The organism is Acinetobacter geminorum (assembly GCF_013009345.1).
GTDB classification, from domain to species: domain Bacteria; phylum Pseudomonadota; class Gammaproteobacteria; order Pseudomonadales; family Moraxellaceae; genus Acinetobacter; species Acinetobacter geminorum.
This window is the reverse complement of the sequence record NZ_JABELE010000015.1, coordinates 1-57,671: the sequence shown is the minus strand read 5'-3', so window position 1 is coordinate 57,671 and position 57,671 is coordinate 1. Positions and strand designations below refer to the sequence as shown.

Genomic DNA, 57,671 nt, shown 5'->3' with positions numbered 1-57,671 from the left:
AGGTTTACTGACTTTAGGTGAAGGTGAACCAACTTCGAAAGGTGTTCCTGTTGATTTTGCTAAACATACTTTAACGCTGCCGTATAATGATATTGCTGCATTAAAAGAATGCTTTGCTAAGTTCGGCCATGAAATTGCGGGTGTTATTATTGAACCAGTCGCGGGTAACATGAATATGGTGAAACCAATCGACGGTTTCTTACAAGCCATTCGTGATATTTGTGATGAATATAAATCTGTATTCATTATTGATGAAGTGATGACAGGCTTCCGTGTTGCTTTAGGCGGTGCGCAATCAGTTTATAACGTTAAACCTGATTTAACGACTTTAGGTAAAATTATTGGTGCAGGTCTGCCTGTTGGTGCATTTGGTGGTAAGCGTGAAATCATGGAATGCATTGCACCTTTAGGTGGTGTATACCAAGCAGGTACATTATCTGGTAACCCACTTGCTATGCGTGCTGGTATTGAAATGTTTAAACATTTACGCCAACCTGACTTTTACAGCAAATTATCTGCTCAACTTGAAAAGTTACTTGCAGGCTTACAAGCTGCAGCTGATGAAGCGGGTATTCCATTTAAGACTCAGCAAGCTGGCGCAATGTTCGGTCTTTACTTTACCGACCAAGAAGACATTACAAGCTTTGACTCTATGTTGGCATGTGATATTGAAGCTTTCAAAAAGTTCTTCCATGGCATGTTAAAACGTGGGGTCAACTTGGCACCTTCAGCATTTGAAGCAGGCTTTATTTCATCTGCACATTCTGATGAAGATATTGAATTTACGATTCAGGCTGCAAAAGAAACATTCGCTGAAATGAAGTAAGCAAAAAAGCCCGTGTTAAACGGGCTTTTTAATTTGAGCTATTTTTATATTTGTAGAGAACAATGTTTTATCCCTTACCTCGAAAAATCCAATTAGCTGCAAGTACTTCAAATTGGTCAATTGAGTCAGCGCAAAGTATTTTGCTCATGGTTGGGCTCAATGAGCTTAAACTACGACCAGATTGGTCTGAGCAACCATTGGCGAACCATTTGGAATTGTTGATTAAGCGCGCTCAATCACTCGAAATTCCAATTATTTTTATTGAGACATCTCAGCTTCAACAAACCATGTTGGAGCTTGGTCAGCGTTTGTCATCAAATACTAAAGCCCAAGTTATGATGGCAGGTGATTTGTCGCCTCTGTTTAAACAAGTCATGCAGCTTGTTTTATCGATTACAGATCAGGTCAGTGTTGTAAATGATGCGATCTTGGCGGCTAATCTAGAGCAGCATATCCAATGGGTTGAAAAGATCAGTTTTGACCATATAAAACATTTAAATACGCAGAGCTTAATGCGGTTATGGTCTTTAAGTGCGCCGTCCTCTTATATCTTGTCAGATAAAGGAATCTTATTGGCAATTGCTGAACAGGTGGGGCGACATCCTATGGAGATCCATCCTGAAATTGATTTAAGAAACTACGGACTAGATCAGTCTGCTGTGAATTATCTGGTCGATCTATGGCGTGCAAATGGTGCGAGCTTAAGTGCTGAAGAGATAATGCAAGCACCGACATTGCAACATATTATGCAGTTATTGAAGCCTTGACTGACTATAGACCTCAAGTGATCCATAATATTTGCAAATTCTGCTGTTAATTTACCCGAACGGCATTGTAATTCGGACGTAAGCTTTTTATTATTGCCCGCTTGTTTTTCATCTTACCTTGGGAATACAACTTTGAGTGATTTTCTAAGTGAACATCTGATCTATCGTGATGATGATTTTATGGTGATTCATAAACCTTCGGACATCTTGAGTGTTCCTGGTAAGGGTGATTTACATGATAGCGTTTTGACTAGGTTGGTTGCGATTGAACCTAAAACTTTGCTCATTCATCGTCTAGACCGAGATACCTCAGGTATTTTAGTATTTGGTTTATCGAAGCGCGGTCAAAGTGCGATTGCACGTCAATTTCAAGATCGTCAGACTTCAAAAATATATGAAGCGCTTGTCGCAGGTCATTTAGAGGGTGAAGGGACTGTAGATATTCCTGTCATCTATGACCCAAGCCGACCACCTTTACATATTGTCGACGCTTCTCACAACAAGCCTGCTTTAACACATTGGCAGGTCATAGAACATTTTCAGATTCAGGGACAGCCTGTAACTCGTGTGAAATTAACACCAATTACGGGCCGATCTCATCAACTCCGTGTACACATGCAATATCTTGGGCATCCAATTGTAGGTGACACGCTGTATGCAACACCGGAGCAGCAACTTGTTCCGCGTTTATGTTTGCATGCCAAACAGTTAAGTTTTAATCATCCTGTCACAGCAGAAACATTAACTTTTGACTGTCCTGTACCGTTTTAATGTAAAAATTTTAATGCGTGATTTTTTGTAGCAAAGCGATTTAATTGGTTTTTGCTTCAAAATTTTGCTTTAAAGACTACATAAAAAGATGCAAAAATAAGCTAATTTGCATCGTACAATATGTAGTGCGAACTTGAGAGAAAGGTGGAAAAATTGCAGCAGTATGCTATTGGTCAACGTTGGCTATCAGACACAGAAACTGAGCTCGGTTTAGGTGTTCTTATTGATGTAGATGAAAGATCTGTCAGCATTTTATTCCCCAAAAGTGATGAGACACGTGTCTATGCACGTAATAATGCTCCACTATCTCGTATCATCTTCAATACGAATGATGAAGTTCAAGATCAAGAAGGCCAGAAGTGGATCGTTGAGTCTGTTGAAGATCGTCATGGCGTTTTGCGTTACAACGTTGTTCGTACTTTAGAGAATGGCGAGCAAGAGCGTAAAGCACTCAATGAAACACGTATTGGTGCGCAAATTCAATTATCTAAACCTTTAGATCGTTTGCTTGCAAGTCAAGTTGACTATAAAGAGTGGTATGACTTGCGTATTGAAGCGATGTTGATGCAAGCACAAATGCAGACCAGTCCTCTACGTGGGATGGTCGGTGCACGTGTTGGCCTGATCCCTCATCAGCTTTATATCGCACATGAAGTTGGTAAACGTTTTGCTCCTCGTGTTTTACTTGCCGATGAAGTTGGTTTAGGTAAAACAATTGAAGCTGGTTTAATTATCCACCAACAGCTTAAAACTGGTCGTTCAGAACGAATTCTGATTTTAGTCCCTGATTCTCTTCAGTATCAGTGGATGATTGAAATGCGTCGCCGTTTTAACTTGCAATTCTCTCTATTTGATTTAACGCGTACAGCATCTATTAAAGAACATGATCCAGAGCTTAACCCGTTCTTGACTGAGCAATGCATTATTGCCAGCGTTGACTTAATGGTTGACCATGATGATTTGCGTGAGCAAGCCATAGAAGCTGGTTTTGATTTGCTTGTGGTTGATGAAGCACATCATTTGATGTGGAGCGAAGAAGAAGGCGGTAATGACCGCTACGATTTAATTGAAGAGCTTGCTGAAAATACAGCAGGAGTATTATTACTCACTGCAACACCTGAACAATTAGGTGTGGAAAGTCATTTCGCACGTTTACGTTTACTTGATCCACAGCGTTTTAGTAGTTTAGAACGCTTCTTAGATGAAGAGACTCAGTACCAGCAGACTGCAAAAATTGCTGAAGTACTCATGTCGGATCAAGCTTTAGCCCCAGAGCATTTATCTGCTTTAGAAGGTTTGTTAGGTCACAGTATTGAAGACCAGCCAGATCAACGCTTTAGAGCAATTCACGAATTATTAGACCGTCACGGTACTGGACGTATTTTATTCCGTAATACGCGTGAAGCAATTCAAGGCTTCCCAGGTCGTGATTGTCAGCCAGCACCATTACCAGCACCAGAAGATTGGTCAAAAGACGGCAAACTGCGTGAGCAAATGTGGCCTGAAGAAGCACAGATTGATGGTTCATGGATGCAAAATGATCCGCGTGTGCCATGGTTAATGGAAATTTTACGCAAAGATCTTAAGCATAAAAAAGTGCTTTTAATTGCGCGTAGCGGACCAGTAGTTGAATCTTTAGAAAATGTGTTGCGTTTGCATGCAGGTATTCGTACTGCAATGTTCCATGAAGGGATGAGCTTACTAGAACGTGACCAAGCGGCTGCTTATTTCGCTGAAGAAAGCTATGGCGCACAGATTCTACTGTGTTCGGAAATTGGTTCGGAAGGCCGTAATTTCCAATTTGCCAGTGATCTAATTTTATTTGATCTACCAGCTAACCCAGATGTTTTAGAGCAACGTATCGGCCGTCTAGACCGTATTGGTCAAGAAAACCGTATTCAAATTCATGTGCCATATCTTGTGGGAACAGCTCAAGAGCGTATGTTCCGTTGGTATAACGAAGCATTAAATATTTTCAGCAATATTTCTCCAACAGCACAAACGCTGCAAGAGAACTTTATTGTTGAGTTAAAAGACTGTTTACTTGCAGACCAAGGTCAAACATTTGAAGATTTGCTTGAAGAGGTGAATGTTCAACGTCAAGCCTTAGAAGCTGAACTTCAAGCTGGCCGAGATCGTTTACTTGAATATAATTCATGCCGTCCTATTGTGGCACAAGAAATTGTTCAAGCTCTTGAAGACTATGACGACAATACAACGCTGCCAATGTTTGTGAAGCGTTTCATGTCATCAACCAATATCGATTTTGATGAACAAAGTAATGGTACGGTGATTATTAAACCGACCGACCAAATGCAAGTGCAAGGTTTGGCATTAGACGAAGAAGGTATGACAGCCACTTTCTATCGCGATCAAGCTCAGCTCCGTGAAGATGCTCAATATTTAACTTTAGAGCATCCATTCATTGAAAGTGTTATGGAGATGATCCGTACGCAATCATTTGGTAGTACCAATGTTGCTGTACTTAAATCTAATGCATTAAAGCAGGGTTCAGTGTTAATTGAAGTCTGGTTTAAAGTGGATGTTGTTGCACCGAAGTCACTGAATTTACCATCAAGCTTACCTAAGCAGCTTATTCGTGTATTGTTAAGTGAAAATGGTCAGGACTTATCTGAGAAAATTGATCCGACAATTTTAAAACCATATTTGCACCATTTAGATGGTAATAGCTGTCGTCAAGTAGTTAAAGCTCGTCGTGATATCATTGAGCAGCGCTATAAACAAGCGTTAGAAATTGCGAAAGTTGATTTACCGCAGCTTCAGCAGCAAGCAAAAGAACACTATGGTAATAAATGGCAATATGAAATTGACCGTTTAACCTATCTAAAACAGTTCAACCCAAGTATTCGTCAAGATGAAATTGAACGTTTACAAAAGTTGCAAAAAGAAGGCTTGAGCTTGCTTGACGGTTTAACTGTTACACCAGAAGCAATTCAGGTGTTAGTTGTGGTTAAGCCGTAACTCACTCAAAACAAAAAAAGCGCCGAGAGGGCGCTTTTTTTATATATTGATTTTGAGTTAGATGAGACTGGCATCTTTTAACTCTAGCTTTAAATAAGCATAAAAAATTGGAGCAGCGATTAAACCACCTAAACCAAAAATTGACTCAAATACTAGCATTGCTAATAAAATTTCCCATGCATTGGCATTGATCTTATGCCCAATAATTTTAGCATTAATAAAATATTCAAGTTTGTGAACAAGAACGAGATAAAGTAATGCTGCTCCTGCTAGTCCAAGAGAAATGGTAAGAGCGGCAATAAATGTCAAAGTATTTGAAATCAGATTACCTAAAATTGGAATCAGTCCAAACATAAAAGTCAAAATGGTTAAAGTTTTTGCAAAAGGAAGATGGACTCCCCACAGCGGTAATAAAATAAATGCAAACAAAATAAAGAGCAGCGTGTTAATAGCTGAAATTTTTATTTGGGCAAAAACAACATTTTTAAATGAAATTGATAATTTTTGAATACGTTGGATAAGCAGTGACTTAAAAACAGGCTGAGGCGTACGGCGATGAAAACCATGTATCGCCACCAAAATACCAATAATTAATCCCATGACCATAGTCACGAAGTTATGCAAAATATCGGAACTGGTATTTTTTAGGGTGGTGACGTTATCTTTCATAAATGCAAAGATTTCGTCTTTTAGATCTGTCACGCTATCAGGAATATAACCTGGAAGATATTTTGTGATTTCTGCTTGTAAATGAAGTAAGGTTTGATCAACTTTGCTATTAATACTATGTAATCCGACGCCTTTTAGATCGTATACAACGAAACTAATCAGACTGGTAATGAAAAAACCAATAAGCGAAATGGTAACAATACTAAGTAAAATACTAATAAAAATACGGGCTCTTTGGCCGTCAATATAACGTTCTACAACCGAACTTAAGCTAATAATAATTTCATAAATGAGAAAGCCTGCAAAAAAACTTGCTAATAGATGTAATGGGATAACCGAAAGCAAAAAGATGCCCATAAGAATGTAGCTTGCAATCAGACTTTGACGATTATTCAAATTTTGCATGTGGATCCCTGAGATCGTTGGGAATATAGGAGAAAGAGCAAACGGAATGATTATTTATACTCTGGCAAGCTATTCGCTTCAATCAGTGAATTATATTTTTATTGGAAAATAGAGGAGTTAGATGTAAAAATGGCCTGTTCATCAACAAGCCATTCATTAGATCATTTTAGCGAATTTTTGCTTCATCTAGATGACGTGCGCCTTCTAAAATCATCCGAATCATAATCATGGTTTGTTCAGCAACTTCTGCACGTTGATTAATCGGTAAATCAATCACTTTGGCACCCATGTGAAACACAAGTTGAGTAATAGCTTTTGCAACAAGGTCTGGGTGATACAGGTGATTATTATTTAAGCGCTCAAGACGAATTAAATCTTCTTGTAGCTCTTGCTGAAAAAAGTTGAGCTGGCGGTCTACGGCAGCCTTATAAGAAGCAGAACCTGTAAAACTTTCACGTAGTAATAAACTTAAATTACCTTCATCGGCATCGAGTTGTTGAAGGAAAATATCGACAGAACTACGAATAATACTTTCTTGTAAGGAAGCACGTAGACGAGCCTGACGGATGATTTTACGTAAAACGATACCTGCACGGTCAATTAGAGAAATTGCTAATTCATCAATATCTTTAAAATGTCGATAGAAACTATTTGGTGCAATTCCTGCTTCTCGAGCTACTTCTCGTAAACTCAATGAAGCAATACTTTTTTGCGGACCAATAAGGTTTAAAGCGGCCTGAAAAAGTTCTTCTTTAGTAATTGTCGCTTTTCTTCCAACAGAACGCGTAGCTGTTTTAATTTCAATGACATCTTGTTGTTGAGGTGTGTCATTCAGGTTCTGAGAAAGTGAAGATTGGGTCATGCTGTTCAATATATTTGTAAACTCTCAGGATTATAGCCTTAGAAGCTGAACTTGTGAAATTGTAATTAAAAGTACGGGTGTATATACAAATATATATACATGTGTATAATAATTAAAAAAGAGCGACAGAGCCTTCAATTATGCAAGCAATCGAAAAGAGAAATTCTCTATTCAATTCATTGACACAAGCCATCTTTGATAAAGAAATGGCTAATTTCTGGCTACAAAAAGTTAATCCTTTATGGTCTGTAAAGCACGGACTTGTTCAAATTGTAAAAAAAGAATTTGTCGCTCATGACATGGTGAGCCTGACGCTAAAATGCAACCGCCTAGTAAAAATGGGTGTTGCAGGCCAGCATCATCCTGTGATTGTAGAAATTGCTGGTCGTCGCTATGAACGTACTTACAGTTTGACGCAAATAGATGCGCAGCACTTACGTTTAACAGTTAAAAAAGTTGCTGATGGTATCGTGAGTAACTGGTTTATTTCAGAAAGCAAAATTGGTGACGTTTTTGAGCTTGGACAACCGTATGGTGACATGCAACAAAACATCAAAACATCGAATTTAACTATGTTGGCTGCAGGTAGTGGCATTACCCCAATGTTGAGTCTAATTACTGCGATTAAACAAAGCCAGCAGTTAGATAAAGTTCAGGTACAACTTTTATATTGGGTAAAACAGCGTTCAGATGCGGCTTTTGTTGAATACTTTGAAAAAGTTGCACAGCAATATCCGAACTTTAATTATCAGATTTTCTATACACAAGAAACCCCAAATGATGAACGTTTAAATGCAGAGCATTTAGCTTTAGTTGATGATGTCGAAAACAGCACAATTTATGCGTGTGGACCTTCTGGTTTTGTGGCGACTGTTGAGCAACTTTTTGAAAAAGCTCCAGCCATTTTAACAGAGGCCTTTAGCCTAACAAATGAAAGCTCTGCTGATGATATTGGTTATGTGAATGTCACATTAACCGAGTCTAATAAGGTAATTGCAATTCCTAAAGGCCAGTCAATTCTGGTTAGTCTTGAACATGAAGGTCTTAAACCAACTCATGGTTGCCGTATGGGAATTTGTAATAAATGTGTTTGTAATAAATCACAAGGTTCAACACGTAATTTACTCAATGGTAGTGAAAATACTGAACCAAGCCAATTACTTAAAATTTGTGTGAACTCAGCACAATCCGATCTAGTTATTGATCTTTAAGAGAGAACTCTTATGAATATGCCAGTGAAAGTCGAATATTTTAAAAATCCTAAAAATCGAGATTTGACTCCAGCAGAACTTGATGCATTTGCAAAAGAGCTCGATCAGATCAAGCAAGAAGTATTGGATGATTTGGGCGAGAAAGACGCTAAATATATCCGCCGTGTTTATGCTGCAATTCGTTATAGTAGCTTTCTAGGCCGAGCATGTTTGTTTGCAGGTTGGTTCCCACCAGCGTGGATTTTAGGAACAGGCCTATTAGGCTTCTCTAAAATTATGGAAAACATGGAACTCGGTCATAACGTGATGCACGGTCAATATGACTGGATGAACGATCCTAAATTTAATGGTCAAACTTACGAGTGGGATACAGTTGGTACTTCTGATAACTGGCGCCAAACTCATAACTATAAACATCACACCTATACCAACATTAAAGGTATTGATGATGACATTGGTTACGGTTTACTTCGTTTATTCCCAGAGCAACGCTGGAAGCCAGGTTTCTTACTTCAACCTGTTTATAGCATCCCATTTTGTTTATTGTTCCAATGGGGCGTAGCTATTCAGAATCTTGAAATTGGACGTGTCCTTTATAAACGTAAGAGCATGGCAAAATTCTTGGAAGAATTAAAACCTGTTAATAAAAAGATTGGAAAACAACTTTTTAAAGACTATGTTTTCTTCCCTTTAATTGCAGGTCCAGCAGCTTTGCCTGTATTTACTGGTAATTTGGTTGCAAATGGTCTTCGTAATATCTGGACATTTACGATAATTTTCTGTGGTCACTTCACAAAAGATGCAGAAGTATTTCCAAAGTCTGTTTTACAAGAAGAAAGCCGTGGTCACTGGTATATGCGCCAGATTCGTGGTTCTTCTAACTTGAAAGGTTCAGAAGCATTACATATTTTAAGCGGACATTTGAGCCATCAGATTGAGCACCATTTATTCCCTGATATTCCAGCGCGTCGTTATCGCCAAATGGCTCCAAAAGTTGAAGCTGTATGTAAAAAATATGGTCTAAATTATAACAATGCAAGTCTGGCTAAACAGTTTGGACAGGTGGTAGGCCGTATCTTTAAATACGCTTTACCTTTTAAAAAATAAGATATTACTTTAACCTCGAAACGCACTACTGATTTTCAGAAGTGCGTTTTTTATAGTTAGCACTAGCATGAAGAAGTAAGAGGAGCATTATTGAATATATCCCACTGTTCAAACTGCTTTAAAGATAATGAAATTTCTTTTTCTATATTATTTTCATCTAACTGATTTGCATTAAAAACAACATGAGGTGTGTGCCAGATTAATCCACATCGTTGTGCAGTAGCTTTTAAAGGTGCCATCAGCTCATCTATGGTGAAGCCATTTTGACCATGTTTTTGATAAGCTGAATTCAAATTGCCAACCGCAACATGTAGGTAAAGTGGTTTACCTTCAATATTTTGGCCTTCCTGTTCATAAAAAAGATAAAACATCCGCGTTAAAACCGCATCCATCCAAGTTTTGAAAATCGGAGGAACTGAATACCAATAGATAGGGAACTGAAAAATAATGTGTGACGCAGAGATTAGACGTTGAGCTTCAATTGCTCCGTCTTTCATTATATCTAGAGATCCGTTATACAATTCTTGAATATCAACAATATTGATTTGGTTCTGAAGCTTTAATGCTTCAACCAAAGCACGATTAACCTTGGACTGATTTAAATCGGGATGAAAGACCAGTAAAAGTGGCTTATTCATAGTATGTCTCCTTAATTTCTATGATGATTAATCACATGCATAAACAATATTCACATCATAAAAAAAGTAGACCTATAATAAAATTGACTAAATTAATTGAGCAGATGAAAGAATTTTGATGAACAAACAGACTTCTTGGGATGATCAGAAATTCTTTTTAGTTGTTTTAGAAGAGGGGAGTTTCTCGGCAGCTGCTCGTAAATTAGGCGTCACACAACCCACTGTTCGAACACGTATAGAACAGCTTGAAAAACATCTAGGAACTGTTTTGTTTAGCCGTTCTGTTCATGGCTTGAAACCGACTGAGCATGCTCTAGCTCTTGAACTGCCAGTTCGAGCTATGCAACGTGCTTCTGACCATTTTATGCGTACAGCAAGTGCCGCCTTAAATCTAATTGCAGGCAGTGTACGAGTAAGTGTATCGGAGTTCTTAGGCACGCTTGTTCTGCCTCAAATGCTCTCAAAATTCCATTCACTTTACCCGGACGTTAATATCGAAATATCTTTAAACAATGCTTCTGCAAACTTACTTGAGCAAGAAGTTGATCTGGCAATCAGGATGTATCCTCCTGTTCAGGAAGCGCTTGTAGCCAAAAAGGTTGGTGAGGTGCCATTGGGTCTATATGCACATCGAGATTATATACAGCGTAAAGGTTACCCCACCTGTCTAGCAGATTTAAGTCAGCATGATTTGATAGGACCCGACCATAATCTTCTTGAAAGAGAAATGATTAGGATTTTTCTACCTGAAATAAAAAATGAACAATTCAAAGTACGCACCGATAGTCATCCTGCTCAGTTCTCAGCAGTTAAAGCCGCTTTAGGAGTAGGTTTTATTCAGTGCCCTATAGCAAATCAATGCTCAGAGCTTGTTCAACTGCTTCCAGACCTAGAGATTCATCGATATGATCTATGGCTGGTTATTCATGAAGACTTTAGACAAATTCCAAAAATCAGAGCGCTTTTTGATTATTTGGCTCAAGCTTTTGCAGAGTATGTAGATGGGGAAAGTTAGTTAATAAAAAGCCCAAGCAATCACTTGCTTGGGCTGGAAAAGGTAATTTATTTAAACTGAATTGAACCATTTGCATTCACAGTAATTTTAGACTCACCAGCTGCCATGTCTTGAGCTGGTGCAGCTTCGGCAACGGCAAACTTAGCCATGCTGGCACGCATTACAGGTTGTGGAAAATAGTTATTCGTGTTCAGGTTTAGAGTGACCAAAGTATATTGGTTTTTACTCCAAGCTTGGGTCAACATTTGAGCACGTTGTTGGAAGTTTTTAGAGGCTTCTACCATCAACTCATTTTCAACTTTTTTACGTTGCTCATCAGAAACCGTAAAGTTAATTGATTGAGTTTGGAAGTTTTGCTGTAACTCGTTTACTAACTGGCTAGCGGCTTTAAAGTCTTTACTTTCAAGACGGATTTCAGCACGGCCACGCCATTCTTTTAACTTATTGCTATCGTTATCGTAAATTGGGTAAGTGCTTTGGGCACCAGTTTCCACTTTTACTTGAGGATATTTACGAGAAACGCTAAGCGCTTGATTCATTAATTGATTAATTTGATTTGAAAGTTCAGCTGGTTGTTTGTTACTTTTTTCAATATATAAAGTCGCATGCATTTCATCATTAGAAACTTGGCGAGAAGCTTCGGCTTGTACATTTACAATATTGTAGTTCAAAGCATTATCATCCTGAGCAAAAACTAAAGGGCTAAGGAGGGAACCTAAAAGAAGGGTTGATACGGCTAAAGTACGCATAAATTTTTCCTTTAAAAATTAATATAAATTTAATTTTTTTCATTAAGAAATGTTAAACATAACTTATGCATAACTTTTGCAGATTTTGTGGCGTATTTGTAATATTGAGATCAGTTTTTTTAAATGATGGCTAATGTAAAATCTTTTAAAAAATAGTAACTTAAAAATAAAATATTTCAAAGTAAACTAAAAAATCAAAGTAATATAAAAAAAGAATATTTTCTTTAGGTTGTCACATAGTATGATGATAATTCATCATAACTATTGGGATGATACATTTTTTCAATAAGATTAGATGAGTAAAGTACATAAAAGACGTTTTTTTTCTTGTAAAATTAGGTATCATCGCGCTCCTAGTTACAAGATATAAAATAAGTGTCTTTGCTAGTTCTATAAAGCACCGAGTCAAAGGACCAATCGTCACCAGACTTATTTCTTTCTACCCCTATCAGAGATGGTAATCCGATATGAGCGTTACTTCCGTTAACCCTGCCACTAATGCTACTAACGAATATTATTTGACTCGCCAAAGTCAAATGGAATCAAATGTTCGTAGCTATCCACGTAAATTACCGTTAGCGATAGCGAAAGCACAAGGATGCTGGGTTACTGATGTTGAAGGTACACAGTACCTTGATTGTTTAGCTGGGGCAGGTACATTGGCTTTAGGTCATAATCATCCTGCGGTGATTCAAAGTATTCAAGATACATTGGCAAGTGGTTTGCCATTGCATACTTTAGACTTAACCACACCTTTAAAAGATGCATTCACTGAAGCATTGTTAGCATATTTACCTGGTGGTAAAGAAGAATATTGCTTGCAGTTCTGTGGTCCTGCTGGTGCAGACGCAACTGAAGCAGCAATTAAACTTGCTAAGACTTACACTGGCCGTAGTTCAGTGATCAGTTTCTCTGGCGGTTATCATGGTATGACCCATGGTGCACTTGCTATGACTGGTAACTTAAGTGCAAAAAATGCAGTTAACGGTTTAATGCCAGGCGTACAATTCATGCCATATCCGCATGAATACCGCTGCCCACTTGGTTTAGGTGGTGAAGCTGGTGTTGACGCTTTAACTTACTACTTTGAAAACTTTATTGAAGATGTAGAAAGCGGTGTAACAAAACCGGCTGCTGTTATTCTTGAAGCGATTCAAGGTGAAGGCGGCGTAGTTACAGCTCCAGTAAAATGGTTGCAAAAAATCCGTGAAGTGACTGAAAAGCACAATATCGTTTTAATTTTAGACGAAGTTCAAGCTGGCTTTGCACGTTCAGGCAAAATGTTTGCATTTGAACATGCAGGTATTGAACCTGATGTTGTTGTAATGTCTAAAGCAGTAGGTGGTGGTTTACCACTTGCAGTATTAGGTATTAAACGTAAATTTGATGCTTGGCAACCTGCTGGTCACACGGGTACTTTCCGTGGTAACCAACTTGCTATGGGTACTGGTCTTGTCGTATTAAAAACGATTAGCGAACAAAATCTTGCTCAAAATGCGCAAGAGCGTGGTGACTTCTTACAAGCTGAATTTAAAAAATTAGCCCAAGAATTCCCATGTATCGGTAACGTACGTGGTCGCGGTTTAATGATCGGTGTTGAGATCGTTGACGAGCGTAAACCAGCTGATCGTATTGGTTCACATCCTGCTGATTCACAATTAGCTGCTGCGATTCAAACTGCTTGTTTCAACAATAAATTATTGCTTGAAAAAGGTGGTCGTAACGGTACAGTAATTCGTTTACTTTGCCCGTTAATCATTACTCAAGACGAATGTGTTGAAGTAGTTGCTCGCTTTAAGAAAGCAATTGCAGAAGCATTGGTTGCAGTACGAGGCGCATAAGTATGGTGGATTTTGCAGAACATCGTAAAGCGTTACTCTGCAATGATGCACAATCCATTGCTGACTATGAGTCAGCAATGGGCGAAGCGGTCAAAGCCGTTTCAGCATGGTTGCAAGATGAAAAGATGTACACAGGTGGTAGCATTAAAGAATTGCGTTCAGCAATTTCTTTCCAACCTTCAAAAGAGGGTATGGGTGTACAAGAATCTCTTCAACGTATGATTGAGCTTTTCTTGAATAAAAGCTTGAAAGTACACCATCCACACTCATTAGCACACTTACACTGTCCAACCATGGTGATGAGCCAGATTGCGGAAGTGTTAATCAATGCAACTAACCAATCTATGGACTCATGGGATCAAAGCCCTGCAGGTTCATTAATGGAAGTCCAGCTCATTGATTGGTTGCGTCAAAAAGTAGGTTATGGTTCTGGTCAGGCTGGTGTTTTCACTTCTGGCGGTACTCAATCTAACTTGATGGGTGTGTTACTTGCTCGTGACTGGTGTATCTCGAAAAACTGGAAGGACGAAAATGGTAATCCATGGTCTGTACAGCGTGATGGTATTCCTGCCGATGCAATGAAAAACGTCAAAGTCATTTGTTCTGAAAATGCACATTTCTCTGTGCAAAAGAACATGGCAATGATGGGTATGGGCTTCCAGTCAGTTGTAACTGTTCCTGTGAATGAAAATGCACAGATGGATGTAGATGCTCTCGAAAAAACGATGGCGCATCTTCAGTCTGAAGGTAAAGTTGTTGCTTGTGTCGTTGCGACAGCAGGTACAACCGATGCTGGTGCAATTGACCCATTGAAGAAAATCCGTGAAATTACCAATAAATATGGTTCATGGATGCATATCGATGCGGCATGGGGCGGTGCATTAATTCTGTCAAATGACTATCGTGCAATGCTTGATGGTATTGAGTTGTCTGACTCGATTACCCTCGACTTCCATAAGCATTATTTCCAAAGCATTAGCTGTGGTGCGTTCTTGTTGAAAGATGAAGCGAACTATCGTTTCATGCACTACGAAGCTGAATACTTGAACTCTGCTTATGACGAAGAGCACGGTGTACCAAACCTTGTGTCTAAGTCATTACAAACGACTCGTCGTTTTGATGCATTGAAATTGTGGATGACAATTGAATCACTAGGTGAAGACCTTTATGGTTCAATGATTGACCATGGTGTAAAACTTACTCGTGAAGTTGCAGATTACATCAAGGCAACTGATGGTTTACAACTTTTAGTTGAACCACAGTTTGCTTCGGTATTGTTCCGCGTTGTTCCACAAGGCTACCCAGCTGAGTTTATCGATAGCTTAAACCAAAATGTAGCGGACGAATTGTTTGCACGTGGTGAAGCAAATATCGGTGTAACAAAAGTTGGTAATGTACAGTCATTGAAAATGACAACATTAAGCCCTGTTGTGACATTTGAAAATGTTAAAAACCTTTTAGGTCAAGTATTGGCGGAAGCTGACCGCATTAAAGATGCAATTGCTTCTGGTAACTATGTACCACCAATCGACTAATTGAGTTGATAACAAAAAAGCTCGGTTTATTGCCGGGCTTTTTTATTGCAGATTGTTTTTATTTGGATTGTGTATGAAGACAAGAATACATGCACAAATCATGCATATTTTCAAAAAACAAAAATAATTATGCATGATTTATGGGAAGCAAATTTCTTATTGTATTGGTATGTCCCCAATATTTTGGTCACATTGTTATATCAATATCGTACTTACTTTAAATAATCCCGCGTTAACTGAAAAAAGTAAGTGGCTGTAATTACAATTAAGACAAGGAAGAAGAAATGCAACAAGCGAATATGCTCAATGAGTTTAAACTTATTATTGGCGGTCAACTTTGTTCAGGTGAACAAGGTGAGCTAGAAATTCTTAACCCTGCTACTGGCTTAACTGCTGCACTTTGTGCAAAAGCATCGGTTGCACAGGTAAATCAAGCAGTGAGTGCAGCTAAACAGGTATCTAAAGCTTGGCAACAAGTCTCCCACGATGAACGTAAATCAATTTTAAATAAAATTGCTGACGGTATTGAAAAGCATGCTGAAATGCTTGCAGAGTTGGTTGTGCTTGAACAAGGTAAGCCACTCGCACTTGCACAAATGGAAGTGCAGGGTGCAATTGGCTGGACTCGCTATGCGGCTGCTATGGATTTACCTATAGAAGTAATTGAAGACAGTGAAACCAAGCGTATTGAACGTCATCGTCAACCATTAGGTGTAGTGGCTTCAATTACTCCTTGGAACTGGCCATTTATGATTGCGGTTTGGCACATCATGCCTGCTTTGCGTGCGGGTAATGTTGTGATTAGCAAACCTTCTGAATACACGCCACTCTCAACTTTGCGTTTATGTGAAATCATTCAGCAAGAAGTTCCTGCTGGCGTAATTTCAATTGTGGTTGGTGCTGGTGAGATTGGTGAAGCATTATCTTCTCATCCAGATGTGCAAAAAGTTGTGTTTACGGGATCAACTCGAACAGGTCAGCACATTATGGCTGGTGCAGCTCAGCAGCTAAAACACTTAACTTTAGAGCTCGGCGGTAATGATGCTGGTATTGTATTGCCAGATGCAAATATCGATGAAATTGCAGCTAAGATTTTTAATATGGCGTTCTTAAACGCTGGTCAAACATGTGCAGCTTTAAAGCGTCTGTACGTGCATGAAAGCCAATATGAAGCTTTATCTCAAAAGTTAGCTGATATTGCCAACGCCCAAGTGGTGGGTGACGGAATGGCGTCTTCTACAACATTTGGTCCAGTACAAAACCAAATGCAATATAACAAAGTGAAAGCTCTTATTGCCGATGCCATTTCTCAAGGTGCAAAAGCACTTTCAGGACAGCAAAAAGTACCAGAGCAGGGCTACTTTATTGCACCAACTATTTTGACTGGAGTTTCTGACTCTTGCCGCGTGGTGGAAGAAGAACAGTTTGGACCAGTGTTGCCTGTTTTAAAATATACTGATATCAACGATGCTATTGCTCGTGCCAATGACAGTGAGTTTGGTTTGGGTGGTTCAATCTGGTCGTCAGATATTAAAGCAGCGCAAACTTACGCTAGTCAGCTTCAATGTGGTACTGTTTGGATTAATACCCATGCAGAAGTTCTTCCTCATGCGCCTTTTGGCGGCTGGAAAATGTCTGGTTTAGGTGCTGAGTTTGGTTTAGAAGGTTTACTTGAAAATACGATCGGGCAAACAGTTCATATTAGTAAAGTCTAAATATTAATTTTAAGGCGGATCTAGTATCCGCCTTTTTATTTTCACTTTTAAGAGTGAAATGCTTAGTTTACTTATTGGGAGTGATGATAGCTCATGCTTTTAGGTTTGATCAAAAAATGATTCTGTTCTTTAATTTTTTTAAGAACAATGTAAGACTTTATGTGGCCAATAAAATTATAAGAAAGCAATCTTTCAGTCACAAATTGAGAAAGCTGTTCTAAATTTTCAGCAACGACTTTTAAAATAAAATCTGCATCACCACTAATTGAAAATGCATCCTGAATGTTGTCTTCAGCTTCAATGAGCTCTTGAAAAGCCTGCTGTGATTTTGCCTCGTGTGTTCTTAGATTAATATGTATCATCGCTGTAACTTCGAGTCCTAGCGCCTGTTGCTGGATGCGTGCCGTGTAGCCTAGAATTATTCCTTTTTGCTCGAGTAGCTGTCTTCTTCTAGAACATTGGGAAGCAGATAAGCCAATTAAATCGCCTATTTCCTGATTGGTGAGCCGTCCATTCTTTTGTAGTGCCTGAATGATTTGCCAGTCGAACTTATCCATTGCATAAAATCCTTTTATGATACACAAATCATGTATTTTTATTAAAATGCGTTTTCATTATGCACGAAATCTAAAAGATAGATGAAATATTATTTTTCTATGGAATAAAAATTGGTCTCAAAGGATATAGAGCAATGTTCATAGAAATCGGTGACTTTTTAAATCTTCGTTTAAAACAAATGGGTATCCAACATCTTTTTGGTGTACCTGGTGATTTTAACCTCTCATATCTAGAACAAGTTGAAGCAGACCCACAACTCGAATTTATTGGAAATTGTAATGAATTAAATGCTGCCTATGCAGCAGACGGTTATGCACGAATTAACGGTTTTTCTGCCTTGGCAACCACTTATGGTGTAGGTGACTTAAGTGCGATTAATGGTATTGCAGGTGCCTATGCAGAAAATGTACCTCTTATTCATATCTCAGGTATTCCGCCTTTACATGCGGTTCAAAAGGGCACACTAATACATCACACGCTTGTCGATGGTAACTACGACAATATTATGAACTGTATGAAAGAGTTCACAGTTGCCCAAACACGTTTAACTCCAGCAAATGCAGCTTCTGAAATTGACCGTGTATTACGTCAGTGTTTCCTTGAACGCCGTCCTGTGCACATTCAACTATCAGGCGATATTACTCACGTTAAGATTGAAGTATCTGAGCGTCCGCTTGACTTAAGCTACCCAGCTGTTGAACCTGAATTATTACAAACTGTGGTGAGCAAACTTTGTGACATTATTGAGAATGCTCAAAGCCCAGCTCTTCTTATTGATAATGAAGCTTCAGTTTTTTGTGTAACGTCACTTTTAAATGATTTGTCTCAAAAATGCTCAATTCCATTTGCAGGCATGAATACTGCAAAAAATATTATGGATGAAGGCTCACCTCGTTACATTGGAACTTATGTGGGTGGGGCAAGCCAACCGCATGTAAAAAATATCATTGAACAATCTGATTGTTTAATTGGTGTTGGCGCACGCTTTACCGATGTAGGCTCAGCTGTATTTACTCATCAAATTGAGACTAAGAACTACATTGAAATTAAATCTTATGGCTTAAATATTTTTGGTCAGGATTTTCCGGGTATTGAAATAGGACAATTACTTGTCGAGCTAAATAAAAAAGTTGCGCCACGTAAATCGACAATACCTCTTCTTGAAAAACAACCACAGAAAGTAATTGAAGCTCCAGCTCAGCAAAAGCTAAGTCAAGATGTGCTTTGGAATTACATTTCAGGGTTCTTAAAAGAAGATGATGTGATTATTGGTGAGGTAGGAACATCAAACTCTGCATTGTCAGGTATCAAACTTCCTGCCACAGCCAAATATATTGCACAGCCGCTTTGGGGTTCTATTGGTTACACCTTACCGGCTTTGCTTGGTAGTTTGTTGGCTGCTCCTGAACGTCGTCAAATTCTGTTTATTGGTGATGGTTCATTCCAGCTTACGGTACAAGAGCTTTCTACAATTATCCGTCACGGTTTAAAACCAATCATTTTCTTGCTGAACAATGGCGGCTACACCATTGAACGTTTAATTATGGGTGAAAACGCTGCTTATAACGACGTGCAAAACTGGAAATACACTGAAATTCCAGCGGTATTTAACGGTAAAAAAGGCCATACAACTTATGTGGTTGAAACTGCTGGCCAGTTGAAGAGCGTTTTAGACAATGTTCAGCAAAATGATCAATTAACCTTTATTGAATTGAAACTACCAGCAATGGATGCGCCGGTAAGTTTGAAAAAATTTGCTTCTGTGATTGCTCGTTTTGACTACGGTGATCGCGGTTACGAAATTTTAAAGGAGCGTTCCCAACCGATTAAATGTAAGGATGCAATCTCTTTTTAAATAGAAGACAGGACAAGTCTTCTCAAAAATTAAATGGACTCACATTACAGCAAATTTATGTCCGAAGATCGGTTCCTGATCTTCGGATGTGGTGCTGAATAAAGGTGTACAGGAAGTGACACCAACATTGGAGATAATGTTATGGATGCAAACAATAAGCACGAGTTAAAACAAGGCTTATCCAATCGGCATATTCAACTCATCGCACTCGGAGGGGCGATTGGTACAGGGTTATTCTTAGGTCTTTCCCAAACAATTAAACTGGCTGGTCCTTCAATTTTATTAGGATATGCAATTGCTGGAATTATTGCCTTTTTAATTATGCGTCATTTAGGTGAAATGGTTGTTGAAGAGCCGGTCAGTGGTTCTTTTAGTTATTTTGCGAATAAGTATTGGGGCAAAATGGCTGGTTTTATGTCTGGCTGGAACTATTGGGTATTGTACGTACTCGTCAGCATGGCTGAATTGAGTGCAATTGGGACATTTATACAGTTTTGGTGGCCTGAAATTCCGACATGGCTGACTGCTTTATTTTTCTTTATTTTAATTAATGGCATTAACTTGGTAAATGTCCGCTTTTTTGGGGAGTCCGAGTTCTTATTTTCATGCATTAAAATTGTTGCCATTTTAAGCATGATTGGTTTCGGTGCTTATCTTTTACTTTCAGGCTCAGCAGGCCCACAAGCAGGTATTGCAAATTTATGGCAACATGGTGGTTTCTTCCCGCACGGGATTCACGGTTTTGTCATGGCTTTGGCTGTCATTATGTTTGCATTTGGTGGCTTGGAACTAATTGGTATTGCTGCGGCTGAAACGAAGAAACCTGAAACGACTATTCCTAAAGCAGTAAATCAGATTGTGTACCGTATTCTGATTTTTTATATCGGTGCAATCGGTATTCTTTTATGTCTTTATCCATGGAATATGGTGGCAGAAGGCGGCAGTCCATTTGTTATGATTTTCCAGTCACTCAATAGTAACGGTGTTGCGAACGTCTTAAACTTTGTGGTCTTGATTGCTGCTATTTCAGTTTATAACAGCTGTATCTATTGTAATAGTCGTATGTTGCATGGTTTGGCAGAGCAGGGTAATGCTCCTGCAATTTTGAAAAAAGTAAACAGTCGTGGTATTCCGGTTCCAGCAGCAGTTGTTTCTGCATCTATCACTGCAATATGTGTAGTTGTGAACTATCTGATTCCTGGTCAAGCTTTTCAGCTCTTTATGATGCTTGTGGTGGCTGCGCTTGTTATTAACTGGCTTATGATTTCAGTGACTCATTTGAAATTTTCTAAAGCAATGAAATTGCAAAAGCGTCAAACCAAATTTCAAAGCATCCTTAGCCCATGGAGTAACTATTTAACCATTAGCTTTGTATGTTTTATTCTTATTATTATGGCAATGACACCAGATATGAGACTTGCCGTGATTTTAGGTCCAATTTGGCTGGCTGTTTTAGCGCTTACGTATTTATTAAAATATCGTAAAAAAATGGTTGCGATGCCAGAAGTACAATCGAGTTGATCGCTTAAATTGACAATCATATTGCGGTTACCTGACATAAGGCAGGTAACCCTTTATCTTTTGTCATATTATTTTCATGTTACAAAGAAATTATTATTTTTAGAAATATTTTAATAACCATTTCCATAAACAAAAATTATTTTAATCATCAAACTTAAAATAACTAAATTATCGTTTTTTAATACGTTTATAACATCTTTGTTTTTTATATTTTATAAATACAAAAAACTTATATTTTTAATGAGTGTAATAATACAGACTAATATGCAAGGTAAAATGCCTACTACGATTAAATTAAATAGTTGATAGTAGTCAAAAAATAATAATGTGACAATTAACAATATTGAAATCATTAAAGCGTCATCATACTGTAACTTAATTGTCATATTTTCTATTCACAATGCAGCTATCGAAGAGCGTACAAGCACTCAACAAAAAGTGACGTACAACCTATTGCATTAATGAGAGAGAATAGAATGCGCTTAAATCCACGTCAAATCGCAATTGCGTTAGCAGTAACTGGGGCAGCTGTAACAACGACTGCAAATGCAGCTCGTGATACGATTCAAATTGCTGGTTCTTCAACTGTATTACCGTTTGCCAGCGTTGTAGCTGAAGAGTTTGGTAATACTTTCCCTCAATTTAAAACTCCTGTAGTGGGTTCTGGCGGTTCTTCTGCTGGTTTGAAACAATTCTGTCAAGGTGTTGGCGATAACACAATCGACGTTGCGAACTCTTCTCGTAAAATTAAGAGTACTGAGATTCAAGCTTGTAACAAAGCTGGTGTAAAACAAATTCAAGAAATCAAAATTGGTTACGATGGTATTGTATTCGCGTCTAACTCAAACAAAGCGGCTTATAAATTAAAACCTTACCACGTGTTTGCTGCTTTAGCTGCACAGTTACCTTCAAAAGGTAAATTGGTTCCAAACCCATATACAAACTGGAATCAAATCGATAAAACACTTCCAAATGAACCGATTACTCTTGTAATTCCTGCATCTAACCACGGTACTCGTGAAGTTTTCCAAGAGAAAATGGTTGAAGCTGGTTGTGAAGCATATGAATACTTCAAGAGCTTAGATAAAGATGCTCAGAAGAAAGCATGTTCTACTTTCCGTAAAGATGGCCGTGTAATTGAAATCGCTGGTGACTATACAGAAACATTAGCACGCTTAAAAACTTCTCCAAGTGCAGTAGGTGTGTTTGGTTTAAGTTTCTATGACATGAACCGTGACAAGTTACGTGTAGCAACAGTAAACAACGTTGTTCCATCTGAGAAGACAGTATTGAATGGTACATACCCTGTATCGCGTCCATTGTACTTCTACGTGAAAGGCGAACACTTAAAATCAGTTAAAGGCTTACCGCAATTTGTAGAATATTTCGTAAGCAAGAAAGCAACTGGTAAAGGTTCTAAAGCTGAGCGTGATGGTTTAATCGCGATGTCTGATGCTGAACGTGCAAAAGTTTTGGCTGACTTTAAAGCAGGTAAAACTGTTAAATAAGTTAGTTTGAATGAAGGCTGGTGATCTTAAGAGTTCATCAGCCTTTTTGTCTAACTTGTTTTTCCAAATTATGACAATTGAGAAAACAGTGGAGAGTACATGAATCTGCTACTTATCGGTGTGTTGTTAGCCCTCGTGGCAATTGCATATCAACTTGGGCTGAGAAAGAGCCGTAACATAGCAGGTAAGGGAAGCAACTCGGCGACGTTACATTCTCGTCCTGGTTATTATGGCGCACTGGTTGGTCTTTGGTGCGGTATCCCTGCTTTTTTAATTTTGATCATTTGGAACTTGGTTGAACCAAGTATTTTAAATCATATTATTTTTAATAATATTCCGGCGTCTGTAAGTGCTTCTCTGGATGAAGCGGGTAGAAGTGTATTAGTTGATCGTGTTCAATCAATTGCTTCAGGCTTTGGGGTGAGTGATAAACCAGCAGCTTACGAATTAGCAGCTGCTCAACAGTTTTCCAAATTTCAAACGATTGGCTCTTTTGCCAAATTTGCTGTTGTAATTTGTGCTGCTTTATTAGGTTTGGTTTGGGCAAAGAAAAAAATCAGCCAACAATATCGTGCTCGTAACCAAGTTGAACGTGCCATTAACGTTGCTTTGATTTTATGTTCTGGTGTTGCGATTTTAACCACCATCGGTATCGTAATGTCGATGTTTGGCGAAGCAATGCACTTCTTCCGTTTTGTAAGTCCAATGGACTTTTTCTTTGGCACAGAATGGAACCCAGGCTTTAGTACTTCTGGCAATGCTGAAGGTAGTTATGGTTTATTACCATTGCTATGGGGCACGCTCATGGTCAGTGGTATCGCTCTACTCGTTGCTGTACCAGTTGGATTAATGATCGCAATTTATTTAGCTGAATATGCTTCACCATGGTTCCGCTCATGGGCAAAACCGACAATTGAGGTCTTAGCTGGTATTCCAACAATTGTTTATGGTGTATTTGCCATGATGATTATTGGACCATTCTTTAAAGCTGCGGGTGCTTATATTGGCTTAGAAATTAATGCGACGAGTGCTTTAACTGCTGGCTTTGTAATGGGAATTATGATTATCCCGTTTGTGTCATCTTTGTCTGATGACATTATTACTCAAGTCCCGCGTGCACTACGTGACGGTTCTTTAGGACTGGGTGCGACTAAGTCTGAAACAATTCGTCAAGTCGTATTGCCAGCAGCTTTACCGGGTATTACAGGTGCTTTCTTATTGGCAGTCTCTCGTGCGGTTGGGGAAACCATGATTGTGGTTTTAGCAGCAGGGAACAGTCCACTTTTACACGCAAATCCATTTGAAGCTGTTTCGACAGTGACAGTCACTATTGTAAAACAGTTGACTGGAGATACAGACTTCTCAAGTCCGCAAGCATTGGTTGCATTCGCACTAGGTTTAACACTATTTGTTATTACCTTGGGATTAAATATTGTAGCACTGTACATTGTGCGTAAATACCGTGAGCAATACGAATGAGTACATCAAATACATCATCTCCTATGGATCAGAACGTATTTGATCCGAAAGCTGCTGCTGAAACACGTGAACGACGTAAACAGGTTATTGAAAAATCTTTGGCTAAACGTCATCGCAAAGAAAAAGCTTTCCGTTTTGCGGGTTTATCGGCAGTCGTTATTGGTCTTGCATTCGTTGCTCTCTTGTTCGGTAGTATTTTGGCAAAAGGTTTACCTGCTTTTTGGCAAACTAGTATGAATGTTCCAATTTACTTTGATCCTAAAGTAATTGATGCAGGTCCAGTGCCTGTACGTACTCAAGGTGAAACACCTGCGCATTACCAAGAACGTTATGTTGATTGGCAAACTAAAATGGGTATGGTGGATTGGGATGGCATCATTGTAAATGGAATGATTGCTAAAGATCCTGCACTTGCCTCACAACGTGACTACCTGAGCAGCTTATATGCAAGCTCGGAAGCTTATCGCCTGCGTGATATGGTCTTTGCAGATCCATCATTAATCGGTAAAAAAGAAAATATTACCTTCTTAGGTGATGCGAAGGTCGATGTTTGGTTAAAAGGTAATATTGATCGTTCATTACCAGATGATCAGCAACAACTTGATCCAGAAGTGCGTAAGCTTGCCGATGAGTTAAAAGCAAAAGGTGTTCTTGAAAGTACCTTTAATACGACTTTATTTAAGAATCCTGACTCTCGTAGTTCTCCGGCAATTAGTGGTCTTGCAGGTGCATTCATGGGTTCATTGTTCATGATGCTCATCGTGATCATCATTGCGATCCCAATTGGTGTTGCCAGCGCAATCTATCTCGAAGAGTTTGCTCCAAAAAATGTTCTTACAGACATTATTGAAGTTAACATCAATAACCTTGCTGCTGTTCCTTCAATTGTATTTGGTTTACTCGGCGCAGCAATTTTCATTGGTTGGATGCATTTACCTTTATCAGCTCCGCTAGTGGGTGGATTGGTTTTAAGCTTAATGACACTACCAACTGTCATCATTACCACGCGTGCTTCATTAAAAGCTGTGCCGCCTTCTATTCGACAAGCTGCACTTGGTTTGGGAGCTTCTAAGTTCCAAACGATTTTCCACCATGTTTTACCGTTGGCATTACCGGGCATTATGACAGGTGCAATTATTGGTGTTGCCCATGCACTTGGTGAAACAGCACCTTTACTTTTAATCGGGATGAGTGCATTCGTTGCAAGTATTCCAACAACACCATTTGATCAAGCCACTGCTTTACCTGTCCAAGTTTACTTATGGCAAGGTAATGAGTTGCGTAACTTCTTCGAAGGCCGTACTGCCGCTGCGATTATCGTACTACTTGCATTAATGATTGGTTTAAACAGTCTTGCAATTTGGTTACGTAAAAAGTTCGAAGTGCGTTGGTAATAGAGGATAAATCATGAATACTATTGATATTACGAATTCCTTAGAAAAGGATAAGTTAGTGAATACTGAACAATCGCAATTTACAGATAAACCGCTGAATCATGGCACTTCGTATGTTTCGCATTTTGAACCACACGCTTCAAAAAAGCAGAACTCAACTGAAATCAAGATTAGTGCACAAGATGCCCATGTTTATTATGGTGATTTTGAAGCCATTAAAGGTATTGATCTAGATATTTACCAAAACGAAGTGATCGCGTTTATTGGCCCATCAGGTTGTGGTAAATCGACCTTTCTTCGTACTTTAAACCGTATGAATGACACCATTGATGGTTGCCGTGTAACAGGTAAAATTACACTCGATAATCACAATATTTATGACCCAAATCTAGACGTTGTATTGTTGCGTGCTCAGGTTGGTATGGTGTTCCAAAAGCCAAACCCATTCCCTAAATCTATTTTTGACAACGTGGCTTATGGCCCAAAACTTCATGGTTTAGCACGTGATAAGTACGATCTAGAGGAAATTGTTGAAAACAGCTTACGTAAAGCTGGTTTGTGGGACGAGGTTAAGGACCGTTTGAACCAGCCGGGTACAGGCTTATCAGGTGGTCAGCAACAGCGTTTATGTATTGCTCGTACCATTGCTGTTAGCCCTGAAGTGATTTTAATGGACGAACCGTGTTCTGCACTCGATCCAATTGCAACAGCAAAAGTAGAAGAACTCATTTCTGAGTTGTCTAATCAATTCACAATTGTGATTGTGACTCACTCAATGCAACAAGCTGCACGTGTTTCTGATCGTACTGCTTATTTCCATTTAGGTGATTTGATTGAAGTTAACTCAACTGAAAAAGTCTTCACTCAACCTGACCATCAGTTAACAGAAGCGTATATTACTGGACGCTTCGGTTGATTAATAATCAATAAAAGAAAAAGAGCCATGTGCTCTTTTTTTATTTTATAAATGAAAATGACTCTATTTTGCAAAAACGCTATTGAATTTTAACCAAAAGGACCACATCTTAAGGCTATAAAAGATAACTTATGAGCTTAGAATTTTATGTTATTCCATTTGCCTAAACTCCCTGCAGAAATACGTGTTAGTCATTTAAATGCACGTGTAAATGAACAGAGAAAAAAAATTGCACAAACTACGGCAAGCCGTTTAGAACTTTTACAATTAGCTCAACAACTTGCTAAAGAAGCTAAAATTCGCCGTAAAAATAATCAGAAAATTTTTGTTTTAGATTTCAAGGGTGATATTCAAGCTTCGGCAGTTGAAAACTTGCGTGAAGAAATTACTCTGATTTTAGCAACTGCTAAAGCAGGACGTGACCGTATTGTAGTTCGTCTCGAAAGCCCAGGTGGTATGGTCCATGGGTATGGTCTGGCAGCAGCTCAGTTGGTGCGTTTGCGTGATGCTGGTTTTCATGTAACTATCTGCGTAGATAAAGTCGCTGCGAGTGGCGGCTATATGATGGCATGTATTGCAAATGAAATTATTGCAGCGCCGTTTGCTATTGTTGGTTCAATAGGTGTAGTTGCTCAAGTTCCAAACTTTAATCGCCTTTTAAAAGAACACAATGTGGATTTTGAGCTTTACACAGCAGGGCAATATAAGCGTACTGTAACCATGTTTGGTGAAAATACGCCTGAAGGTAAAGCGAAGTTTGAAGAAGAGCTGCAACAAACTCATGTCTTATTTAAGCACTTTGTAGAAAAGTACCGTCCACAGCTTAATGTTGATAAAGTGGCTACAGGTGAGCATTGGTATGGTGAAGATGCTCTAGATCTTAACCTTGTTGATAAACTGCAAACATCTGATGAGTATTTATTAGCTTTATTGCCACAACATGATGTGTATGTCATTAATACACGTAAGAAAGCGACCTTAGGTGAAAAGCTGGGTTTACAGGCAGCGCAAATGGCAGATAGTTTGATCCCTACTGTCATGAACAAGGTAATGGAAAGCCTAGCAAAAGCGAACACGACGCTTGTGCAGGTACGTGATCCAAAACTATAAGTTTATCTAATTCAAATGTTATAAAGGACCAGCTTAAATGCTGGTTTTTTTATAAAGATAATATTCAAAGTTGTCTTATTAAATACGCTTAGATTTTTAATAGAAAGTAAAAAATAATTATTGATAAATATGCTTTTTGAATTGTGATAAACACATGGTTTTGATATTTTAAACAGCAATAAAATAGCTTTTAGATGAACCATTTAAAAAGTTAGACATTTAAAAATATAACTGAAATTTAGGACAGGAAATAATGACAAGAATAATTGTAGCATCCAAAGAGGGTTTGGACGTTCTGCAAGATGGTCAGCTCAATAAGGTCGTGTTAAGTAAACCTTCTATTATTCAAATTGGCGTAAGTCAAAAAGATATAGCATCGGTGGAAAAACAAGGTGGAAGTCTAGTCGTCCATTTAAAAAATGGAGAGACCATTTTCTTAGAAAATTTCTTTAATGAAGTAACGAATACAACAGAACATTCACTTGTTCTTCCGACTGAGCATGGAAAATTTGTTGAGGCACAATTTGATGCTCAAGGTAAGGTGATCGACTATACAGGTTTAAACCATGTCACAGATTTAGCCTATACGAGTACGAGCCAACCAGCTTCGACAATGGCGGTTGATGATTCCCCAACTTTTTCGATGGGTAACGTGCTAAAAGCTGGTTTGGCGGTTTTAGCTGCTGAAGGTTTATATCTTTGGGCTTTTGATAACGATGACAAAGATGACTCTTCAGGACCAGTAGATATCTTAGTTCCTGCTGCACCGACTGCTACTGTTGCTGATGATACTGTTACGGTTAATGGTAAAGCAGAAGCAAATGCAAAAATTTATCTTAAAGATGCTGCTGGAAATACAGTCGCAACGGGTTTGGCAGATGCGAGTGGTAATTTTACAATTAAACTCGATAAGCCTTTAGCAAATGGAAATAAATTAAATGTTTTTGCTGAGGATGCTGCTGGCAATATGTCTAAAGCTGGTGTTGTGACTGGTAGTAAAGACACAATTGCTCCAGATGCTCCCCAAGCTCAGCTGAGTGATGATGGTTCATTGGTAACAGGTAAAGCTGAAGCAAATGCAAAAATTACTGTTTATGATGCTGGTGGTAACGTATTAGGCACTGTAACTGCGAATAAAGATGGTATTTTTTCTTTAAAGCTTACTCCTCCATTGACGAGTGACGCCGGAGGAAAAGTTGTCGCTGAAGATGCTGTAGGCAATAAATCTGAGCCAAGTAAAATCGTTGCTGGAAAAGATACTTTCGCTCCGGATGTTCCTTTAGTTGAAGTCAATAAAGAAGGTACCACAGTTGAAGGACAAACTGAGCCTAATGCAAAAGTTCAGATAAAAGATGCTGATGGTAAAGTGATTGGAACTGGTACTGCAAACGCACAAGGTGAGTTTCAAATCACGCTTTCGCCTGCATTAAAAGAGTCACAAAAGGCAACAGTTGTTGTTGAAGATGCAGCCGGTAATACATCTAAACCTTTAGAAGTTTCTCCAAGTTATGACTCTATTGCACCTGAGAAGCCTGTTGCTCAGATTAATACTGATGGTACAACCGTAACAGGTACAACCGAAGCAAATGCAAAAGTTGAAATCAAAGATACGACAGGTAAGGTCATTGGTACGGGAACGGCAGATGCAAATGGAAAATTTACAATTACGATTTCGCCTGCTTTAACTGATAACAAACATGCTTCAGTTTCGGCGATTGATAGTGCAGGCAATAAATCTGAGGTTCTTGATATTATTGGTACTAAGGACACAACCCCGCCTGCAAAACCTGTTTTAAACAGTGTGGATGATGATGTTGGTGCTCTAAAAGGTGCGATTACTGCTGGTTCAGAAACTGACGATGCAAGACCAAAGCTCACAGGCTCAGGTGAGGCAAATGCAACTTTAACCATTTATGATAATGGTGTTGCTATTGGGATTGTAAATGTAAGTAGTAGTCGATCATGGAGCTTTACGCTCGATAAAGACTTAGCAATTGGTAAACATACTATTACTTTAACTCAAACAGATGCAGCAGGCCTTACAAGTGAAGTGAGTTCACCATTTACGTTTTATGTGGTCGCTCCAAAGGCTGCCAGTTTAAGTGAGGTAGCTGTTGATACTGCTCATACAGAAACTGTATCTGTTGCTGATAGTGTTGGGTTAAATACATTAAAGTTAGTACAAAGCACAACAAATGAAACGGATAGCCAAGAGCAGAAATCTGTGCCATTAGATGATTTGTTAAAAAGCTCTACGTCTAGTGAACCTGACCCAATTGAAGCTCTTTTATCTTCAGCGGCATTAAAGCCTACTCAGGTAAATGATCAGAGTGATATAACTACGAATGCTAGTAATATTACTGCCAATCTTGAGCATGTTTTACCTGATACGACTTCTTCGGTTTTACAAAGCCTTTTAGAACAAACCTATCCTGTTGTCTAAAGTGATCTTAAAAAAAAGCGCTCATTGAGCGCTTTTTTATTTATGAGTTATTTGTTTTAGATGGAATCATGAGTGCAAGAAGTCCATAGAAAATTGCACCAATGGTCGCTAACAGCATATCTTTATGGGCATCCCACATATCGCCTTGTTGCCCATTATAATTTTCGGCTTCTTCCGGAGATAGTCCAATAGCAATTGCCCACTCAATAAGTTCATATAAAACACTTGAAGCCATTACAAATTGAACCACTAGCAAAAATAGACTGAATGGCTTTACTGATGGTAACCACACCTGAAACACGCGATAAGTAAGAGGGTAGAGACAAATACCATAGGCAAGATGAACCAAACGATCATACATATTACGGGACCAACCCATGTATTGATCTAAATTAAAATTGAATGCTTGTTGTATCCAATCATTGTATGGAACATATGAATACAGATAATGCGCACCAACAATATGGATGAGTAAAAACAGTAAATAGAAAATAAAACTTAAAAAATCGAGTCCAATCTTCTTAAAAATAACAAAGAGCAAAATCAACATAAACACTGTGCCCGCTTGATGAAGTAAATATGCTTCAAATTCAATAGGGTGAATAGCTGAAATGACAATCGCAATCAAAAGCAAGCCAAGAGCAATATAGTGTTTAAGTTTGAATTGTTTTTCGATCATTTTATAAAGACTTTATTGTGATTTATATCAGTGTAATAAAAAAGCGAAGCCTAAGCTCCGCTTTTTGTAAACTTTTTAATTAGATTTTGCTAATTAAATCGTTAATTTGTTTCGCTTGTTCGGCTGCATTACCTGTGTAAGTTGCAGGCGTAAGTTCAGCTAAACGCGCACGTTCTTCGCTTGGTACTTGAGCGAGTTCATCACCATTTACGAAATTAACCATCATGTCACGAGTCATTGCTTGACCACGAGTTAATGCTTTTAGTTTTTCATATGGTTTTTCAATGTTGTAGCGACGCATTACCGTTTGAATTGGTTCAGCTAAAACTTCTTGAGCTTGGTCTAAATCTTCATTTAAACGGTTTGCATTTAACTCAAGTTTACCAACACCTTTTAAGCACGCATCGAAAGCAATTAAGCTTTGCGCAAAACCAACACCCATATTACGTAATACAGTTGAGTCAGTTAAGTCACGCTGCCAGCGTGAAATTGGTAATTTTTCACCTAAGTGAGTCAATACTGCATTTGCAATACCTAAGTTACCTTCAGAGTTTTCAAAGTCAATTGGGTTAACTTTGTGTGGCATAGTTGATGAACCAACTTCGCCTTCTTTCAATTTTTGTTTGAAGTAACCTAGAGAGATGTAACCCCATACGTCACGGTTAAAGTCGATTAAAATCGTATTAAAACGACGTAACGCATCAAACAACTCTGCCATGTAATCATGTGGTTCGATTTGAGTTGTATAAGGGTTGAATGTTAAACCTAAAGATTCAACAAAAGCTTGTGCGTGAGCAGCCCAATCAACATCTGGATAAGCAGAAAGGTGAGCATTGTAGTTACCTACAGCACCATTGATTTTGCCCAGCAATTCAACATTTTCAAATTGTTTGATTTGACGAGCTAAACGGTATGCCACATTCGCCATTTCTTTACCCAAAGTTGTTGGGCTGGCAGTTTGACCGTGTGTACGAGACAACATAGGTTGTTCAGCGTGAGTCGTTGCCAAAGCAGAGATCGCATTAAGGATTTGCTTCATGCTTGATACTAAAACTTCACGACCATTTTTAAGCATAAGCGCGTGAGACAAGTTGTTGATGTCTTCTGAAGTACATGCAAAGTGAATGAATTCACCCGCATTTTGCAATTCAGCGATACCAGCGATCTTCTCTTTTAAGAAATACTCAACTGCTTTAACGTCATGGTTAGTCGTACGTTCAATCTCTTTAATCCGGTTCGCATCTTCTTCAGAGAAGTTGCTAACAATTGCATCTAAAGCTGCATTTGTTTCGTTTGAAAAAGGTGCAACTTCAACAATTTCTGGACGGTTAGAAAGTGCTTGTAACCAACGCACTTCTACAGTGACACGAGCATGGATTAAACCAAACTCAGAAAGAAAAGGGCGTAGCGCATCACATTTGCTGGCATAACGTCCATCTAATGGTGATAGAGCGGTTAAAGCGTTCATAACGATTCCTTAATGTTGGAATAAACATAAAACTAAAAAAATCTCGTTTATAGTCTTAAACGACTTGGTACTGTAAACGAGCAAGTGCTTGAATATCCTGTAGCAATTTACGTTTGCTAAAAATCATGTTCCACGAACTACCGCCGAGTTGTCGCCATAAATGGGCCATTTGTAAGCCCGTAAACAAACAAGCACGGATGCGGTTAGTATGGTTGGTATCTTTAAATGCTTCTGCATTACCACGAACTAAAATTCGTGGGTTAATCTGCCCAGCCGTATCAACATAAGTTTGAGCCAAATTGGCTAAAATGCTTGGGTGTAGGTAGTTATTATCAAAAAAAGACAGCTGTTTTAAAATTTTCTGCTGAGCTTTCTCGATGATTGCGACATATTCAGGATTGCTATAAACCTTTTTTTCTAACTGTAAGAGCGACATCGCGTAGGACATTGGCAATTTGGCCGTGCCCATTTTGGGAAGGCGAGACTTAGGCATGTTTGAAAAAGGTTGAGTAATACAATTTTCGAGTGTTTTAAGCCCTAAAGAAATATCTGCCAACTGATTAAAAAAATCTAAGGTTTGAACACCATTATTGGCTGTAGGACGAATATTTAAACTTGCTTTAATTAATAACTCAAAATAGAAGTTACCACTTTCACCAATACTTTGCTGACCCGTCATGGCTGTCATATGGGTGAGCTGGGTGGCCTGAAATACCCCAGCCAAGGCAAGGGCACGGTTTTGGCGAACATTCAAGGCTTGTGATTGTTGAAATGGTAACTCCACCATGCCATTCATTCCCTTAAATAAAATTTGGTGTAGGGGCATTTGTATGGTGAATGACACCCCCGCCTAAGCAAACTTCATCTGAATAAAATACAACGCTTTGACCCGGTGTAACAGCACGTTGTGGTTCATCAAACTCAACGCGAACACCGTGTTCAGTGTTTTCATCAATAAAAATTGTACATGCCTGATCAGGTTGGCGATAACGCGTTTTAGCTGTACAGCGTAATCCTTCAATTGGAATATTTTGTTCACCCGCTACCCAGTCAATTGACTCACTCCACAGTTGAGTGCTTTGCATGAGTGGGTGTTCATGTCCCTGACCAACAACGAGGCGATTATTGGCAAGATCTTTATGTAGTACGAACCATGCACCTTCAGCTGCACCTTTCAAACCACCTAGACCAATTCCACCACGTTGACCGAGCGTATAGTACATCAGACCGTGATGTTCACCAACTTCTTTACCTGTATCAAGTACAATTTTCCCAGGCTGAGCGGGTAAATATTGTTTAAGGAAGTCATTAAAACGACGTTCCCCAATAAAACAAATTCCTGTTGAGTCCTTTTTCTTGGCTGTAGCAAGATCAAGTTCTTCAGCAATTCTGCGAACTTCAGGTTTTTCGATTTCGCCTACTGGGAATAATGTTTTATTAATTTCTCTACCATGAACGGCATGTAAGAAATAGGTTTGGTCTTTATTGTTATCTACACCACGTAATAATGGTGCGTATGCTTCGCCTTTAGAGTTATATGCGGTTTCACCACGGCGTGCGTAATGACCCGTTGCGATAAAGTCTGCACCTAAAGTCATGGCATGATCTAAAAATGCACGGAATTTAATTTCTTTATTACATAAAATATCTGGGTTTGGCGTACGACCAGCAGCATATTCAGCTAGGAAAAGTTCAAACACTCGATCCCAATATTCCATAGCAAAGTTTGCTGTATGCAGCTTAATGCCGATTTTATCAGCTACCGCTTGGGCATCAGCTAAGTCTTCCATTGCCGTACAGTATTCCGTGCCGTCGTCTTCCTCCCAGTTCTTCATGAAAAGTCCTTCAACTTGATAACCCTGTTGAAGTAAAAGTGCTGCAGAAACAGAAGAGTCTACACCACCAGACATACCGACGATGACACGTTGTTGCATAGGACTAGGCATCCAAATGAGAAGTTAATGAGGGAGAGAAGGGGTGCTCATAAATAAGCGATAAAGGATAATGGTGGCCTTTCATAGCATCTTCAACTGCTTTTAGCACAAGAGGGCTACGGGCACGGGCAGATTCTTTAAGTTCATCGGGTGTCATCCACACAGCCGCGACAATGCCTGTATCGAGTTGAGGATCACTTTCAACCTGAGTCACATGCGCTAGAAAACAGAAGCGGTAATAAGTACGATCAGGAAACATTGGCGGGGTATAAGTATAAATACCAAGCAAGGCATCAATTTCAATATGATGGCCTGTTTCTTCAAGTGTTTCTCGAATGGCAGCTTCTGTTAATGACTCACCACATTCCACATGACCAGCAGGTTGGTTAAATACTGTGTGTACAAAACCTTCGCTATGCTCTTCAACAAATAGATAGCGTCCGTCTTTTTCTACGACTGTAGCAACAGTGACATGAGGAGTCCATGCGGCCATAAAAAAGCACCATGATTTAAAAGACGTATAATACGAAATTTAGGGGTTTTTGGCTACGGTGATCTGCTAAACGATATGAGCAATACAACAAAACCATATCGTTTAAAAATCAGAATTTTTAATACTCACAAACAAGATGGATAATTAATCTTCATCTGCTTGTGCAGCTTTATGATTATTTTGCACTTTTATATAATGTCTTGCTGAATAAGGAAGAAATGCCAGTTCTTTTTCAGTCAGTGGTCGCACTTGTTGTACAGGGCTTCCTACATACAAATAACCACTTTTTAAGACTTTGCGTGGCGGAACTAAACTTCCAGCACCAATCATCACATCATCTTCAATAATTACGTCATCTAGAATAACAGTATTGATTCCGACTAAGACACGATTACCGATGGTACAGCCATGTAAAGTCACATGGTGTCCAACCGTTACATCTTCACCAATAATCAGAGGTGAGCCATTCGGTTTGGCATCATTTTTATGGCTAACATGCAACATACAATGGTCTTGTACGTTACTGTTTTTGCCAATTTGAATACTATTTACGTCACCACGGATGACTGCGAAAGGCCAAACAGAAACATTTTCAGCTAAGCTAACGTCACCAACCACAACAGCCATGTCATCGATATAACAGGTTGTATCTACTTGGGGGTGGTGTTCAAGATAAGGACGAATGTTCTTTGCCATGAGTAGTATCAAAATAAAATTTAGTCGAATTATAAAATAAAAAAGCACTCAGGCTAAATAGCATGAGTGCTTAATTCAACTATTCAAAAATTAGAATAAGTTGCTGAAGAATTGCTTGATATGGTCGATTAAACGAGCAAAGAAACCTGCTTCTTCAACTGGCTTTAATGCAACTAACGGCTTTTCAGCAATTACTTTGCCGTCTAGGCTAGCAACAAGTTTACCGACAACTTGACCTTTTTGAAGTGGTGCATTTAAGTTAGGTTGAACGACTAACTGAGTTTTAATGCCATCAGCTTTACCTTTAGGCATAGTCACACTAAAGTTTTCAGCCAAACCAACTTGAACTTCATCTTCTTTACCAAACCAAACTTTTGCTTTTGCAAGAACCTGATTTGCTGGTTGAACATTTGCAGTTTCAAAGTTGGCAAAGCCCCAAGCCAATAATGCACGTGTTTGATCAGCACGTTCAGACATGCTTGGAGTACCAAAAATTACTGAAATTAAACGCATTGGACCACGTTTACTTGACGTTGTTAAGCAGTAACCCGCTTCTTCAGTATGGCCTGTTTTTAAACCATCTACACTTGGGTCTGTATAAAGCAAGGCATTACGATTACCTTGTTTAATACCATTAAAAGTAAATTCTTTTTCAGAGTAAATTGGATAGTATTTTGAACTGTCTTTAATAATATGTTGTGCTAACACAGCCATATCTTTTGCAGTTGAATAGTGACCTTCCGCTGGCATACCAGTTGAATTAATAAACTGGGTGTTTACCATGCCGATACGTTTTGCTTCCTGATTCATCATATGAGCAAACGTGCCTTCATTTCCGGCAATATGTTCAGCCATTGCTTTTGATGCATCATTACCTGACTGAATAATAATACCGCGGAGCATTTCTAGAACTGTCGCTGTACCATTTAAAGGCACATACATACATGATTCAGAACTACTTCCTTTACACCATGCAGACTCGTTCATACGAACCTGCTCATTTTCAGTGAGTTCACCTTTTAATAATTTTTGTTCAATGATGTAACTAGTCATCATTTTTGTCATAGACGCAGGTGCAAGCTTTTGGTTTTCATTTTTAGAAGCGAGAATTTGTCCTGTCTCATAATCCATTAATACATAAGACTTATTATTTAATTCTGGCGGAGCTGATAAGACAGTTGCTGCATAAGAAAAACTTGGTAAGAGGAGTAGGGCAGCAATAGCGCTTTTTCGAGTCATTCTAGGTAATTCCAATATCTTGTATGAAGCAGAAGAACCTAGCATTTTAGGATAAAGCAAAGCCGACTTCTACGGGAGAAGTCGGCTTTTTCAAACAGTATTGTAACTCAAGAGTTTTTTACTAATTTAGTTTTGCGATTGATATGCTTTCACGTCTTGGCAAACTAATGTGTTTTGTTCATCGCCGGCAGCTTTCGCATCGCTACGTGCTTCTTTTAAGTATTTCTTGAAAGCTTTGTCTTTACTACGTTTTTCTAATGCAGAAACAGCATCAGTTTCATTTGGTAGGTAGTCTTTAACTAAACGTTCATAGCCTTGAGAAAAATCAGCATCTTTTTTACCAATCAAACTTGGACAAATTTCAGAAAGTACTTGAATTGCAGCTAATTCTTCAGGAGTTGTACCTTGTTGTGGAGTGACTTCAACAACATTTTCATTTTCGGTTTTCTTTTCGGTTGTTTTCTTCTTATCAGCAGCAAAACCAGCTGTTGCCATGCTCATAAGTAAAACCAAAGAGAGCGATTGAACTAAGCTTTTCTTCATAAACATCGATAACCCAAAATAAAATTTCTAAAAATATGCCGTTAGCTTAACTAATTTAGAATTTAAAAAAATGGAAAAAATGTATTGTTATGTTGGTTTTCTGCTTAATGGCAAACAGAAAACCCAAAATGAATAAGTTTCTAGATCACAAAAGGGTAAGATCTATTCTTTATAATTAACGATCTCTTCACAGAGCTCATGTTGCTCATGATGGTCCATTTGTTTTGCAGCAAGACGAGCTTCATTTAACAGATTTTTAAATTCAGCATCGTTTTTTAGCGTCGCTAAGGTCATTGATTTATTTGAATAACTGCTTAAATACATTGCAATAATTTTTTGAGCATTTGACTCAAGTTTTTTATTTGTTCCGACAAAAGCTGGACAGATTTCCTGCAAAACTTGTGTTGCGGCAATGTCATCTTTAATTAAGCTATCAGCCTCTTGTGTTGAGATGTCCTCATCTGCAAAAACCGCTTGCGTACACAATGTGATACTGATCCCCAATACCTGAAAAAAAGGAGCGAAAGTTTTCATTTTTTCACAATTTTATAATGCTATGGAGGCATAAATATATATAATTCAACAAATAATTCAATTGTGAAAACCATTAGGTTTATTTGTAGAGAAAGATTTTTGTGAATATTTTAATTGCGAACGATGACGGTGTTTTTGCGCCAGGTATACAAGCTTTAGCTGAAGCATTAAGACCACTTGGACGCGTGGTTGTGGTTGCACCAGAAAGTGAAAGAAGTGGTTTTTCAAGTGCATTAACATTGGATCGTCCATTACGCCCAATTCAAATTGCCGAAGATGTCTGGGCGGTGAATGGTACGCCAGCAGATTGCGTTTATTTATCCATGAACGGTTTGTTTGATTTTGAGTTTGACTTGGTCGTGAGTGGAATCAATAGTGGTGCAAACTTGGGAGATGACGTTTTATATTCGGGAACGGTAGGGGCCGCTTTTGAAGGCCGCTTAATGAAACAGCCTGCAATTGCCGTATCTTTAGCTGGCCCTGACGTGCGCGCTTATAACAATAAAGAAGATTATGCTCAGGCTGCTCAGTGGGTACATGATTTTATTGCAAGCGGATTACCATCTTTGCCTCCACGACATATCTTTAATATCAATATTCCTGATGTGCCGCAGTTAAAAGGAGCACAGATTACATATCAAGGGCGCCGTGCTCAATCTAAGCCTATTACTAGTCATGTCGATCCACGAGGCCGTCAAGTTTATTGGATTGGCTTAGCCGGTGAGGCGGTTACAGATCCGCAACGTGTTTCTAGCCAGATTCAATCTGATTTCTTTGCCGTTGCAAACGGTTATGTAAGTGTTACGCCTATTCAAATGGATGCAACAAATTATGCTGTTTTAGAAGATTTACAGATCAGTTTGAGTCAATAATTTGCCTCGAATGTTATAACTTTGTGAATAAAGAAAAAGAGGAACGTGTTTCCTCTTACTTTTTTGGTACTCTTAGCCGAAATGATTTGTAGCATTTAGTGAGGGAGATCAATGCATTTAATTGGGCAACAAAGTAGAGTGCATATCCAAAAAGACAAAATAATGAAAATTATGATGCTGTCTGTAGCGGTAGGTTTTACTGCGGTTATGGCAGGATGTGCGTCTAAACCACAAATTAATAATAGTTCTCGCTATGCAATGGCTCCTAACTATTACACAGTTCGTTCAGGTGATACTTTAAGTGGTATCGCAATGCGTTATGGCCTTGACTATATTAGTATTGCCGAAATGAATGATATTGCTCCGCCATATCGTATTTATGTTAATCAGTCTTTGCGTTTGAAGAAAGGTTCTTCACCAAGAACTGTATCTACGCAAGTCATGACTCAACCTGAGCAAATCAAACGTCAAACCATTGCTCTACCAACCACACAACCTGTTACCCCAGTAACTCAGCCTACAACGACCGCACCATCAACGAATACGACAGTGACTTCAGTTGCACCGAATTCTAGCCTACGTTGGATAAAACCGAACAATGGGCCAGTGATTCAAGGGTTTAATTTGGCAAATAATGTCAAAGGAATCCGTTATGGTGGAAATCAGGGTGACCCTATTTATGCTGCAGCAGATGGTCAAGTTGTCTACGCGGCAGATGGCTTAAAAGAATACGGCAATTTAGTTTTAATTAAGCATATTGACGGTTATATCAGTGCCTATGCCCACAATAGCAAGATGTTGGTGAAAAGTGGTGACAATGTAACTGCTGGACAAAAAATTGCCGAAATGGGCTCTACAGGAGCATCTCAGGTTATGCTTGAGTTCCAGATCCGTTTGGATGGCAAACCAATTAATCCTGTAAATCTTTTACCAAAATAGCTAATGCATAAAACTTAGGTTTCCTCGTATAATATAATTGGTTGCTTTCATTACAACAATAAGCATTTTTTTATAAATTTAGAATTAGATTTGAGGAAACCTATGTTAGATCAGCTTCGTGCGATGGGTGTTTTTGCTTGTGTGGTTGAAAAAAGTTCATTCAGTGGTGCGGCACGTGAATTAGGAATTACAACAAGTGCAGTGAGCCAGCAGATTCGCTCCCTCGAGCATGAAATGGATGTGATTCTATTACATCGCTCCACTCGTAAACTTAGTTTGACAGAAGCCGGACAGGCTTTTTTTTCAAGCTGTCAAGAGATGTTGGCGGCGGCTGAAAGGGGAAAAATCAGAATTAATGAGTTGAGGGATGACTTAATTGGGGATTTGCGTATAGCAACAACTCCTGATTTAGCAGTTCAGCACATTATTCCTGCATTATCTCACTGGATGTCAGCTCATCGCGGTTTATCTGTGCATTTTGAGGTTGGACATCGTTATATCGATTTGATTGAAGAGCGAATTGATATTGCAGTACGTATGAGCTCTACTCCAGTAGAAGAGAGTAGCTCTGTCATTCCAATGGCTTTTGTAGATCAAATTTTAGTAGCTTCTCCAAGTTATCTAAATCAGTCTAGTCCAATTGTGCATCCTAATGATTTAAGAGATCATGAGTTATTGTCGATCAATGTCATGAACGACGCACATCATTTCCATTTTCACCATGTAAAAACAGGTGAGACACTGAATATTGAAATGCAGAGCCGTTTGCAGAGCAATAATTTACAAGTTGCAAAAGCGTTATGTCAGCAAGGGCATGGTATTGCACGAATTCTATATTTAGATGCTCAAAAAGAGTTAAAAAATGGTTCTTTGATTGAACTCATGCCAGATTGGAAATTACCAACTTTTACTTTGTATGCAGAAGTTGCCAAACATGATCAACAACCAATGAAAATTCAGCGCTGTGTTGAAGCACTTAAACAATATTTTAGTCAATTAGCAGGAGGACGAGCGATCCAAATCGTTCGCTAATTTTGCCACTCTAAAAGTAAAAAGGGCCTGTATTTGACAGGCCCTTTTTTATTATTTCTGTTTTAAGGTTGCAACTTCTTCTACACTTTCTTGTGGTAGATCTTCCGCAGTAAGTTCTTCATGCTTCTTAATTTTTTTCTTATTTTTCTTTTTCTTCTTTGGCTCCTCTTCAATTTCTGCGCCATCTTCAATGGCTTGCCAATATTCGAGTTGCTCCATTACAGCAGCATAAATAGAGTGTTTACTGTATTTACCTTTTTTGTCGAGTGTACCGACAGGGCGGGCCATTAGAATTTCAAGCGCCTGATCAATCGTATCAATCGCATGTATATGGAATTTACCACTTTGTACCGCATCAATCACATCTTGGCGTAACATCAAATGCTGCATGTTTTGCCGAGGAATAATGACGCCTTGTTTGCCAGTTAAACCTTGTAATTTACAAGCATCATAGAAGCCTTCAATTTTTGCATTTACACCACCAATTGGTTGAACTTGGCCTAACTGGTTCATAGAACCCGTAATTGCCCATGATTGATCAATTGGTATTTGGCTAATTGCAGAAATTAATGCAGAAAGCTCGGCAACTGTTGCACTGTCACCGTCTACTTGCCCATAACTTTGTTCAAATGCAAGCGCAGCAGAGAAATGTAAAATCTGTTCACGACCAAAGTGAGCTTTTAAGAAGCTCGACATAAGTAATACGCCTTTGGCATGTAGTGAACCACCAAGCTCTACACTACGTTCAATATCAAGAATATCGCCGCCACCTTGATAAACAGATGCCGTCAAACGTGAAGGTAAACCAAACTCAACATCTGCATAGTGAATGACAGAGAGGGCATTGATTTGGCCTAAACGATGACCAGAAGTTTCGATTAACTGAGTTCCACGTGACAGATCTTGCCAGTAAAGTTCTCTTAAATAGCCTAAGCGATACTGTCTGTGTTGTAGTGCCAAGTTAATGTGCTGGTCGGTTACAAGCTTTTCATTGGCTTTAAATGCATGGTGATGTGCTTCGCGAATGAGGTCGCCCAAAGTTGAAGCATGTAACGACAGTGAGCTTTGGTCTTCTGCCTGACGACTTGAATCGGTTAGTAAAGCTGCTAAAGCACTGCGATCAAACGGAAGTAATTTATCCGCTTGTACATAATCAGCAATTAGCTGCATGTAGGCTTGTTCATTTTCGTCATTACGTTGTAATGTATCGGTAAAATCGGCACGAATTTTAAAGACACTACCAAGCTCTGGTTCTACTTCTAAAATTTCATAATAAATCTCAGGCTCTGCCATAAGAACCACTTTAATATCAAGTGGAACAGCAGCAGGTTCAATCGAGATAGAGCCTGTTAATGTCAGCATATGTTCAAGAGAAGAAAGCTTGAGCTGACCTGATTTCAAGGCACGCTTTAAACCTTGCCATGCATAAGGCTGTTCGAGTAATTGCTCGGCCTCAAGCATTAAAAAGCCACCATTCGCTTGATGTAGGGCACCTGGACGAATGAGCGTGAAATCTGTGGTAATTGTGCCATTGTGAGTAAGTTGTTCAACATGACCAAGCAAGTTGTAGTGCGTTGGGAAATCTTCAAAAATAACCGGTGCACCACTATTTGGTTTGTTTGAGACAATTACATTAGCCTGATAACGTGCCGGCACACGATTGAACATTGCCGGAGCAAAGTCATCTTCTTCTTGCTCTAAAATGAGTTCAACATTATCAATTACATCTTGAGCATATTGTTTTAAATAATCTTCAAGGCCTTTGACTTGACCATATTTATTTAAAATCAAATCCATGCGTGGCTTAACCACTTGAGTCGCGATGTCTCGATTCAACACAGAGACTTTGTCACGTGCGTCATCTTCTAAATCACCTAAATGCAAACCAAGACGCTCGAGCTTTTTATCCATGTAGCGAACATTCGCCGCAATTTCAGCACGTTGCTTAGTATTTAAAGCATCAATTTCTGTTTGAGTCAGTTCTTGCACCTGATCATCTTTTACTTGTACAGGTACAAAGCCATGCCTTTCATTACGGGAGATGAGTTTTAAATCGAGCTCTTCACCTTCTTTGGTTAACTCGACAAGCGCTTGTTGCTGTTCATCTCCAGTTTCCTCACGGATACGCTCAATACGGTTATGATAGGTCTCGGCACTAAAACGGCGTTCAAGCTGTTTTAAAATAATTTGCCAAGTTTGATGAAGGGCATGTTGAAACTTAGTTCCTTGTCCAGCAGGGAAGCGTAAAGCAAGTGGTTGGCGTGCCTGCTTAAAATTATATACATATACCCAGTCATCTGGAGTAGGCATTGTTTTCGCATGTTGTTGGAGTAAACGCTTAATCATGGTGCGTTTACCCAAGCCTGCTGTTCCTACTGCAAAAATGTTATAGCCAGAGTAGGGTAAGGAAATCCCTGCTTCTACCGATGCTTTGGCACGGTCTTGCCCTAAAAAGTTATTAAGCGGTTTTATACGTTTTGTAGAAGCTGGAATTTTTTCAAAATCTGGAATATGTGTTAGTTGTTCGGGTTTTAAGGCTGTTTTATCCAAAGTCATTTTTATATCAGGTTGCTCAAAAGCTGAAGGAAATGCATTTATTGTGACGTTTGTGGTGTTTGTTTTAGCGAGTGATAAAGTTGAGATGGTCACTTGATCAAGTTTTTGTGTCACTGTTGATATCCAGCAAAAGAAAACGAAGGTTGAAGCTTAAAGGTATACAGGTTTAGCATAAAATATCAAGCAAACTTGCCGTTTTTATCGCCAAAACAAAATTGATTGCATAAAGAATCTTGAAAGCAATTGTAAGAAGGGTTTGAATAGGCACATTTATAATTTATGGAAAATAAAAAACGAATGAGTGCTGAATCAAAAGGGTGGAAAAGTTCCTTTATGGCCTTCTTGGATCGCCGAGCAATTATTATGTTGTTTTTAGGCTTTTCATCAGGAATTCCCATATTTCTAATTTTTTCAACTTTATCATTTTGGTTGACTGAGGCTGGAATTAACAGAAGTACTATCACGATGTTCTCTTGGGCAGCTTTGGCTTATTCGTTCAAGTTTATTTGGGCACCCTTGATAGATAAATTACCACTTCCTTATTTAACAAGAAAAATGGGGTTAAGACGTAGTTGGCTATTAGTTGCACAAATTTTGGTTATCTGTGCAATTTGCTTAATGGCATTTACAAATCCCTTGCCGAATACTTCTGATTTTGGCTCATTTTCAAATCTGACCATTATGGCAGCAGCTGCTATTTTCCTTGGCTTCTCTTCAGCTACGCAAGATATTATTGTTGATGCTTATCGTATTGAATTAACTGAAGATCCTAATGTGCAAACTGTTTTAGCTTCAACGTATAATGCTGGATATCGTACTGCTACAATCATTACACAATTAGGTGCGTTATTATTTGCAGCTTCACTGGGTACGGCTGTTGGTAATTATATATATGAAGCTTGGCGAACTACATATTTATTAATGGCAGGCCTCATGGGTATAGGAATAATTACAACATTATTTATTCATGAGCCTGAAGTTAAACGTATTCAACATCACTATCAAGCTAAAGACTATTTTCAGTTATTCTCGGTTTTTGTTATTTCAACCATCGTTTTTGGGATTAGCTTTTACCAAATTGGTTTAATTTTTGATTCGTTTTCTATCGAAGATGCTTTTTTAAACTTTCTACTTTTAGTCATTAAATTTTTAATTAGTATATCAATTGCGGTTATTGTAATTTTTGGGTTAATTAAGTTTGGTCTAATTAATAAGAAAATTGTTGTAGAAACATGGTTGTCACCTTTACTAGATTTTTTTAAGCGATATGGATTAAAAGTTGCTTTAGCAATTTTATTGCTAATAGGTTTTTATCGTATTTCAGATGTCGTTGCTGGTGTAATGGCTAATTTATTCTATTTAGACTTAAATTTTGATAAAGAGGAAATTGCTTGGTTTAATAAGTTTTTTGCAATCTTCTTTGTCATATTGGGTGGTTTTCTCGGAGGAATGTTAGCGCAACGCTATAATGTAATGAAAATGATGTTGTTAGGAGCAATTTTAGCAAGCACTACCAACTTGATTTTTGTTGGATTAGTTAAATCTGGCGCTACTATGCAAAATGTTCAAGTTCATATAGGGGATCACACTTATACTACAAGCCCTGATGAAGTGGGAAATTGGTCACTAAAATTCCCGAGTAATACATTGACGTCAGCTCAGAATGAAGTCTCAATTAATTCTCAGCCTGTAGGCTATGCTGAACCTTTAAAGATAAACCTTCCATTAAAATTATTTAACTCAGAATCACAACCAGATATTTATGTTCAAGCAATTGGTGGAGATAATCTTTTATATAAAGATGAACTGAAAAAAGATGTAATTCTTCATGGTAGTTTATTGAATCTACCTAAAAATGGTGAGCTAAAATCAGTTAGTATTTTATTGAATTCACAAAATAAAATAGAAGGTAAGATTAAAGGTAGTGACTGGAATGTTATTATTCCTGGAAATGATCTTGCTAAACTTAATTCAATACAAGTAGAAGCAAATTATGAAGCCAATAAGCAAATACATACTTTAACTTTAAACCATTCTTATCAAAAGCAACTAGAAGAAAATCAACCTCGTTATCGTATGAGTTTATCCGATATTCCAGCGATTCCGATTGATAAAAATGTTGATATCGAATTGAAAGGAAAAGTAGTTGTTCCTTATAGCAAAGTTTGGTTAGTAATGGGTATCATATTTGATAACTTAGCCTCTGGATTAGCTGGGGCAGTTTTTATTGCATTTCTTTCTAGTTTAACTAGTGTGTCATTTACTGCCATGCAATATGCTATTTTTAGCTCGCTAATGCTGTTGTTACCAAAAACGATTGGTGGTTACTCAGGTACAATAGTGAATCATATCGGTTATTCAGGCTTTTTTACGGCTACATTTTTGATGGGATTACCAATTTTATTACTCGTGATTTGGGTAGGTAAGTTGTTGGCTAATCAATCATCAAAATGAAAGTTTCCTAGGAGATAAATATATGCGAATGCTTCATACAATGTTGCGAGTAGGCAATTTAGAACAATCTTTAAAGTTCTATACCGAAGTATTAGGGATGAAGTTACTTCGTAAGCGTGATTATGAAGAAGGGCGCTTTACACTGGCATTTGTTGGTTATGGTGATGAAGAAACCAATACCGTGCTTGAGCTTACACATAACTGGGATACATCAAGTTATGATTTAGGTAACGCTTATGGTCACATTGCCATTGGTGTTGACGATGCCTATAAAGCGTGTGAAGAAATTAAAGCACGTGGTGGCAAAGTTGTGCGTGAAGCGGGACCAATGAAAGGTGGTGTAACCGTTATCGCATTTGTTGAAGATCCAGATGGTTATAAAATCGAATTGATTCAACAAGATGCTAATGCGACAAATAACTAAAAATTGACTGTGATGCTTTAAGAATTAGTTCTTAAAAGCCTAGCTTTATTTTTTTAGCCCAGTATGATGAACGCTTGACCAAATGGTCAATTTATCAACTGGGTTTTTTATTTATCTAGAATAATCATAGGATATGGCTATGCTGAAGTTATTGGCTCTTGATCGATTTACAGTTTTGTTAGTTGGAATGGTACTACTAGCAACATTTTTTCCAGTCAGTGGTCAAGCAGCTCAATATTTCAATACACTGACCACAGTCGCAATTGCAATTTTATTCTTTTTACATGGTGCGAAACTATCACGTGAGGCTGTGATTGAAGGTATTTTGCATTGGAAAATGCATTTATTGGTCTTCGCATTTACTTTCTTTATTTTCCCTGTAATTGGTCTGTTGGCTAAGCCGATTTTGTTGCCTCTATTAGGCCAACAGCTGTACTGGGGTTTTTTATTTATGTGCTTTTTACCTTCTACAGTTCAATCCTCTATTGCATTTACATCAGTGGCAAAAGGGAACGTGGCGGGAGCCGTGTGTAGTGCATCTTTTTCAAACTTGATTGGTATGTTTATTACACCAGTATTGGTGAGCTTCTTTATTTTAGGCCAAAGCCAACATGGATTTGACCCGACGACTTCAATTATACAAATTACATTATTACTGTTAGTGCCATTTATTTTAGGTCAATTATTACGTCCTTATATTTTCCCTTATATGGCAAAAGTTCCGAGTATTGTTAAAGCATTCGATCAAGGCTCAATTTTGATGGTGGTCTATGGCGCATTTAGTGGAGCCGTAGTTGCAGGTCTTTGGCATCAAGTAAGTTGGAAAACTTTACTCATTCTAACAATTGCGTGTTCAGTACTTTTAACAATTATTATGCTATTAGCACTTTACCTACCACGTGCTTTAGGTTTTAACCGAGCAGATCAAGTCACGGTTTTCTTTTGTAGCTCTAAAAAGACCTTGGCAAGTGGTGTTCCGATGGCACAAATCTTATTTATTGGTCAGCCTTTAGGCATGATTGTGTTGCCTATTATGATCTTTCACCAAATCCAATTAATGGTGTGTGGGGTGATTGCAAATTACTGGGCTAAATCGAAAGATTAATTCGCAAAAGAAAATTATTTGACGTATAATGTTGCCCACTTGTTGTGCTTAGCTCTAACCCTAGAGGTTTCGGTGGGCCAAAAGAATGGTCTGTTGTGGTGTTGATCTGCTCATTTTGAGCCTGTCCTCAACTTAAGTTGAGAGTGATCAATTGCGATGACAGCTTAAGCCTTTCTTCCAATTAGGAGTAATCGACGATGCGCGCCGATATTCACCCAAAATATGAAAAATTAGTTGCAACTTGTTCTTGCGGTAACGTAATCGAAACTCGTTCTGCTTTAGGTAAAGAAACTATCTACCTTGACGTATGTTCAGCTTGCCACCCATTCTACACTGGTAAGCAAAAGAATGTAGACACTGGTGGTCGTATCGACAAATTCAAACAACGTTTTGCTGGTATGTCTCGCTCTATCAAGCGTTAATACTGCAACACGAAACAAAAAACGGGCTTTATGCCCGTTTTTTGTTTTTCACTACAAGACCATTATTGGTCTTGTACGTCTGTTAATCGATCAAGTTTTTTCTGGAAATAGCGCCCTTGCAAGAAACGCGTTTCCACATTCCAAGCGTTTGCAAATAGGTTCATATCATCTAGATCACTCAGTAAAATTCCTACAGGTTTTACGGTCAAATAGTTCAAAACCTTTTCTTGTAATCGTGCTAGTCCCTCATCTGATTTTAATAGCTCTGTTTCCTTCGACTGTAGTTTTAAATATTGAACATCGAGTTGCTGCAATATTGATTCACTATAAGTAGAAGAGTTGAAATCCCGAATCGAAATTTCTGCGCCGTGTTGACGCAAACGAGCTATGTGTTGTTGGACAGTTGCAAGATGAGGCTGAACAGCTTGTTCTGAAAATTGTAAAACCAATGGGCTTTCAAGCTTACTACCAATAATGGTAAGTAGTTTTGAAATCAATTCAGGAAGTGATTTATCTTTAAGCAAGATATCAATATTCAGGTTAATAATCAGTTTAGCTTTAGGGTACTGAGTAATAAAGTTATGTAGTTGCTTACAAGCCTCAACCAAAATCCAGCGATCTAATTGAATAGAAAGTTCACTGTCTTCTCTTAATTCAGCTAAGTCATTTATGTCATACCATTGATCATCGCTAATAAAACCGCTAGTCACCTCATAGTTATGAGTTTCTTGATCGTGTTTATCGTAGATTTGCTGATATTTTAAATGAATTTCACTTCGAGCTAGCCGCTGCTTTAATTGCTGTAATAAAGAGGACGGCAAAGGAGCATCAACTTGTTCAAGGCTTAAATCAAGTGATATAGGAGATTTGACAGGCTCAGGAGCAATAATATCGATAGTTGGTGCTAACTCAATTTCTGACTTCGCTTTAGGTAGCTCTTGCTGACTTGTTTGATTGAGTAGCTTTGCAAAGCTATCTTCATTTAAAGATTCAGTTATTGGTGCATAACTTAGCTTAAATTGGATCGAGTAGTTAAGCTCATTAATCTTCAATAAATGCTCTTTTTGCAAACTTTGCAGACTAGCCAATTGGGCGTTAAGAACAGTGCTGTTTTCAGCTTGTAAAATTCCAACATATGCACCAAGTTCAATATTAAAAATCGGCATTTGCGCATGTTCTTTTAAGAAACTTATTAGCTGATTGAAATATTGTGCAGGTGTTTGCCAATCTTGTTGGAATACTCGTTCTGGGCATTGATTTAATCGAAATAAAATTAATGCGTTGGCTTGAGCAGGGTAGGACGATAGTTGTCGATTAATTTGTTGCCACGGTGTATTTACACCATAACTTTTTTCGGAAAAAAGTGTATTTGCAGGCGTTTTCAAATCCAGTTGATAGTCAATCGTTAACTGCACGGCATCTTCTTCCTGACTAGGAATAAACTCCAGTTTTAAAGCATTGTTACCTGCAATTGCTGTATGCTGACTCAGAATTTCAAAACGTGCCTGATCAAATTGGCCTAATGAAATTTTCTTAAATCTTTGTTTAAAAACATTTAAATCATTGGGTTGTAAAACATCTAATATCGGTAGACCAATAATCTCTTCTTCTTGTTTAAAACCAAAAAGGTTGAGATATTCTGTGTTTGCCTTAACATGCATCCCTTCTTGAAAAAGGGCAACTGCTTTATGGCTATTGTTGACCAATGTTTGTGTATGGGAGTGAATTGTTTCTAACTCATTTGTCAGGCGTTGTTCAGTCTGTAGTAACTGGCTATACGACAAGGTCCGAATAAGAGTGATGTAAAAATAATCTAATGGTTCTAATGGAACTACATCATAAATACCTTTTTGAATATAAGTTTGATATTGCTGAGATTGATAATCTTCAGGTTGTAATAATAAAACAGGTAAATTTGGCTGCTCAGATGCTTGAATGAGGGAGAGAGTTTGTTCAATTTTTAGGTCATAAGCACGACCAAAAATAATAGCATCCCACGGCGTATTTAACTGTTTTTCAAAACTTTTTAAATCATCAAGTAATAACGCCTGAACTTGATAATCATTCCCCAATAATAAATTTAAAATCTGGTTATAACGTAGCTGGTTGTCATCAATAATGAGTAAACGTGTTTCAGTACGTTTTAACTTTTTAGATAATAAAGAGTTTCTCACTTTAGTGCTTCCCATAAATCTTGAGTGCTAGAGTTATTACCCTTTTTCATCATGAACTGATCAAGCAGACCTTGTTGCTGCTCATTCAAAAGTTCGAAATGAAATTGAATAAAACTTTGCGTAATGAGTTGTGCTTTGAGTAGATACACTTTGATTTCTTCTGTCCCCAATCGTAAATGAATTGTTTGTTGCTCTCTAAAAATTTGAGAGCCCGGTAAAATAAGCGTATTTTGTATTTCTTCTAGATTTTGTGTTTGTAGTAATAGTGCGGGATGATAATTGCGAGTATGACGTTCCGCTTGAATATGCACTGAACAAGGGAACATGGCTTGCGACAAAATCTCTAAACCTAACTCTAGAGATTTTTCTGTCGATTGCTTAATCCAGCGAATTACACCGCCGCGCCATTGTCCATGCAAAGTTTCTTTAACTAAAATGTATTCGCCGGTTCTTAAGTTTTTCGGTGCTTCGCCAGACCATTTAATACGATACCCATTGACACTAATATCGAGAACGGTGGTTTGATAAATGGTTTTACTTTCACGACTCAAGCGTTGATAAGAGCTTGTTTGTTGTTCTTTTTTCTCTAAGTTGGATAAAACTTTAGCTTCGCTTTGTAAATTATAGTTATGGTTAAGCTGTAGCGTTTCTTCGAAGTTTTTTGCTTTCGATAGATAGAAATGGGCAGTGCTTAAACCAAAACAAATTTGGAGCTCTGCATTGTACTCATAACGTTCATGACGACGTTGAGCAGTGGTTCCTAAAATCGTTTGAACATGAAACTTTAAAGCTGGGCTTAAATAAAACTTCTCATTCTTAGAAATATATTGAGCATTTTTATGCATCGTTGCAGTGACATGCTCAAGTAAAGCTTGTGTGCCTATGAAGATGCTAGGGTTAAAGTTTGAGCTACGCTTTGTATTATAAACAGGTGGATGGTCTTTATTTGGGTCGACCACATATTTCGTTAACGCGGTATCTTTCGGCAAAATATGAATCATTCTTGCCCAGTCAAAACTACATTGAAATAATGCCTGAATTTCTGACTGACGAATCTGGTTCGTATTTAAAATATCGAGCAAAATCAACTGAGCATAAGCTTGTGTAATATTTGCTAAAGGGTGCTGTATGCCCTGAATATGGTTAATATTGATGAGATTATATTTATGTTGAACTGCGGTTTCATACAGCTGATGCGCTATTAACCATTGCCCTTTAAGAGGCTCACTATAGAGCATATGCTGCTGATATAAGAGACTTGTTAATTGTTGTAGGGCATGAAAAGTCGCTAAAGTACGCGCCGTTTGCAAATTCTTTTTTTGCTTATAGGCAAAGAGTGAAAACTTTTGATGCTGTAGTTGCTCATGACTATTTTGCGCAATATTTAAATAAATACTGGCGAAATAGCAGCGGAGCAACATCGCTAATTCAATAATATGTTCGTTACGATCTGTACTAATAACACCCTGATTAAAAAAGTTTTTCTCAAGGCTGGCGAGTACATTATTAATGGTTGGGTGAAGCGTTTGTATAAGATCGAAACGTAAAGTCTCACTACACTTTAATTCATTGAGCTCTAAAATAGCTGTGAATAATGCTTTTGACGTATCGCCGAGTTGCATAATAGAAAGGGTAGTGACCCATTCATTAAGATCTTTAATATTGGCTTCACAAAAGCTTAACCGTTCACGAGTGAGTTCGGTTTGATTGTGAAAAATGTCCGATAGTGCATTATTCATCATCACTTATTATATAACTCAAAATGTTGTAGCCCCAAAAAGCGGTGTTTTATTCTTTTCGCCCGCAATTTCCCTGACGAGTTTAGGAACCAAATACCCCGGTAGGTTCGCTAACACATCGCGATAGATCTCATCTATCTCAGATGATTCTAAATCAAAATGTTGTGCACCTTTTACTTTATCTAAAACATGTAAGTAATAAGGCATAACGCGAGCTTCAAATAAACGATAACTTAAATCAACTAAGGTCTGTGCAGAATCATTGACGCCTTTAAGCAATACTGCCTGATTAAGTACAGTAATGTGGTGGTCAGATAACTGCAACAATTTTGAACAAGTAAAGTCATCGAGTTCAGAAGCATGATTTGAGTGTACCACCAGAACTATACGCAGCCTACTGTTTTTTAATAAAGAAATCAGCTCTTGGTCGATACGGTTAGGAATAACAATTGGGACTCGTGAATGAATTCTCAGAATCTGAATTTGTTTGAGAGATGATAGGCGTTCTAACCAAAGTGCTAATTTACGGTTAGAAAGCGTAAGCGGGTCACCACCACTCAAAATAACCTCGTTAATGTTTGGGTTTGCTTCGATATAATTTTTAATATTTAGCCAATCTTCATTTTTTGGCAAATTTTCTTGATAGGGGAAATGACGACGGAAGCAATAACGGCAATGAACGGCACAAGCACCCGTCAAGGTTAATAAAAAACGTGACTTATATTTATGTAATACACCCGGTAACTGATTGGCTGCTTCTTCGCCCAATGGGTCAGTAACAAACTCAGGATGTTCTTCGAGTTCTAAATGATGAGGTAATACTTGTAGCAAAAGCGGGTCAAGCGGGTTTTTAGCGTTCATTTTTCCGACGAACGCACGAGGAACACGCAATTTAAACTTTTCAGAAGCCAGAATCGCACCCGATAATAGCTGTTCTGAGGATAACTCGAGTAGGCTTAGCAATTCCGAAGGATCAGTAATAAGGTCACTCAGTTGTGATTGCCAGTTTTGCTCTTGGTATAAATAGTTTATCATTTGACACGATTAAGATAATGCAACAACGCATTATATCGCATAGTTGACTTGTTAAGTTTGGAGTGTGCCTTTCATGGCCTATTATTCTACAAATGATTTCAAAGCAGGCCTTAAGGTTATGCTTGATGGTAACCCATGTTCAATCATGGAAAACGAATATGTAAAACCAGGTAAAGGTCAAGCGTTCAACCGTGTAAAATTACGTAACCTTAAAACCGGTAAAGTATTAGAAAAAACTTTCAAATCAGGTGACTCTTTAGAAGCAGCTGACATCGTTGAAGTTGAAATGGAATACCTATACAACGATGGTGAAATGTGGAACTTCATGGATCCTGTATCTTTTGAGCAAATCGCGGCAGACAAAATCGCAATGGGCGATGCTGCTAAATGGTTAAAAGATGATTCAAATGAAAAATGTACAATTATGTTGTTCAACGGCGTACCTTTAACAGTAAGCCCACCGAACTTCGTTGTATTGAAAATTGTTGAAACTGATCCGGGCGTACGTGGTGATACATCTGGCGGTGGCGGTAAACCAGCTAAGCTTGAAACAGGTGCGGTTGTTCGTGTTCCGTTATTTGTTCAGCAAGAAGAAAGCGTTCGTGTAGATACTCGTACAGGCGATTATTTAGAGCGTGCATAATAGTTAAAAAATAAACTATTATCGAAGGGATGATGTAAATCATCCCTTTTTTTATGCGAAAGTATAAGAGGAAAAAAATTAAAGGAGGAGTACAGTCACAAGGATTTGGTAGAGAACAGTACATAACAATATAAAAATGCTGTAGTTATTTATTGAGAGGTTAAGAATGGACACAATGCAAGCGAAATCTACGCTTCCCTCCAAGCTGGTCTGGAGCCTAGTGGCAATAATAGGTGCAATTTCTTTTGGGATGCTGGCACTCAGTCGTGGTGAACATGTCAATGCGGTTTGGCTTGTACTTGCTGCAGCATGTGTATATAGCATCGCATATCGATTTTATAGTCTATTTATTGCAACTAAAGTATTTGAATTAAACCCAAGACGTTTAACACCAGCACACCGCTTGGCCGATGGTCTGGATTATGTTCCCACCAATAAATATGTGCTTTTCGGTCACCACTTTGCTGCAATTGCAGGAGCGGGGCCATTAGTCGGACCGATTTTGGCCGCGCAAATGGGCTTTTTACCAGGAACGATCTGGTTATTGGTCGGTGTGGTTTTGGCGGGTGCGGTACAAGACTTTTTAGTTTTATTTATTTCAACACGTCGAGACGGTCGCTCACTTGGTGAAATGGCAAAACAAGAACTCGGTTCTTTTGCCGGTATTGTGGTCATGCTTGGTGCGCTTGGGGTAATGATTATTATCCTTGCGGTACTGGCATTAGTTGTGGTGAAAGCACTTGCCCATAGTCCATGGGGTGTTTTCAGTATTGCAGCAACCATTCCAATTGCATTGTTCATGGGCGTTTACATGCGTTTTATTCGCCCGGGACGTATTGCCGAAGTTTCTATTATTGGCTTCGTTTTAATGATGCTTGCCATTGTTTATGGCGGACAGGTTGCAGCAGATCCTTACTGGGGTGAATTTTTCACTTTAACAGGAACACAGCTCACATGGTGCTTAATCATTTATGGATTTATCGCATCAGTTTTACCAGTCTGGTTGTTGTTAGCACCACGTGATTATCTATCAACATTCCTTAAAATTGGTGTCATTCTTGGCTTGGCCGTTGGTATTGTGATTGCATTACCTGAATTGAAAATGCCAGCAGTGACTCATTTTATTGACGGTACTGGTCCAGTATTCTCTGGTAGTTTATTTCCATTCCTATTTATTACTATTGCCTGTGGTGCCATTTCTGGTTTCCATGCGCTTGTATCAAGTGGTACAACACCAAAACTTGTTGATAACGAAGCTGACATTCGTGTGATTGGTTATGGCGGCATGCTCATGGAATCTTTCGTCGGTATTATGGCGATGATTTGTGCAACTGTCTTAGACCCGGGTGTGTACTTTGCAATTAATGCACCAGCGGCTGTACTGGGTACAACTGTAGAATCTGCGGCAGAAGCTGTGCGTAATTTAGGCTTTGTGGTTACGCCTGAAATGCTAACCGTGTTGGCTCAAGAAGTAGGTGAAAGCTCGATTCTTTCACGTACAGGTGGTGCGCCTACCTTTGCGATTGGTATGGCACATATCATTTCGGAAATTTTTAACAGCCGCCAAATGATGGCATTCTGGTACCACTTTGCGATTTTATTCGAAGCATTATTCATTTTAACTGCTGTCGATGCGGGTACTCGTGCTTGTCGTTTCATGGTGCAAGACACTGTGGGTATCGTTATTCCTGCGGTTAAATCTTCAAGCTCATTCTTTGGTAATTTGCTAGGTACTGCTGTGGCGGTAGGTGGATGGGGCTTCTTCGTCTATCAAGGTGTGATTGATCCGTTAGGTGGTGTCAATTCACTCTGGCCTTTATTTGGTGTGGGTAACCAGATGTTGGCTTCAATGGCACTCATTTTGGGTACAGTTATTCTGTTTAAAATGAAAAAAGAAAAATATGTATGGGTAACGATTTTCCCGACAATTTTCTTGTTCATTACCTGTATGACTGCGGGCTGGCAAAAGATTTTCCACGAAAATCCAAAGATTGGTTTCTTAGCACAAGCGAATAGATTTTCAGATGCGATTGCGCGTGGTGAAATTCTTAAACCAGCAAAAACATTTGAAGAAATGCAGACGATTGTGATGTCAAACCAAATCAATGCTGCACTTTGTGGCTTCTTCATGATTGTTGCGATTGTGATGGTAATTGCTGCGATTGGTATTGTGCGCCGTGCGTTAGCAAGCCCGACATCAACTGCGCATGAAGCACCGGCTGTATATGCTGATCCGAAAGTGGTCACCCCACGAGGAGAGTAATGATGAATTTTAAATTTGCAAAAAATGGAACTGTCATTATTGCGAAAATCATCAAAATGACAGTGCTCTCGCAAAAAGAGCTATTACTTTCTCCAAAGAACTGGTCGCGTATTGCAACTTTGTGGCAGCGTTTGCAGCAAAGCTTTCGACTGATGGTTGGGGTTCCAGACTATCAAACTTATCTGGAGCACATGAAAGCTCATCATCCTGATTTAACACCAATGGATGCGACGACTTTCTACCGTCATTGTGTTGATTCGAGATATCCATCGGCAGGTGGTAATTTAAAGAAATGCCCTTGTTAAGTTGAGATTAATAGTCAGCTAAAGAAACGGTATGTGGTTAAACCATGTACCGTTTTTCTTTTTGGAAAAGGAAAAAGAGTTTGCTTAAAGTCTGCTCATTTGTATTTTTTTCGATGGCAAATCACTTGTTTTGCTTTTGAAAAATGAATATTATGCTTTCCATTCTAGGTGTATAGCTCAGTTGGTTAGAGCGCTACGTTGACATCGTAGAGGTCTCCAGTTCGAGTCTGGATATACCTACCAAGATTTAAAGTCATATAAACTCGAATAGCTTTACATGACTTAAAAGGCCCTAAACTATAATGATTTAGGGCTTTTTTTTATTGGTTTTATAAATTCATATTTTATATTAATAGCCAAATTTAGGAATATAAATAACTGTAAATATATAATTTAAAAATTAATTTTTTAAATATTTAGTGATTATTTAATTAAAATTGCACCCATAAAGGGTGGAGGATAATAAGTGCGTTATTTTAGTGCAATGTTGATAAATATATAATGACTAAAAATAAATTAATGTGACATATAATTGAAACAATTTTCAAAAATAATATATATGTTTAAATATTATTTTATATTTAAATAAATTGAACTTATTAGCTTTTTTAAGAAAAATGAGGAAAATTTATGAATTATAATGACTTGCAAATAACAGCAAAAAAAGTTGCGCAAAATGAATGCCTTCTTAATTGGTCTAGTAATAGTAATGAATATAGTTATAAACAATACAATATTCTTGTTAATAATCTTAGACATTGGCTAGGGCCTACAGCTTATCGTCTTGATTTGGGCTGTAATATATTAAAAGCAAAAAATGAGCAAGATAATAATTTAGATGATAATATTCTAAAAATTATTGAAGCTTTCGAATTAAATATTGCAGAGGAAAAGGGATTGGATGATGGCCAATCCCATGCTTATCTTTTTACTAAATCTATAAATTCTTATAGTCAAGTTGTATATAAAAAAGAACTAAAATATGGTAAAGGTTTGCAGAAAACAATGATCTTAAAAGATGAGTCTGAAAAACTTTTTAATAGTGATCTTTATATTATGTTAGGTGCTGCTCTTGCTCAGGAAATTCATGCTTTACCTCAATTAGAACTACTTGTTAAAGGTGCAGAGCAAAATAAAAGTTTATTTTCAGACGAAAAATGGGTAGATGTTTCATATTTTTATGATATTCATTTAGATGGAACTGAAGCTCGGCATGCCGAAGATTTGAATAGAACAATATGGTCAATAATTGATACTGATTCCAAAAAAGAAAAATTCATGATTGGCTTTAATAAGTTTCTTGAACTTCTCGATGAATTTTGGAGTAGTTTATACTTAGAGGTTAAGAATGCAAAATATTAGTTATGTGTTTATTAGTATATTAGGTGGATTAATTGTCCCTCTACAACTGGCAATAGTAAATGCCTTTAGAAATACGAGTGGAGCCACCCAAATACAATCTACCTTTTATCTTTATATAGGTGGAGCTATTGCTTCTCTTATCATTGCATTATTAATAGATGGCGGTATTAAACCCCCATCTTATCAAAATGCCAGTTGGTGGATGTGGATGTCTGGTTTTTTAGGTTCGCTTTACATACTTTGTATGTTTATCGCAGCACCAAAAATAGGAGCAACGAGTACTCTTCTTTGGGTTTTTTTAGGACAAATGCTTTTTGCAACAATTATTGATAGCACTGGTTTACTTGGAGTGCAAATACGAAAGTTAGATGGTTTAAAGCTATTAGGGTTAGGTTTCATTTTAATTGGTGGACTTATTATGCTTTATAATGAATATCGAAAAATATCAAACTAAAAGCCGCTTTCGCGGTTTTTTATTAGTTTATATAAACCCATATAGCCATCTCATGGCTTTAGCTTTAATAATAAAGAGTAGGAGCTAATATCCACAGACACATTCGTCTAAAGCTTCACCTTTATAAACCCCACTTAAACAATAACTATCTCATTATTTATCCTTACTTTTTAATGATCTAATTTAAAACAAATGTCATTTTGTGTGCTTGACTGCTAAAGAGCAGGGCACTATTCTTTGCCTGCTGGCCACATTGCCAGCCGGCTTTGACAGGCTGAATATTATCTCCCGCATCAGAGTTATTTCTTCTGAGGAATAGTCTTGTGTGGTAGCTACTCGTCCCTTTCCCGTAGCGGTAGGGTGATCTGACCCCATAAAGTTGGACAGTTAATTAAGCAGTTTTTATAAACTGATTTCTATATTGTACAG

The 57,671-nt window shown here is 38.3% G+C and carries 48 protein-coding genes and 1 tRNA gene (1 of these 49 running past the window's edge); 31 read left to right on the top strand and 18 right to left on the bottom strand.

Going from position 1 to position 57,671, the window contains the following annotated elements; translation table 11 throughout:
* The 4 genes from hemL to rapA form a co-directional block, all read left to right on the top strand.
* On the top strand, positions 1 to 826 hold the 3' portion of the coding sequence (hemL, locus tag HJG58_RS14530) for a glutamate-1-semialdehyde 2,1-aminomutase (RefSeq protein ID WP_016146072.1). Its footprint begins 473 nt before the window's first position; only the last 826 of its 1,299 coding nucleotides appear in the window; its start codon lies off the left edge, out of view; its stop codon occupies positions 824 to 826.
* Between the two features lie 62 nt (positions 827 to 888).
* Positions 889 to 1,593 carry an acyl carrier protein gene (locus tag HJG58_RS14525; protein WP_170249464.1) on the top strand — a complete coding sequence of 235 codons (705 nt, stop codon included), beginning with the start codon at positions 889 to 891 and terminating at the stop codon, positions 1,591 to 1,593.
* A 132-nt stretch (positions 1,594 to 1,725) separates the two neighbouring features.
* Entirely contained in the window at positions 1,726 to 2,364 is a 639-nt protein-coding gene (locus tag HJG58_RS14520; protein WP_005067937.1) for an RluA family pseudouridine synthase, read from the top strand.
* A 144-nt stretch (positions 2,365 to 2,508) separates the two neighbouring features.
* Positions 2,509 to 5,346: an RNA polymerase-associated protein RapA gene (gene rapA / locus HJG58_RS14515; protein ID WP_170249463.1), complete on the top strand. Its 2,838-nt coding sequence runs from the start codon at positions 2,509 to 2,511 to the stop codon at positions 5,344 to 5,346.
* Between the two features lie 57 nt (positions 5,347 to 5,403).
* Here rapA and HJG58_RS14510 read toward each other — a convergent pair whose 3' ends face one another.
* Positions 5,404 to 6,420, bottom strand: coding sequence for an AI-2E family transporter (locus HJG58_RS14510; RefSeq protein WP_170249462.1), 1,017 nt, complete (start codon positions 6,418 to 6,420; stop codon positions 5,404 to 5,406).
* A 166-nt stretch (positions 6,421 to 6,586) separates the two neighbouring features.
* A complete protein-coding gene (gene fabR, locus HJG58_RS14505) occupies positions 6,587 to 7,282 on the bottom strand; it encodes an HTH-type transcriptional repressor FabR (protein WP_002118668.1) in 696 nt (231 codons plus the stop codon).
* Between the two features lie 140 nt (positions 7,283 to 7,422).
* Between fabR and HJG58_RS14500 the strand changes: the two genes are divergently transcribed.
* Positions 7,423 to 8,493, top strand: a complete 1,071-nt coding sequence (locus HJG58_RS14500) for a ferredoxin reductase (protein ID WP_170249461.1) — start codon at positions 7,423 to 7,425, stop codon at positions 8,491 to 8,493.
* A gap of 12 nt (positions 8,494 to 8,505) precedes the next feature.
* A complete protein-coding gene (locus HJG58_RS14495; RefSeq protein ID WP_002118415.1) occupies positions 8,506 to 9,600 on the top strand; it encodes a fatty acid desaturase family protein in 1,095 nt (364 codons plus the stop codon).
* Positions 9,601 to 9,662: 62 nt separating this feature from the next.
* Here HJG58_RS14495 and HJG58_RS14490 read toward each other — a convergent pair whose 3' ends face one another.
* Positions 9,663 to 10,238 (bottom strand): NAD(P)H-dependent oxidoreductase, encoded by a 576-nt coding sequence (locus HJG58_RS14490; protein WP_170249460.1) that lies wholly within the window; start codon positions 10,236 to 10,238, stop codon positions 9,663 to 9,665.
* 118 nt (positions 10,239 to 10,356) lie between these two features.
* Between HJG58_RS14490 and HJG58_RS14485 the strand changes: the two genes are divergently transcribed.
* Positions 10,357 to 11,253 (top strand): LysR family transcriptional regulator, encoded by an 897-nt coding sequence (locus HJG58_RS14485; RefSeq protein WP_170249459.1) that lies wholly within the window; start codon positions 10,357 to 10,359, stop codon positions 11,251 to 11,253.
* Between the two features lie 47 nt (positions 11,254 to 11,300).
* Here HJG58_RS14485 and HJG58_RS14480 read toward each other — a convergent pair whose 3' ends face one another.
* On the bottom strand, positions 11,301 to 12,002 hold the full coding sequence (locus HJG58_RS14480) for an SIMPL domain-containing protein (RefSeq protein ID WP_170249458.1): 702 nt from the start codon (positions 12,000 to 12,002) through the stop codon (positions 11,301 to 11,303).
* A gap of 467 nt (positions 12,003 to 12,469) precedes the next feature.
* Here HJG58_RS14480 and HJG58_RS14475 point away from each other — a divergent pair, with 467 nt between their 5' ends.
* The 3 genes from HJG58_RS14475 to HJG58_RS14465 all read left to right on the top strand — a co-directional run bounded on the left by HJG58_RS14475 (position 12,470) and on the right by HJG58_RS14465 (position 17,093).
* Positions 12,470 to 13,843 carry a diaminobutyrate--2-oxoglutarate transaminase gene (locus HJG58_RS14475; protein ID WP_002118718.1) on the top strand — a complete coding sequence of 458 codons (1,374 nt, stop codon included), beginning with the start codon at positions 12,470 to 12,472 and terminating at the stop codon, positions 13,841 to 13,843.
* A 2-nt stretch (positions 13,844 to 13,845) separates the two neighbouring features.
* On the top strand, positions 13,846 to 15,378 hold the full coding sequence (locus tag HJG58_RS14470) for a pyridoxal phosphate-dependent decarboxylase family protein (RefSeq protein ID WP_170249457.1): 1,533 nt from the start codon (positions 13,846 to 13,848) through the stop codon (positions 15,376 to 15,378).
* A 284-nt stretch (positions 15,379 to 15,662) separates the two neighbouring features.
* A complete protein-coding gene (locus HJG58_RS14465; protein ID WP_170249456.1) occupies positions 15,663 to 17,093 on the top strand; it encodes an aldehyde dehydrogenase family protein in 1,431 nt (476 codons plus the stop codon).
* Between the two features lie 71 nt (positions 17,094 to 17,164).
* Here HJG58_RS14465 and HJG58_RS14460 read toward each other — a convergent pair whose 3' ends face one another.
* A complete protein-coding gene (locus HJG58_RS14460) occupies positions 17,165 to 17,650 on the bottom strand; it encodes an Lrp/AsnC family transcriptional regulator (RefSeq protein ID WP_004700117.1) in 486 nt (161 codons plus the stop codon).
* A gap of 134 nt (positions 17,651 to 17,784) precedes the next feature.
* On the opposite strand from HJG58_RS14460, the gene HJG58_RS14455 reads away from it, so the two are divergent.
* The 8 genes from HJG58_RS14455 (at position 17,785) to blp2 (ending at position 29,877) form a co-directional block, all read left to right on the top strand.
* Positions 17,785 to 19,506: an alpha-keto acid decarboxylase family protein gene (locus HJG58_RS14455; protein WP_170249455.1), complete on the top strand. Its 1,722-nt coding sequence runs from the start codon at positions 17,785 to 17,787 to the stop codon at positions 19,504 to 19,506.
* 141 nt (positions 19,507 to 19,647) lie between these two features.
* A complete protein-coding gene (locus HJG58_RS14450; protein ID WP_170249454.1) occupies positions 19,648 to 21,027 on the top strand; it encodes an amino acid permease in 1,380 nt (459 codons plus the stop codon).
* 476 nt (positions 21,028 to 21,503) lie between these two features.
* On the top strand, positions 21,504 to 22,535 hold the full coding sequence (locus tag HJG58_RS14445) for a substrate-binding domain-containing protein (RefSeq protein ID WP_086265410.1): 1,032 nt from the start codon (positions 21,504 to 21,506) through the stop codon (positions 22,533 to 22,535).
* A gap of 99 nt (positions 22,536 to 22,634) precedes the next feature.
* Positions 22,635 to 24,014 (top strand): phosphate ABC transporter permease subunit PstC, encoded by a 1,380-nt coding sequence (gene pstC, locus HJG58_RS14440; RefSeq protein ID WP_086265409.1) that lies wholly within the window; start codon positions 22,635 to 22,637, stop codon positions 24,012 to 24,014.
* The gene (pstA, locus tag HJG58_RS14435) at positions 24,011 to 25,408 is read left to right on the top strand and encodes a phosphate ABC transporter permease PstA (protein ID WP_216076581.1); all 1,398 of its coding nucleotides are present in this window, start codon (positions 24,011 to 24,013) and stop codon (positions 25,406 to 25,408) included. The genes pstC and pstA overlap by 4 nt, the downstream gene beginning before the upstream one ends.
* Positions 25,409 to 25,421: 13 nt before the next feature.
* On the top strand, positions 25,422 to 26,324 hold the full coding sequence (gene pstB, locus HJG58_RS14430; protein ID WP_171545303.1) for a phosphate ABC transporter ATP-binding protein PstB: 903 nt from the start codon (positions 25,422 to 25,424) through the stop codon (positions 26,322 to 26,324).
* Positions 26,325 to 26,471: 147 nt separating this feature from the next.
* Positions 26,472 to 27,434, top strand: coding sequence for a protease SohB (sohB, locus tag HJG58_RS14425; RefSeq protein ID WP_086399814.1), 963 nt, complete (start codon positions 26,472 to 26,474; stop codon positions 27,432 to 27,434).
* 253 nt (positions 27,435 to 27,687) lie between these two features.
* Positions 27,688 to 29,877, top strand: a complete 2,190-nt coding sequence (blp2, locus tag HJG58_RS14420) for an Ig-like repeat protein Blp2 (RefSeq protein ID WP_170249453.1) — start codon at positions 27,688 to 27,690, stop codon at positions 29,875 to 29,877.
* A 40-nt stretch (positions 29,878 to 29,917) separates the two neighbouring features.
* Here blp2 and HJG58_RS14415 read toward each other — a convergent pair whose 3' ends face one another.
* The 9 genes from HJG58_RS14415 to HJG58_RS14375 all read right to left on the bottom strand — a co-directional run bounded on the left by HJG58_RS14415 (position 29,918) and on the right by HJG58_RS14375 (position 37,463).
* Entirely contained in the window at positions 29,918 to 30,556 is a 639-nt protein-coding gene (locus HJG58_RS14415) for a DUF2238 domain-containing protein (RefSeq protein WP_170249452.1), read from the bottom strand.
* Between the two features lie 79 nt (positions 30,557 to 30,635).
* Entirely contained in the window at positions 30,636 to 32,024 is a 1,389-nt protein-coding gene (purB, locus tag HJG58_RS14410) for an adenylosuccinate lyase (RefSeq protein WP_170249451.1), read from the bottom strand.
* 55 nt (positions 32,025 to 32,079) lie between these two features.
* Positions 32,080 to 32,811, bottom strand: a complete 732-nt coding sequence (gene hflD, locus HJG58_RS14405; RefSeq protein WP_002118587.1) for a high frequency lysogenization protein HflD — start codon at positions 32,809 to 32,811, stop codon at positions 32,080 to 32,082.
* Between the two features lie 13 nt (positions 32,812 to 32,824).
* Positions 32,825 to 33,958: a tRNA 2-thiouridine(34) synthase MnmA gene (gene mnmA, locus HJG58_RS14400; protein ID WP_086265404.1), complete on the bottom strand. Its 1,134-nt coding sequence runs from the start codon at positions 33,956 to 33,958 to the stop codon at positions 32,825 to 32,827.
* 4 nt (positions 33,959 to 33,962) lie between these two features.
* Positions 33,963 to 34,451 (bottom strand): NUDIX hydrolase, encoded by a 489-nt coding sequence (locus HJG58_RS14395; RefSeq protein WP_170249450.1) that lies wholly within the window; start codon positions 34,449 to 34,451, stop codon positions 33,963 to 33,965.
* 144 nt (positions 34,452 to 34,595) lie between these two features.
* A complete protein-coding gene (locus HJG58_RS14390) occupies positions 34,596 to 35,147 on the bottom strand; it encodes a gamma carbonic anhydrase family protein (RefSeq protein WP_170249449.1) in 552 nt (183 codons plus the stop codon).
* A 90-nt stretch (positions 35,148 to 35,237) separates the two neighbouring features.
* Positions 35,238 to 36,386: a D-alanyl-D-alanine carboxypeptidase PBP5/6 gene (gene dacC, locus HJG58_RS14385; protein WP_170249447.1), complete on the bottom strand. Its 1,149-nt coding sequence runs from the start codon at positions 36,384 to 36,386 to the stop codon at positions 35,238 to 35,240.
* 126 nt (positions 36,387 to 36,512) lie between these two features.
* Complete coding sequence (locus HJG58_RS14380) at positions 36,513 to 36,935, bottom strand: MCR_0457 family protein (RefSeq protein ID WP_170249445.1); 423 nt, start codon at positions 36,933 to 36,935, stop codon at positions 36,513 to 36,515.
* A 156-nt stretch (positions 36,936 to 37,091) separates the two neighbouring features.
* On the bottom strand, positions 37,092 to 37,463 hold the full coding sequence (locus tag HJG58_RS14375) for an MCR_0457 family protein (protein ID WP_170249443.1): 372 nt from the start codon (positions 37,461 to 37,463) through the stop codon (positions 37,092 to 37,094).
* A gap of 101 nt (positions 37,464 to 37,564) precedes the next feature.
* Between HJG58_RS14375 and surE the strand changes: the two genes are divergently transcribed.
* The 3 genes from surE to HJG58_RS14360 all read left to right on the top strand — a co-directional run bounded on the left by surE (position 37,565) and on the right by HJG58_RS14360 (position 40,306).
* Positions 37,565 to 38,335 carry a 5'/3'-nucleotidase SurE gene (gene surE, locus HJG58_RS14370; RefSeq protein WP_086265399.1) on the top strand — a complete coding sequence of 257 codons (771 nt, stop codon included), beginning with the start codon at positions 37,565 to 37,567 and terminating at the stop codon, positions 38,333 to 38,335.
* Between the two features lie 111 nt (positions 38,336 to 38,446).
* Complete coding sequence (locus tag HJG58_RS14365) at positions 38,447 to 39,274, top strand: peptidoglycan DD-metalloendopeptidase family protein (protein WP_086265398.1); 828 nt, start codon at positions 38,447 to 38,449, stop codon at positions 39,272 to 39,274.
* 102 nt (positions 39,275 to 39,376) lie between these two features.
* The gene (locus HJG58_RS14360; protein ID WP_075383520.1) at positions 39,377 to 40,306 is read left to right on the top strand and encodes a LysR family transcriptional regulator; all 930 of its coding nucleotides are present in this window, start codon (positions 39,377 to 39,379) and stop codon (positions 40,304 to 40,306) included.
* A 51-nt stretch (positions 40,307 to 40,357) separates the two neighbouring features.
* Here the strand turns inward: HJG58_RS14360 and HJG58_RS14355 are convergent, their stop codons facing one another.
* Positions 40,358 to 42,976: a Lon protease family protein gene (locus HJG58_RS14355; protein ID WP_170249441.1), complete on the bottom strand. Its 2,619-nt coding sequence runs from the start codon at positions 42,974 to 42,976 to the stop codon at positions 40,358 to 40,360.
* A 165-nt stretch (positions 42,977 to 43,141) separates the two neighbouring features.
* Between HJG58_RS14355 and HJG58_RS14350 the strand changes: the two genes are divergently transcribed.
* The 4 genes from HJG58_RS14350 to rpmE all read left to right on the top strand — a co-directional run bounded on the left by HJG58_RS14350 (position 43,142) and on the right by rpmE (position 47,267).
* Entirely contained in the window at positions 43,142 to 45,316 is a 2,175-nt protein-coding gene (locus HJG58_RS14350; RefSeq protein WP_170249439.1) for an AmpG family muropeptide MFS transporter, read from the top strand.
* A gap of 22 nt (positions 45,317 to 45,338) precedes the next feature.
* Positions 45,339 to 45,740, top strand: coding sequence for a lactoylglutathione lyase (gene gloA / locus HJG58_RS14345; RefSeq protein WP_068613402.1), 402 nt, complete (start codon positions 45,339 to 45,341; stop codon positions 45,738 to 45,740).
* A 133-nt stretch (positions 45,741 to 45,873) separates the two neighbouring features.
* Positions 45,874 to 46,845 carry a bile acid:sodium symporter family protein gene (locus HJG58_RS14340; protein WP_080973456.1) on the top strand — a complete coding sequence of 324 codons (972 nt, stop codon included), beginning with the start codon at positions 45,874 to 45,876 and terminating at the stop codon, positions 46,843 to 46,845.
* A gap of 197 nt (positions 46,846 to 47,042) precedes the next feature.
* On the top strand, positions 47,043 to 47,267 hold the full coding sequence (rpmE, locus tag HJG58_RS14335; RefSeq protein ID WP_001200845.1) for a 50S ribosomal protein L31: 225 nt from the start codon (positions 47,043 to 47,045) through the stop codon (positions 47,265 to 47,267).
* A gap of 62 nt (positions 47,268 to 47,329) precedes the next feature.
* On the opposite strand, the gene HJG58_RS14330 is transcribed toward rpmE, so the two are convergent.
* Genes HJG58_RS14330 through epmB form a run of 3 tightly spaced genes read right to left on the bottom strand, consistent with a single transcriptional unit; the run spans position 47,330 to position 52,215 of the window.
* Positions 47,330 to 49,441: an EAL domain-containing protein gene (locus tag HJG58_RS14330; RefSeq protein ID WP_170249437.1), complete on the bottom strand. Its 2,112-nt coding sequence runs from the start codon at positions 49,439 to 49,441 to the stop codon at positions 47,330 to 47,332.
* Complete coding sequence (locus HJG58_RS14325; protein WP_086265394.1) at positions 49,438 to 51,183, bottom strand: GTPase; 1,746 nt, start codon at positions 51,181 to 51,183, stop codon at positions 49,438 to 49,440. The genes HJG58_RS14330 and HJG58_RS14325 overlap by 4 nt, the downstream gene beginning before the upstream one ends.
* Positions 51,184 to 51,198: 15 nt before the next feature.
* Positions 51,199 to 52,215 (bottom strand): EF-P beta-lysylation protein EpmB, encoded by a 1,017-nt coding sequence (epmB, locus tag HJG58_RS14320; protein ID WP_086265393.1) that lies wholly within the window; start codon positions 52,213 to 52,215, stop codon positions 51,199 to 51,201.
* A 73-nt stretch (positions 52,216 to 52,288) separates the two neighbouring features.
* Here epmB and efp point away from each other — a divergent pair, with 73 nt between their 5' ends.
* The 6 genes from efp (at position 52,289) to HJG58_RS14290 (ending at position 57,242) form a co-directional block, all read left to right on the top strand.
* The gene (gene efp, locus HJG58_RS14315; RefSeq protein ID WP_002118666.1) at positions 52,289 to 52,858 is read left to right on the top strand and encodes an elongation factor P; all 570 of its coding nucleotides are present in this window, start codon (positions 52,289 to 52,291) and stop codon (positions 52,856 to 52,858) included.
* Between the two features lie 166 nt (positions 52,859 to 53,024).
* Positions 53,025 to 55,121, top strand: coding sequence for a carbon starvation CstA family protein (locus HJG58_RS14310; RefSeq protein ID WP_216076580.1), 2,097 nt, complete (start codon positions 53,025 to 53,027; stop codon positions 55,119 to 55,121).
* Complete coding sequence (locus tag HJG58_RS14305) at positions 55,121 to 55,426, top strand: YbdD/YjiX family protein (protein ID WP_000980869.1); 306 nt, start codon at positions 55,121 to 55,123, stop codon at positions 55,424 to 55,426. The genes HJG58_RS14310 and HJG58_RS14305 overlap by 1 nt, the downstream gene beginning before the upstream one ends.
* 166 nt (positions 55,427 to 55,592) lie before the next feature.
* A tRNA-Val gene (locus HJG58_RS14300) sits at positions 55,593 to 55,669 on the top strand.
* Positions 55,670 to 56,056: 387 nt separating this feature from the next.
* Entirely contained in the window at positions 56,057 to 56,788 is a 732-nt protein-coding gene (locus HJG58_RS14295; protein ID WP_170249435.1) for a DUF3865 domain-containing protein, read from the top strand.
* The gene (locus HJG58_RS14290) at positions 56,775 to 57,242 is read left to right on the top strand and encodes a DMT family transporter (RefSeq protein WP_062849977.1); all 468 of its coding nucleotides are present in this window, start codon (positions 56,775 to 56,777) and stop codon (positions 57,240 to 57,242) included. The genes HJG58_RS14295 and HJG58_RS14290 overlap by 14 nt, the downstream gene beginning before the upstream one ends.
* Positions 57,243 to 57,671 lie beyond the last annotated feature (429 nt).

Coding starts and splice junctions, on each gene's coding strand:
- mnmA (WP_086265404.1), bottom strand. CDS start 33,958: ATGCAACAACGTGTCATCGTCGGTATGTCTGGTGGTGTAGACTCTTCT.
- HJG58_RS14455 (WP_170249455.1), top strand. CDS start 17,785: ATGTTCATAGAAATCGGTGACTTTTTAAATCTTCGTTTAAAACAAATG.
- HJG58_RS14305 (WP_000980869.1), top strand. CDS start 55,121: ATGATGAATTTTAAATTTGCAAAAAATGGAACTGTCATTATTGCGAAA.
- HJG58_RS14290 (WP_062849977.1), top strand. CDS start 56,775: ATGCAAAATATTAGTTATGTGTTTATTAGTATATTAGGTGGATTAATT.
- HJG58_RS14450 (WP_170249454.1), top strand. CDS start 19,648: ATGGATGCAAACAATAAGCACGAGTTAAAACAAGGCTTATCCAATCGG.
- HJG58_RS14360 (WP_075383520.1), top strand. CDS start 39,377: ATGTTAGATCAGCTTCGTGCGATGGGTGTTTTTGCTTGTGTGGTTGAA.
- blp2 (WP_170249453.1), top strand. CDS start 27,688: ATGACAAGAATAATTGTAGCATCCAAAGAGGGTTTGGACGTTCTGCAA.
- HJG58_RS14495 (WP_002118415.1), top strand. CDS start 8,506: ATGAATATGCCAGTGAAAGTCGAATATTTTAAAAATCCTAAAAATCGA.
- pstC (WP_086265409.1), top strand. CDS start 22,635: ATGAATCTGCTACTTATCGGTGTGTTGTTAGCCCTCGTGGCAATTGCA.
- HJG58_RS14340 (WP_080973456.1), top strand. CDS start 45,874: ATGGCTATGCTGAAGTTATTGGCTCTTGATCGATTTACAGTTTTGTTA.
- HJG58_RS14510 (WP_170249462.1), bottom strand. CDS start 6,420: ATGCAAAATTTGAATAATCGTCAAAGTCTGATTGCAAGCTACATTCTT.
- sohB (WP_086399814.1), top strand. CDS start 26,472: ATGTTATTCCATTTGCCTAAACTCCCTGCAGAAATACGTGTTAGTCAT.
- HJG58_RS14380 (WP_170249445.1), bottom strand. CDS start 36,935: ATGTTTATGAAGAAAAGCTTAGTTCAATCGCTCTCTTTGGTTTTACTT.
- HJG58_RS14445 (WP_086265410.1), top strand. CDS start 21,504: ATGCGCTTAAATCCACGTCAAATCGCAATTGCGTTAGCAGTAACTGGG.
- HJG58_RS14375 (WP_170249443.1), bottom strand. CDS start 37,463: ATGAAAACTTTCGCTCCTTTTTTTCAGGTATTGGGGATCAGTATCACA.
- HJG58_RS14325 (WP_086265394.1), bottom strand. CDS start 51,183: ATGATGAATAATGCACTATCGGACATTTTTCACAATCAAACCGAACTC.
- HJG58_RS14525 (WP_170249464.1), top strand. CDS start 889: ATGTTTTATCCCTTACCTCGAAAAATCCAATTAGCTGCAAGTACTTCA.
- HJG58_RS14500 (WP_170249461.1), top strand. CDS start 7,423: ATGCAAGCAATCGAAAAGAGAAATTCTCTATTCAATTCATTGACACAA.
- HJG58_RS14475 (WP_002118718.1), top strand. CDS start 12,470: ATGAGCGTTACTTCCGTTAACCCTGCCACTAATGCTACTAACGAATAT.
- HJG58_RS14390 (WP_170249449.1), bottom strand. CDS start 35,147: ATGGCAAAGAACATTCGTCCTTATCTTGAACACCACCCCCAAGTAGAT.
- HJG58_RS14295 (WP_170249435.1), top strand. CDS start 56,057: ATGAATTATAATGACTTGCAAATAACAGCAAAAAAAGTTGCGCAAAAT.
- HJG58_RS14365 (WP_086265398.1), top strand. CDS start 38,447: ATGCATTTAATTGGGCAACAAAGTAGAGTGCATATCCAAAAAGACAAA.
- epmB (WP_086265393.1), bottom strand. CDS start 52,215: ATGATAAACTATTTATACCAAGAGCAAAACTGGCAATCACAACTGAGT.
- dacC (WP_170249447.1), bottom strand. CDS start 36,386: ATGACTCGAAAAAGCGCTATTGCTGCCCTACTCCTCTTACCAAGTTTT.
- HJG58_RS14470 (WP_170249457.1), top strand. CDS start 13,846: ATGGTGGATTTTGCAGAACATCGTAAAGCGTTACTCTGCAATGATGCA.
- HJG58_RS14395 (WP_170249450.1), bottom strand. CDS start 34,451: ATGGCCGCATGGACTCCTCATGTCACTGTTGCTACAGTCGTAGAAAAA.
- HJG58_RS14485 (WP_170249459.1), top strand. CDS start 10,357: ATGAACAAACAGACTTCTTGGGATGATCAGAAATTCTTTTTAGTTGTT.
- gloA (WP_068613402.1), top strand. CDS start 45,339: ATGCGAATGCTTCATACAATGTTGCGAGTAGGCAATTTAGAACAATCT.
- HJG58_RS14490 (WP_170249460.1), bottom strand. CDS start 10,238: ATGAATAAGCCACTTTTACTGGTCTTTCATCCCGATTTAAATCAGTCC.
- HJG58_RS14310 (WP_216076580.1), top strand. CDS start 53,025: ATGGACACAATGCAAGCGAAATCTACGCTTCCCTCCAAGCTGGTCTGG.
- HJG58_RS14480 (WP_170249458.1), bottom strand. CDS start 12,002: ATGCGTACTTTAGCCGTATCAACCCTTCTTTTAGGTTCCCTCCTTAGC.
- HJG58_RS14460 (WP_004700117.1), bottom strand. CDS start 17,650: ATGGATAAGTTCGACTGGCAAATCATTCAGGCACTACAAAAGAATGGA.
- efp (WP_002118666.1), top strand. CDS start 52,289: ATGGCCTATTATTCTACAAATGATTTCAAAGCAGGCCTTAAGGTTATG.
- fabR (WP_002118668.1), bottom strand. CDS start 7,282: ATGACCCAATCTTCACTTTCTCAGAACCTGAATGACACACCTCAACAA.
- purB (WP_170249451.1), bottom strand. CDS start 32,024: ATGAACGCTTTAACCGCTCTATCACCATTAGATGGACGTTATGCCAGC.
- pstB (WP_171545303.1), top strand. CDS start 25,422: ATGAATACTATTGATATTACGAATTCCTTAGAAAAGGATAAGTTAGTG.
- rpmE (WP_001200845.1), top strand. CDS start 47,043: ATGCGCGCCGATATTCACCCAAAATATGAAAAATTAGTTGCAACTTGT.
- HJG58_RS14350 (WP_170249439.1), top strand. CDS start 43,142: ATGGAAAATAAAAAACGAATGAGTGCTGAATCAAAAGGGTGGAAAAGT.
- HJG58_RS14415 (WP_170249452.1), bottom strand. CDS start 30,556: ATGATCGAAAAACAATTCAAACTTAAACACTATATTGCTCTTGGCTTG.
- pstA (WP_216076581.1), top strand. CDS start 24,011: ATGAGTACATCAAATACATCATCTCCTATGGATCAGAACGTATTTGAT.
- hflD (WP_002118587.1), bottom strand. CDS start 32,811: ATGGTGGAGTTACCATTTCAACAATCACAAGCCTTGAATGTTCGCCAA.
- HJG58_RS14465 (WP_170249456.1), top strand. CDS start 15,663: ATGCAACAAGCGAATATGCTCAATGAGTTTAAACTTATTATTGGCGGT.